Source organism: Lentzea sp. NPDC006480, assembly GCF_040611995.1.
Lineage (GTDB): Bacteria > Actinomycetota > Actinomycetes > Mycobacteriales > Pseudonocardiaceae > Lentzea.
The window spans coordinates 55,426-101,037 of record NZ_JBEXPJ010000011.1; the positions used below are offsets into that span (position 1 = coordinate 55,426).

52 protein-coding genes (1 of these 52 only partly in view) are annotated in these 45,612 nt (G+C 69.9%); 22 read left to right on the top strand and 30 right to left on the bottom strand.

Annotated features, from left to right (window positions below):
- From ABZX92_RS07045 to ABZX92_RS07105, 13 genes are all read right to left on the bottom strand, one after another.
- Nucleotides 1-237, bottom strand: the 5' portion of a protein-coding gene (locus tag ABZX92_RS07045; protein WP_355554923.1) for a MarR family winged helix-turn-helix transcriptional regulator. It extends 177 nt beyond the left edge of the window; 237 of the gene's 414 nt are visible here — the first part of the coding sequence; the start codon lies at nucleotides 235-237; its stop codon lies off the left edge, out of view.
- Between the two features lie 26 nt (nucleotides 238-263).
- On the bottom strand, nucleotides 264-404 hold the full coding sequence (locus tag ABZX92_RS07050; RefSeq protein ID WP_355554925.1) for a hypothetical protein: 141 nt from the start codon (nucleotides 402-404) through the stop codon (nucleotides 264-266).
- A gap of 44 nt (nucleotides 405-448) precedes the next feature.
- Entirely contained in the window at nucleotides 449-661 is a 213-nt protein-coding gene (locus ABZX92_RS07055; RefSeq protein ID WP_355554926.1) for a hypothetical protein, read from the bottom strand.
- Nucleotides 662-738: 77 nt separating this feature from the next.
- Nucleotides 739-1,074, bottom strand: a complete 336-nt coding sequence (locus ABZX92_RS07060; protein WP_355554928.1) for a VOC family protein — start codon at nucleotides 1,072-1,074, stop codon at nucleotides 739-741.
- A gap of 65 nt (nucleotides 1,075-1,139) precedes the next feature.
- Nucleotides 1,140-1,919, bottom strand: a complete 780-nt coding sequence (locus ABZX92_RS07065; protein WP_355554929.1) for a hypothetical protein — start codon at nucleotides 1,917-1,919, stop codon at nucleotides 1,140-1,142.
- Nucleotides 1,919-3,112, bottom strand: coding sequence for a sigma-70 family RNA polymerase sigma factor (locus ABZX92_RS07070; RefSeq protein WP_355554931.1), 1,194 nt, complete (start codon nucleotides 3,110-3,112; stop codon nucleotides 1,919-1,921). The genes ABZX92_RS07065 and ABZX92_RS07070 overlap by 1 nt, the downstream gene beginning before the upstream one ends.
- Nucleotides 3,109-3,480, bottom strand: a complete 372-nt coding sequence (locus ABZX92_RS07075; RefSeq protein WP_355554933.1) for a YciI family protein — start codon at nucleotides 3,478-3,480, stop codon at nucleotides 3,109-3,111. The genes ABZX92_RS07070 and ABZX92_RS07075 overlap by 4 nt, the downstream gene beginning before the upstream one ends.
- 74 nt (nucleotides 3,481-3,554) lie before the next feature.
- Entirely contained in the window at nucleotides 3,555-4,733 is a 1,179-nt protein-coding gene (locus tag ABZX92_RS07080; protein ID WP_355554934.1) for an ABC transporter permease, read from the bottom strand.
- A complete protein-coding gene (locus tag ABZX92_RS07085; protein ID WP_355554936.1) occupies nucleotides 4,730-5,404 on the bottom strand; it encodes an ABC transporter ATP-binding protein in 675 nt (224 codons plus the stop codon). The genes ABZX92_RS07080 and ABZX92_RS07085 overlap by 4 nt, the downstream gene beginning before the upstream one ends.
- Nucleotides 5,401-6,426: a peptidoglycan-binding protein gene (locus tag ABZX92_RS07090; RefSeq protein ID WP_355554937.1), complete on the bottom strand. Its 1,026-nt coding sequence runs from the start codon at nucleotides 6,424-6,426 to the stop codon at nucleotides 5,401-5,403. Before ABZX92_RS07090 ends, ABZX92_RS07085 begins: the two co-directional genes overlap by 4 nt.
- A complete protein-coding gene (locus ABZX92_RS07095) occupies nucleotides 6,423-6,950 on the bottom strand; it encodes a hypothetical protein (RefSeq protein ID WP_355554939.1) in 528 nt (175 codons plus the stop codon). Before ABZX92_RS07095 ends, ABZX92_RS07090 begins: the two co-directional genes overlap by 4 nt.
- Nucleotides 6,951-6,990: 40 nt before the next feature.
- Nucleotides 6,991-8,682 carry a HAMP domain-containing sensor histidine kinase gene (locus ABZX92_RS07100; RefSeq protein ID WP_355554941.1) on the bottom strand — a complete coding sequence of 564 codons (1,692 nt, stop codon included), beginning with the start codon at nucleotides 8,680-8,682 and terminating at the stop codon, nucleotides 6,991-6,993.
- On the bottom strand, nucleotides 8,675-9,358 hold the full coding sequence (locus tag ABZX92_RS07105) for a response regulator transcription factor (RefSeq protein WP_355555014.1): 684 nt from the start codon (nucleotides 9,356-9,358) through the stop codon (nucleotides 8,675-8,677). The genes ABZX92_RS07100 and ABZX92_RS07105 overlap by 8 nt, the downstream gene beginning before the upstream one ends.
- A gap of 96 nt (nucleotides 9,359-9,454) precedes the next feature.
- Between ABZX92_RS07105 and ABZX92_RS07110 the strand changes: the two genes are divergently transcribed.
- Nucleotides 9,455-10,318 carry a hypothetical protein gene (locus tag ABZX92_RS07110; RefSeq protein WP_355554943.1) on the top strand — a complete coding sequence of 288 codons (864 nt, stop codon included), beginning with the start codon at nucleotides 9,455-9,457 and terminating at the stop codon, nucleotides 10,316-10,318.
- A 75-nt stretch (nucleotides 10,319-10,393) separates the two neighbouring features.
- On the opposite strand, the gene ABZX92_RS07115 is transcribed toward ABZX92_RS07110, so the two are convergent.
- The 10 genes from ABZX92_RS07115 to ABZX92_RS07160 are packed head-to-tail and all read right to left on the bottom strand — an operon-like array spanning nucleotide 10,394 to nucleotide 16,929.
- The gene (locus tag ABZX92_RS07115; RefSeq protein ID WP_355554944.1) at nucleotides 10,394-10,561 is read right to left on the bottom strand and encodes a hypothetical protein; all 168 of its coding nucleotides are present in this window, start codon (nucleotides 10,559-10,561) and stop codon (nucleotides 10,394-10,396) included.
- A gap of 28 nt (nucleotides 10,562-10,589) precedes the next feature.
- Nucleotides 10,590-11,003, bottom strand: a complete 414-nt coding sequence (locus ABZX92_RS07120) for a hypothetical protein (RefSeq protein ID WP_355554946.1) — start codon at nucleotides 11,001-11,003, stop codon at nucleotides 10,590-10,592.
- A 26-nt stretch (nucleotides 11,004-11,029) separates the two neighbouring features.
- Nucleotides 11,030-11,656 carry a CoA transferase subunit B gene (locus ABZX92_RS07125; RefSeq protein ID WP_355554948.1) on the bottom strand — a complete coding sequence of 209 codons (627 nt, stop codon included), beginning with the start codon at nucleotides 11,654-11,656 and terminating at the stop codon, nucleotides 11,030-11,032.
- A complete protein-coding gene (locus tag ABZX92_RS07130; protein ID WP_355554949.1) occupies nucleotides 11,643-12,401 on the bottom strand; it encodes a CoA transferase subunit A in 759 nt (252 codons plus the stop codon). The genes ABZX92_RS07125 and ABZX92_RS07130 overlap by 14 nt, the downstream gene beginning before the upstream one ends.
- Complete coding sequence (locus ABZX92_RS07135) at nucleotides 12,398-13,522, bottom strand: acetyl-CoA C-acetyltransferase (RefSeq protein ID WP_355554951.1); 1,125 nt, start codon at nucleotides 13,520-13,522, stop codon at nucleotides 12,398-12,400. Before ABZX92_RS07135 ends, ABZX92_RS07130 begins: the two co-directional genes overlap by 4 nt.
- Complete coding sequence (gene pcaD / locus ABZX92_RS07140) at nucleotides 13,515-14,285, bottom strand: 3-oxoadipate enol-lactonase (protein ID WP_355554952.1); 771 nt, start codon at nucleotides 14,283-14,285, stop codon at nucleotides 13,515-13,517. The genes ABZX92_RS07135 and pcaD overlap by 8 nt, the downstream gene beginning before the upstream one ends.
- Nucleotides 14,282-14,668: a hypothetical protein gene (locus tag ABZX92_RS07145; protein ID WP_355554954.1), complete on the bottom strand. Its 387-nt coding sequence runs from the start codon at nucleotides 14,666-14,668 to the stop codon at nucleotides 14,282-14,284. The genes pcaD and ABZX92_RS07145 overlap by 4 nt, the downstream gene beginning before the upstream one ends.
- 18 nt (nucleotides 14,669-14,686) lie before the next feature.
- Complete coding sequence (locus tag ABZX92_RS07150; RefSeq protein ID WP_355554956.1) at nucleotides 14,687-14,974, bottom strand: muconolactone Delta-isomerase family protein; 288 nt, start codon at nucleotides 14,972-14,974, stop codon at nucleotides 14,687-14,689.
- Nucleotides 14,975-14,977: 3 nt separating this feature from the next.
- Nucleotides 14,978-16,114, bottom strand: a complete 1,137-nt coding sequence (locus ABZX92_RS07155; protein WP_355554958.1) for a muconate/chloromuconate family cycloisomerase — start codon at nucleotides 16,112-16,114, stop codon at nucleotides 14,978-14,980.
- Nucleotides 16,111-16,929 carry a dioxygenase gene (locus ABZX92_RS07160; protein WP_355554959.1) on the bottom strand — a complete coding sequence of 273 codons (819 nt, stop codon included), beginning with the start codon at nucleotides 16,927-16,929 and terminating at the stop codon, nucleotides 16,111-16,113. The genes ABZX92_RS07155 and ABZX92_RS07160 overlap by 4 nt, the downstream gene beginning before the upstream one ends.
- Nucleotides 16,930-17,139: 210 nt before the next feature.
- Between ABZX92_RS07160 and ABZX92_RS07165 the strand changes: the two genes are divergently transcribed.
- Nucleotides 17,140-17,937, top strand: coding sequence for an IclR family transcriptional regulator C-terminal domain-containing protein (locus ABZX92_RS07165; RefSeq protein ID WP_355554960.1), 798 nt, complete (start codon nucleotides 17,140-17,142; stop codon nucleotides 17,935-17,937).
- Nucleotides 17,938-17,954: 17 nt separating this feature from the next.
- The gene (locus ABZX92_RS07170; protein ID WP_355554962.1) at nucleotides 17,955-19,265 is read left to right on the top strand and encodes an FAD-dependent oxidoreductase; all 1,311 of its coding nucleotides are present in this window, start codon (nucleotides 17,955-17,957) and stop codon (nucleotides 19,263-19,265) included.
- Nucleotides 19,266-19,280: 15 nt separating this feature from the next.
- Here ABZX92_RS07170 and ABZX92_RS07175 read toward each other — a convergent pair whose 3' ends face one another.
- On the bottom strand, nucleotides 19,281-19,787 hold the full coding sequence (locus tag ABZX92_RS07175) for a DinB family protein (RefSeq protein WP_355554964.1): 507 nt from the start codon (nucleotides 19,785-19,787) through the stop codon (nucleotides 19,281-19,283).
- Nucleotides 19,788-19,815: 28 nt separating this feature from the next.
- Here ABZX92_RS07175 and ABZX92_RS07180 point away from each other — a divergent pair, with 28 nt between their 5' ends.
- The 4 genes from ABZX92_RS07180 to ABZX92_RS07195 all read left to right on the top strand — a co-directional run bounded on the left by ABZX92_RS07180 (nucleotide 19,816) and on the right by ABZX92_RS07195 (nucleotide 23,384).
- Nucleotides 19,816-20,547, top strand: a complete 732-nt coding sequence (locus ABZX92_RS07180) for an SDR family oxidoreductase (RefSeq protein ID WP_355554965.1) — start codon at nucleotides 19,816-19,818, stop codon at nucleotides 20,545-20,547.
- A 9-nt stretch (nucleotides 20,548-20,556) separates the two neighbouring features.
- On the top strand, nucleotides 20,557-21,645 hold the full coding sequence (locus ABZX92_RS07185; protein WP_355554966.1) for a hypothetical protein: 1,089 nt from the start codon (nucleotides 20,557-20,559) through the stop codon (nucleotides 21,643-21,645).
- Nucleotides 21,646-21,694: 49 nt separating this feature from the next.
- Entirely contained in the window at nucleotides 21,695-22,558 is an 864-nt protein-coding gene (locus ABZX92_RS07190) for an RNA polymerase sigma-70 factor (protein WP_355554968.1), read from the top strand.
- A gap of 79 nt (nucleotides 22,559-22,637) precedes the next feature.
- Entirely contained in the window at nucleotides 22,638-23,384 is a 747-nt protein-coding gene (locus ABZX92_RS07195; RefSeq protein ID WP_355554970.1) for an SDR family oxidoreductase, read from the top strand.
- Between the two features lie 58 nt (nucleotides 23,385-23,442).
- Here ABZX92_RS07195 and ABZX92_RS07200 read toward each other — a convergent pair whose 3' ends face one another.
- Nucleotides 23,443-24,360 (bottom strand): TauD/TfdA family dioxygenase, encoded by a 918-nt coding sequence (locus ABZX92_RS07200; RefSeq protein ID WP_355554972.1) that lies wholly within the window; start codon nucleotides 24,358-24,360, stop codon nucleotides 23,443-23,445.
- Between the two features lie 218 nt (nucleotides 24,361-24,578).
- Here ABZX92_RS07200 and ABZX92_RS07205 point away from each other — a divergent pair, with 218 nt between their 5' ends.
- Genes ABZX92_RS07205 through ABZX92_RS07235 form a run of 7 tightly spaced genes read left to right on the top strand, consistent with a single transcriptional unit; the run spans nucleotide 24,579 to nucleotide 31,619 of the window.
- Nucleotides 24,579-25,580 carry an ABC transporter substrate-binding protein gene (locus ABZX92_RS07205; protein WP_355554973.1) on the top strand — a complete coding sequence of 334 codons (1,002 nt, stop codon included), beginning with the start codon at nucleotides 24,579-24,581 and terminating at the stop codon, nucleotides 25,578-25,580.
- Nucleotides 25,577-26,380 (top strand): ABC transporter ATP-binding protein, encoded by an 804-nt coding sequence (locus tag ABZX92_RS07210; RefSeq protein WP_355554975.1) that lies wholly within the window; start codon nucleotides 25,577-25,579, stop codon nucleotides 26,378-26,380. The genes ABZX92_RS07205 and ABZX92_RS07210 overlap by 4 nt, the downstream gene beginning before the upstream one ends.
- Nucleotides 26,377-27,219 (top strand): ABC transporter permease, encoded by an 843-nt coding sequence (locus ABZX92_RS07215; RefSeq protein ID WP_355554977.1) that lies wholly within the window; start codon nucleotides 26,377-26,379, stop codon nucleotides 27,217-27,219. Before ABZX92_RS07210 ends, ABZX92_RS07215 begins: the two co-directional genes overlap by 4 nt.
- A gap of 11 nt (nucleotides 27,220-27,230) precedes the next feature.
- Nucleotides 27,231-28,790, top strand: coding sequence for an FAD-binding protein (locus ABZX92_RS07220; protein ID WP_355554979.1), 1,560 nt, complete (start codon nucleotides 27,231-27,233; stop codon nucleotides 28,788-28,790).
- Complete coding sequence (locus tag ABZX92_RS07225) at nucleotides 28,787-29,140, top strand: ferredoxin family protein (protein ID WP_355554981.1); 354 nt, start codon at nucleotides 28,787-28,789, stop codon at nucleotides 29,138-29,140. The genes ABZX92_RS07220 and ABZX92_RS07225 overlap by 4 nt, the downstream gene beginning before the upstream one ends.
- Nucleotides 29,137-30,300: an ROK family transcriptional regulator gene (locus tag ABZX92_RS07230; protein WP_355554982.1), complete on the top strand. Its 1,164-nt coding sequence runs from the start codon at nucleotides 29,137-29,139 to the stop codon at nucleotides 30,298-30,300. Before ABZX92_RS07225 ends, ABZX92_RS07230 begins: the two co-directional genes overlap by 4 nt.
- Nucleotides 30,297-31,619: an LLM class flavin-dependent oxidoreductase gene (locus ABZX92_RS07235; protein ID WP_355554984.1), complete on the top strand. Its 1,323-nt coding sequence runs from the start codon at nucleotides 30,297-30,299 to the stop codon at nucleotides 31,617-31,619. The genes ABZX92_RS07230 and ABZX92_RS07235 overlap by 4 nt, the downstream gene beginning before the upstream one ends.
- Nucleotides 31,620-31,804: 185 nt before the next feature.
- Here the strand turns inward: ABZX92_RS07235 and ABZX92_RS07240 are convergent, their stop codons facing one another.
- Nucleotides 31,805-34,453, bottom strand: coding sequence for an AAA family ATPase (locus tag ABZX92_RS07240; protein ID WP_355554986.1), 2,649 nt, complete (start codon nucleotides 34,451-34,453; stop codon nucleotides 31,805-31,807).
- 106 nt (nucleotides 34,454-34,559) lie between these two features.
- On the opposite strand from ABZX92_RS07240, the gene ABZX92_RS07245 reads away from it, so the two are divergent.
- The 6 genes from ABZX92_RS07245 (at nucleotide 34,560) to ABZX92_RS07270 (ending at nucleotide 40,011) form a co-directional block, all read left to right on the top strand.
- Nucleotides 34,560-35,006, top strand: a complete 447-nt coding sequence (locus ABZX92_RS07245; protein ID WP_355554988.1) for a VOC family protein — start codon at nucleotides 34,560-34,562, stop codon at nucleotides 35,004-35,006.
- Between the two features lie 2 nt (nucleotides 35,007-35,008).
- Nucleotides 35,009-36,343, top strand: coding sequence for an NAD(P)/FAD-dependent oxidoreductase (locus ABZX92_RS07250; protein WP_355554990.1), 1,335 nt, complete (start codon nucleotides 35,009-35,011; stop codon nucleotides 36,341-36,343).
- Entirely contained in the window at nucleotides 36,340-36,936 is a 597-nt protein-coding gene (locus ABZX92_RS07255) for a VOC family protein (RefSeq protein ID WP_355554992.1), read from the top strand. The genes ABZX92_RS07250 and ABZX92_RS07255 overlap by 4 nt, the downstream gene beginning before the upstream one ends.
- A gap of 158 nt (nucleotides 36,937-37,094) precedes the next feature.
- The gene (locus ABZX92_RS07260) at nucleotides 37,095-38,063 is read left to right on the top strand and encodes an NAD(P)-dependent alcohol dehydrogenase (RefSeq protein WP_355554994.1); all 969 of its coding nucleotides are present in this window, start codon (nucleotides 37,095-37,097) and stop codon (nucleotides 38,061-38,063) included.
- Between the two features lie 51 nt (nucleotides 38,064-38,114).
- Nucleotides 38,115-39,560 (top strand): carboxylesterase family protein, encoded by a 1,446-nt coding sequence (locus tag ABZX92_RS07265; RefSeq protein WP_355554996.1) that lies wholly within the window; start codon nucleotides 38,115-38,117, stop codon nucleotides 39,558-39,560.
- Nucleotides 39,561-39,615: 55 nt separating this feature from the next.
- Nucleotides 39,616-40,011: a tetratricopeptide repeat protein gene (locus ABZX92_RS07270; protein WP_355554997.1), complete on the top strand. Its 396-nt coding sequence runs from the start codon at nucleotides 39,616-39,618 to the stop codon at nucleotides 40,009-40,011.
- On the opposite strand, the gene ABZX92_RS07275 is transcribed toward ABZX92_RS07270, so the two are convergent.
- From ABZX92_RS07275 to ABZX92_RS07285, 3 genes are read right to left on the bottom strand one after another with little or no spacing between them, the layout of a single operon-like run.
- Nucleotides 39,997-41,610, bottom strand: coding sequence for an SDR family oxidoreductase (locus ABZX92_RS07275; RefSeq protein WP_355554998.1), 1,614 nt, complete (start codon nucleotides 41,608-41,610; stop codon nucleotides 39,997-39,999). The two genes, ABZX92_RS07270 and ABZX92_RS07275, sit on opposite strands and share 15 nt — an antisense overlap.
- 2 nt (nucleotides 41,611-41,612) lie before the next feature.
- Complete coding sequence (locus ABZX92_RS07280; protein ID WP_355555000.1) at nucleotides 41,613-42,509, bottom strand: 2Fe-2S iron-sulfur cluster-binding protein; 897 nt, start codon at nucleotides 42,507-42,509, stop codon at nucleotides 41,613-41,615.
- Complete coding sequence (locus ABZX92_RS07285; RefSeq protein WP_355555002.1) at nucleotides 42,509-43,366, bottom strand: metal-dependent hydrolase; 858 nt, start codon at nucleotides 43,364-43,366, stop codon at nucleotides 42,509-42,511. The genes ABZX92_RS07280 and ABZX92_RS07285 overlap by 1 nt, the downstream gene beginning before the upstream one ends.
- A gap of 70 nt (nucleotides 43,367-43,436) precedes the next feature.
- Between ABZX92_RS07285 and ABZX92_RS07290 the strand changes: the two genes are divergently transcribed.
- The gene (locus tag ABZX92_RS07290; protein WP_355555004.1) at nucleotides 43,437-44,048 is read left to right on the top strand and encodes a TetR/AcrR family transcriptional regulator; all 612 of its coding nucleotides are present in this window, start codon (nucleotides 43,437-43,439) and stop codon (nucleotides 44,046-44,048) included.
- A gap of 114 nt (nucleotides 44,049-44,162) precedes the next feature.
- The gene (locus ABZX92_RS07295; protein WP_355555006.1) at nucleotides 44,163-44,747 is read left to right on the top strand and encodes a hypothetical protein; all 585 of its coding nucleotides are present in this window, start codon (nucleotides 44,163-44,165) and stop codon (nucleotides 44,745-44,747) included.
- Here ABZX92_RS07295 and ABZX92_RS07300 read toward each other — a convergent pair.
- Nucleotides 44,719-45,612, bottom strand: an 894-nt coding sequence (locus ABZX92_RS07300; RefSeq protein ID WP_355555008.1) for a class I SAM-dependent methyltransferase, incomplete at its 5' end; no start/stop codon positions are given. The genes ABZX92_RS07295 and ABZX92_RS07300 overlap by 29 nt on opposite strands.

Genomic DNA, 45,612 nt, shown 5'->3' on the forward strand with positions numbered 1-45,612 from the left:
CTGCCGGACGACGTAGCCGAGGCGCTCCAGCTCGTCGATCAGCGTGCCCACGACCTGCTTGTGCTGGCCGGAGCGTTCGGAGAGCTCGCTCGCGCGGCTGCCCTCGGCGGCGACGTAGGCCATGATCGCGCCGTGGCGTGGGCGCAGGTGCTCGTGACCCGCTTCGGCGAGGCGGGTGAAGAGCTCCTTCTGGAAGCTCGACAGCAGATGCGCGGAGAGCACGCCGACGTCTGACATGACCAGCATGGTAACCCGGCGGCAGGTCAGTCCGAAGAGGACTGAACAGGCAGTGGTGAGCTCTGGAAAGCGAAGATGCGTTTCACCACCTGCACGGCGATGACACCCGCGATCGCGGACAGGGTGGAGAGGATCGCAGCGCCGGGGTACGAGTCGGTCGTCAGCACGCCGTCGCGGTAGGAACGCAGATATGTGCGGTCCAGGAGCCACCTCAGGTCGAACGCGGTCCACCACTGCCTGCTTGGGAGACCAGAAGTTCACGAACGGAACGAACCAGCTCAGCCACACCCCACGTCCTGCTGCGGCGGTGCTCGAAAGCTGGCGTCAGCAAGAACGCCGGCGGGCCGACCACGACGTCGACCGTGTCCGCGCGGTAGCCGCGGATGGCCGTGCAGGTGAACCAGTCGGCCGCGGCCTCGCCCACGTTGCCGACGGCGACGAGCCAGGCGGCGGGGGAGGAGTTGTTGAGCGGCCCGCACTGTGACGGGCCGCTCAGGGGCGTCAGGCCTTCGGCTCGTACAGGCTGAACGGCGTGCCCTGGTCGTCCCAGCAGTGGGCGATCCGGCCGACTTCCGGCACGGCCTGCACGTCGTCGCTCTTGCCGCCGAGGTCGGCGACCTTGCGCACGGACGCGTCGATGTCGGTGGTGTGGAAGTAGATGCGCGGCTGGGTGAGCTGCGCGTCCTTGGCGGCGATCGCGCCCTTCGCGCCGTTGGTGATGAAGTGGTAGTCCTCGCCCATCGGGCTCGTCTCCCAGCCGAACACGCCGGCGTAGAACGCCCGTGCCCGCGCCGTGTCGTCGGCGGGCAGCTCGAACCAGTTGACCTGTCCGGACATGTCGATCGCTCCTTCGGTTGTCCTTGCTTTGAGCAGAGGACGAGCGAGCACGCCGGAACTCGACATCAGCCTCCGAGAATTTTCAGCCCGTTGTCGTGGTGGTCCAGAGCAGCTCCGACGGCGGCGGCGACGGTCACCTCGAAGATCTCGTCCTCGGTGTGGTCCTGTTTGAGCCGGGCGATGTCCTCAGTGGAGATCCGGTACGAGGCGTCGCGAACCGTTGCGGCGTAAGAGCCCCAGGCGTCACCGGTGGCGGCGGCCTGGCGGAGTTCCGGCGGCGTGTGGGCCGGGGCCTCCAGCGCGGCGTGGCGCAGCGTTCCCGTGGCCTTTCCGGTGAGGAAGCCGGGGAAGCGATAGCCGAACCGGTGCAGCGAACGCGTGCCGGACTCCAGCTGGCCGGGCAGGAGCTGGAAGTCGAACGCGTTGGCGAGCCGGTTCACCACCTGCCAGATCAGGCTGACGTTCAGCGCGTCCACGGCCGCGTCCTTCGTGATGTCCGGTGGCGTGAGGTCTTCGAGGAACCGCAGTGCGGCAACGAGTTCCGGGCGCAGCGGAGCCGGATCGCCTGCTATTCGGACGAGTTCGGTGTGCGTGACGGCGCAGTACGGGCACTGCAGGCGTTCGGCCGTCTTCTGCGCCATGTACTCGCGTTCGCCCGCCGTCCAGAACGACGGTCCGCGCATCGCCCTCGCGCTCAGATCGAGGAACACCGCGCCGAAGAAATCGGGGCGGTACAACAAGGTCTTGGGCACATCCGACATCGGCACGCGCGAGACCAGCTCGGTGAAGCCGAAGAACAGGCGGGCGGGCAGGCGGTGGCCGCGGTCGAGCACGGTGAGTCGCATCAGGAGTCCTCCAGGGAATGCAGCCGCCCGGCGAGGAACCTCCGGTCGGCCGGGCTGACCGCCAGCTCGTGCGCTCGCCGGTACGCGGCAACGGCGTCGTCGCGGCGGTCCAGTCGGCGCAGCAGGTCGGCGCGCGCGGAGTGCAGCAGGTGGTAGTCGTCGAGGCCGGTGATGCCGTCGATCAGCTTGAGCCCGGCGTCGGGTCCGTCGGCCATCGCGACGGCGACGGCGTGGTTGAGCTCGATCACCGGAGTGGGCGCCACCGCGAGGAGTTCGGCGTACAGCGCGGTGATCCGCGTCCAGTCGACCGGATCCTGCACGTGCAGGGCCGCGATCACGGCGTGCAGCACGTACGGGCCCGCCGTGCCGAACCGCAGCGCGCGGTCGAGCAGCGTCATGCCCTCGGCGATCTCCTCGACGTCCCAGAGCGTGCGGTCCTGCTCGTCGAGCAGCACCACGTCGCCTTCCGGCGTCATGCGGGCGGCGCTGCGGGAGTCGTGCAGCAGCATCAACGCGACCAGGCCGTGCGCCTCCGGTTCGTCGGGCATCAGGGCGGCGACGAGCTTGCCGAGCCGCAGCGCTTCGTGACGCAGGTCGGCGTCGGCGGTCGTGTAGCCCCTGGTGAAGATCAGGTAGATGACCGTGAGCACGCCCTGCCGACGTTCGGGCAGCAGGTGGTCGGCGGGCACCTCGAAGGTGATGCCGGCGTCGCGGATCTTGCGCTTGGCCCGGACCAGGCGCTGGGCCAGTGCGGGCTCGGCGACGAGGAACGTCCTGGCGATCTGCGCGGCCGTAAATCCTGCCACCGCTTGCAGTGTTAGCGCTAACCTCGCCTCTTCGTTCAGCGCGGGGTGGCAGCAGGTGAAGATCAGGCTGAGCCGTTCGTCGCCCAGGTCGATGAGCTGCTTCTCGGTCATCGTGGCGGGTGCCGGCGGTTCGGGCAGCTTCGTGCGGGCCATCTGCGCGTGCCGCAACCGGTCGAGCGCGTGGTTGCGGGCCACGGTGAGCAGCCAGGCGAACGGGTCGTCCGGCACTTGTGAGCGCGGCCATTTCCGCAACGCCTGCGAGCACGCCTCCTGCAGCGCGTCCTCGGCCAGCTCGAAGTCGCCGAGCGCCCGCACGAGCGCCGCGAGCATCCGGGTCCGGTGCTCGCGGTACACCCGTTCCACCGCGGCCGACGCGAGGTCGCTCATGCCACCCCGTGGTTCAGGCCGGGGATGTGGTCGACCGGCCGCACCTCGATCGTGGCCCCGAACTGCGCCTGCGGAATCATCTCGGCCAGTTCCAGCGCCTCGTCGAGGTCGCGGCAGTTGAGCAGGTAGTACCCGCCGAGGTGTTCGTGCGTCTCGGCGAACGGCCCGTCCGTGAGCACCGCCTTGCCCTCTTTGACCCGCACGGTCGTGGCGGTGCTGACGGGTTTCAGCGGGTCGCCGGCCACGAAGACACCCCGGTTGCGGCACTCGTCCGCGAACGCGTTGACCCGCTTGAGGATCTCCTCGAAGCGCGGGTCGCCGTGGGCCGGCCGGTCCTCGCAGTTGTAGATCAGGAACATGTAGTGCATCGATGTCCTCCAGTCGTCCTGGCCTGAGGACGAACGAGCCTGCTGGATCTCGACATTCGAGCACGCCCTGTTTCTCACGGCGCGGCGAGCGCCTCCGTGGGGGTGAGCCGCGACGCCCGCACCGCCGGGTAGACACCCGCGATCACGCCGGTCAGCACGGCGGCCGCGAGCCCGGCTCCGACCATTTCGAGCGGGATCACCGCAGGCCAGCCGTGTGCGGCGGCGTATCCGGCGGTTCCTGTTAGCCCTGACAACACGCCCGCGATGCCGCCGAGCAGGCACAGGACGACCGACTCGGTGAGGAACTGGGTCCGGACCTGGCCCCGGTTGGCGCCGAGGGCTCTGCGCAGTCCGATCTCGCGTTTGCGTTCCAGCACGGAGATCACCATGGTGTTCGCGACCCCGATGCCCCCGACGAGCAGCGCCACTCCCGCCAGGCCGAGCACGAGGGCGGAGAAGGTGTTCTCGGTGAGGCGCTTGGCGGTGAGGGCGTCCGACGGGCGGCTGACCCTGACCTGGGACGGGTTCTGCGGGTAGACGGTCGGTGGCAGGACTGCCCGGACGTCGTCGATCGCGGCCTCCTGCGCTCTGAGGTAGAGGACCGTCGGACGTTCGTCGAAACCGAGTCCTTTGGCGGCGTCCCAGCCGACGAGCGCGGACCGTTCGATCTCCGGCGCCAGCGGGAGCGGGTCGAGGATGCCGATCACCGTGAACCAGGTGTCGTTGATGCGGACCTGGGCGTCCGGGGCGGTGATGCCGAGCCGGGTCGCGGCGATGTGGCCGAGCACGACCGTGGGGAACTTCTCGGTGGCCTGGTTGAGGAACGTCCCGGTGCGGACCCGGCCGTTGAGGGTGTCGAGGAGGTTGAGCTTGGTCGCGAGGACGGTCAAGCCGGACGTCTCGGAGTCCGGGATGCGATCGGAACGGCGGACCACGGCGTGGGTGTTGGCCACGGCGCTGACTTCGTCGGTGGGGCCGATGCGTTCGACCATCGCGATCGAGCCGGGTGGGAGGGAAGCGGCCTCGTTGTTGGTGCCGGTGGCGGCTTCCGCTCTCAGCAGGTTGGTGCCCAGGGCTTTGAACTCCTCCATGAGCGCGGCCCGGCTGGAGGCCGGAATGCCGGTGACCACGACGAGGGTGGCGATGCCGATGGAGATGCCGAGCGCGGACAGCACAGCTCGCAACGGCCTGGTGCGCAAGGGAGAGAGGCCGAGGAGCAGGAGGTCGAGAGGACTCAGGCGAGTCGGCTTCACACTCCCACCTCTGCCTGGATGCGGCCGTCCCTGATCTCCACCTGGCGTGGCAGCCTCGCCGCCACCTCGCGGTCGTGCGTGATCACCGCGAGCGTTGTGCCGTCGCGGTTGAGGTCCAGCAACAGGTCCAGCACCGCCCGCCCGGTCGCGGTGTCCAGTGCGCCGGTCGGTTCGTCGGCCAGCATCAACGCCGGACGGTTCACCACAGCTCGGGCGATGGCGACGCGTTGGCGTTCGCCGCCGGAGAGTTCGTGCGGGCGGTGCTTCAAGCGGTGGCTCAAACCCACCCGCTCCAACGCTTCCGCGGCCATTGCCGCACGCCACTTGCGGGGCGTGCCCGCGTACAGCAGGCCGGTGGACACGTTGTCGAGCGCGGTCATGCCGTCGGCCAGGTGGAACTGCTGGAACACGAACCCGATCCGCCTGCCGCGCAACGCCGACAGCTGCCGATCGGACAGCGCCGAGATGTCGTGGCCGTCCAGCATCACCGTGCCGCTGGACGGGCGGTCGAGCGTGCCGAGGAGGTTCAGCAGCGTCGACTTGCCCGAGCCGGACGGGCCGACGATCGCGACCGCCTCGCCCGCGTGCAGGGTGAGCGAGACGCCGTCGAGCGCACGGACGCCGCCCGTGTACTCCTTCACCGCGTCAACGATTTCGAGGACCGGAGTCATGACGTCGTCACCACCTGCATGCCTTCGGTGACGCCGCCGCCGTTGATCTCGACCAGGCCGCCCGCGAACAGACCTGTCTTCACGGCGACGAGCTGGCCGGACGCGGACTGGATCGCGTAGCCGCCCTCGCGCAACGCCAGCAACGCTGTCACCGGCACGGCCAGGACTCCTCGGCGGGCGGTGCTGGTCAGGCGGACGCGCACCGGGCCGGAGTCGAACGAACCCACCTCGGTGTCGAGGCCGATGTCGACGGCGATCACCGGGGTTTCCTCGCCGTTGCCGTTCTTCTCGGTTTTGGCCTCGGTGCTGACGGAACGCACGGTTCCCGCCGTTTCCGTGCCGTTGGGCAGGACGACGGTCACCTTCAGGTCCTTTTTGAACACCTCGGCCTGACGGGCGTCGACCGAGGCGGCGACGGCTTTGCCGGTGGCGGTCACGGCCATCAGCGGGCCCTCACCGGCTGCCGACAGCTTCGCGGTCACCGACTCGACGCGGACTTTTCCGGACAGCACCACGACATCGCCCGGTTCGACCACCCCGCTCTGGTCGACCTTCTCGGCCTTCTGCCAGCGCTTCACCGCGTCGATCGTGGCGGGTGTCCACTCGTCGGGGGCGCCGCCGAGTGTGTAGCCGAGAGCCGCGAGGTTGTCCTTCACGATCTTCACGTCCGGGCCCTTCACACCTGCCGTGTCGAGCTTGCGCCACAACGGGGTGTCGCCGAAGAACAGCCACACCGGGCGGTTGTCCACTTTGTACAGAGCTTGACCTCGGTCGATGTCGGAACCCGGGGCGGGCAGCGACGTCAGCGTGCCCGGACGACGGCCCGTCACCTGCTGGGAGGCGCCGAAGCCGAGGGTGGCCTTGAACTCGCGGACGTCGGTCAGGTCCGTCTTCACCACGGCGACCGTCTTGGGTGCCGGTGGCTGAGAGGTCTGAGCGGGGGCCTGACGGGTCCAGGTGAGCGCCAACACGCCGCCGACCAGAGTCACACCGACGACCGTGCAGATGATCCAGCGCTTCACTTATGTCCCCCGCCGAAGACCTCCTGCTCGCAGTCCTTCTCGATCTTGCGGCGCTCTTCCTCCGGCAGGGTCTGTTCGCCGTCGTAGGTCCAGCTGCCGGGCTCGGTCTCGATGACCTTCATGCCGCGACTGTTGATGCACTGGACGTTCTTGTGCCAGTTGTCCTTGAACGTCGGGTTGCTGGAGTCCATCTCCCACGGCGGCAGCGGCCACTTCTTCGCGCACGCCTGCCACGCCTCGTCGCTGTACTGGCGGCGGCCGGCCGGGGCCGCGCCGGTGCCGGTGGCGTTCGGGTCCTTCTCGGCGAGGCAGGCGGTGTGCGCGTCGTAGTACCGCTGTTTCTCCTCCTCGGTCATGTCCATGCGCAGGCGCGGCTGCTCACCGTCCGTCGGCGCGGCGGCGGAGGACGACGGGGCGGCCGAGCCTGAGGTCTGCAGCGAGGCGACGTTCGACGGTGGGGGAGCGGCCTGGCTGCACGCGGAGAGCAGCAGCACGGCAGCGCCGATCAACAGCCTGGGGTTCATGGCGGCGATGCTGCCGAGCGGTTGTGAGGAAAATGTGCGCTCAGCGTGTTGGATTCTTCTGGCTCGGCAGCGTGATCGTGAACGTGGTGCCTTGTCCGACTGTGCTTCCGACGGTGATCGTGCCGTTGTGAGCGCTCACCAGGGCGTGCACGATCGCCAGACCCAGCCCGCTGCCGCCGGTGTCGCGCGTGCGGGAGCGGTCGGCGCGCCAGAACCTGTCGAACACGTGCGGCAGATCCTCGGCGGAGATGCCGGACCCCGTGTCGCTCACGGTGATCCGGCGGCCGTCCGTCCACAAGCGAACCGTGCCGTCGGAAGGCGTGTAGCGCAGGGCGTTCGTGACGAGGTTGGTGAGGATCTGCCGCAACCGCACGGCATCCGCGTTCACGATGCCGCTGCCCTCCGCGACCAGCGCAGGATGTGCGGCGACGAGCTGGTCGAACAGCTCGCGCAGATCGACCGGTGACGGGTGCAGCCGGAGCTCGCCCGCGTCGGCCAGCGCGAGGTCCTGGAGGTCGTCGATGAGGTGCTGCAACACCAGCGCCTCGTCGAGCAGGGCGGTCAGCGTGGTGCGGTCCAGCTCGACCACGCCGTCGCGCGCGCCCTCCAGCCAGCTGCGGATCGTGCCCAGCGGGTTGCGCAGCTCGTGGGAGATGTCGCTGGTCATGGCCTTGCGCTGGGCGTCGGTGCGGGCCCGGTGCGCGGCCATGTCGTTGAACGCCCGCGCGAGCTGGCCGATCTCGCTGCGGGACCGGACGTCGACCTGGGCGTCCTCACCGTGCTGCATGCGTTCGGCGGCGGCTGTGAGCGTGCGCAACGGCCTGGTCATCCGCAACGCCACCACCACGCTCACGCCGACGGTCAGCACCAGCACGATCGCCGCGACCAGCACGATCCGTCCCACGTCGAACTTCACGACGGTGGCCTGCGTCGTCTTGCCGGCGGCGTCCGTGACGAACAACAGCGCCGCCGGTGCCACATAAGGCTGCAGCTGGGCGCGGCGTGCGCTGGCCAGGCACTCGGCGTTGGAGGCGAAGGGCTGCCACGATCCGTTGAGCGTGATCTGCTCGGCGGGCAGGCCGCGCTGGCGCAGGCAGTCGTTGACGCGCAGGCCGAGATCGTTGAACGCCGCGGACTCGCCCAGTGTGAGCGTGCTCAGTCGTTGCTCCGCCGCGATGCAGGCCTCGGTCGCTGGCTGGGGCGCGGTTCTGTCCACGTTCACGATCGGGCGCCCCCAGGAGGTGGTCTTCATCTCCTCGACGGCGGCCGGTCCGACGCAGCGGAGCGTGTAGAGCCGCCAGTCCTCCGCGAGGCTGCCCTTCTCCCGCTCGCTGAGCTGGAACGGGCCGGTGATCCGCGCGTCGATCCGGTCGGGCGGTGCGTCCTGGGCCTGTGCCAGGTCGAGCTCCAGCGGGTTGATCACGGCGGACGGCACGGCGGGCAGCTGGCTCGCGTCGAGGCTGGTGCCGGTGTCGGCGATGACCTTGCGGTCGGGCGTGGTGAGAATCAACCGGCGGTTGCCCGACGGCAAGGTGACGCCGTCCCAGCCGCGGTGTTCGACGGCGAACGTGATCAGCGTGCGGTAGGTGGCGGCGTCACCGGCCAGCGCGGCGCCGAGCTCCTGCTTGATCGACGTCGACGTGCTCTGCGCGGCGAGCCACGCCGTGGCGGTGATCGAGCAGATCGCGACGAGCACGGACGCGGCCAGCAGCCGCGCCAGGACGCTATGCACCGGACCCGTCCACGAGCTTGTAGCCGACGCCGTGCACCGTCAGCAGGTACGCGGGCTTGCGCGGCTGGAGCTCGATCTTCTTGCGCAGGTTCATGACGTGCGCGTCGATGGTGCGTTCGGTGATGTAGCCGTCGAGCCCGTGCACGGCGCTGAGCAACTGCCCGCGGCTGAACACCCGGCCCGGGCTCGCCGCCATGGTGTGCAGGATCCGGAACTCCGACGCGGTGCACTCGACAGGTGTGTCGCGCACGCTCACCTCATGCCGCTCCGGGTCGATCGTGAGGTCGCCGAGCACGATGCCGGAGTTCGCACTGGTTCGTTGGACACGCCTCAACAGCGTGCGCACTCGGGCCATCAGCTCACGCGGGCTGTAGGGCTTGGTGACGTAGTCGTCGGCGCCGAGATCGAGGCCGTGCAGCAGATCATCCTCTGTGGACTTCGCGGTGAGCATGAGAACCGGGATGTCGATCTCGTTGCGCAGCACCCTCACGACATCCAGACCGTCCACTCCCGGCATCATCACGTCGAGGATCAGCAGGTCGGGCGGGTTGCGGCGGACCTCGTCGATCGCGGCCCTGCCGTCGTGCACGAGCCGCACCTGGTAGCCCTCCTGGCGCAGGTATCTCCCGAGCATGTCGGCCTGCATCAGGTTGTCCTCGGCCACCAGCACGCACATGCCCATGCGTCGCAACATAGTCATTCACGCGGCCGCCGCACGGGATGCGGACCCCAACCGCACAAGATCCTCACAACTGACTGCGACGGTCGCGGCATGCGAATACTCAGCGTGGTTGCGCTGCTGCTGCTCGGAGTACCGGGCGTGGCAGCGGCCTCTCCCGAGACCGACGTGGTTGCGCACGATCTCAACACCGACGGCGTGGCGGCCTACTGGACGCCCGAGCGGATCGCGGCGATGCCCACCGGTCCGTCCACACCTGGTGTGCCGCCCGTCGATGGACCTGATGGCGCTCCGGGCCCGATCAGCAAGACCATCGGCCGGTTGTTCTTCGTCGACCGCGACGGCGAGGATTCGAGCTGCACCGCGACCCTCGTGGTGAGCGCTAACAGGCGCACCGCAGTCACCGGCGGGCATTGCGTCCACACGGCGAACCTCATCGGCCAGGACCCCCGGTGGCACTCGAAGCTGCTGTTCGTGCCGGGCTTCCGGGACGGCGCGCGGCCGTTCGGCGAGTTCGCGGTGCGCCGGGTCGTGGTGAACCAGATGTGGATCACCGACGACCAGCGGTCCGAGTACGACCAGGCGTTCCTGGTGCTGGACAAGCCGTCGAACGTGAGCGAGAACATCGCCTTCGGCCGGCCGGGTGATCGTCCGGCGCACGAGTACGGGTATCCGCGGGCGGCGGGCCAGCCAGGCCATCAGGGCAGGCCGGAGTTCACCGGCCAGCGGCTCGCGCAGTGCTGGGGCACGCCCGCCCCGCACCCCGACGGCGAGAACCTGTGGGGCGTGCCGTGCGACATGGGCGGCGGCTCCAGCGGCGGCCCGAGGATCAGCGGAAACGCCGTTGTGGGCGTGAACACCCAGAGCTTCCGGTTGAACGACGTCAGGCACCTCGGCGGGCCTCAGTTCAGCTGGCAGATCACGGTTCCGCTGTACCAGAAGGCGCAGACGAGCTGAGGTCGTCCGAGATGGCGGCGATCAGCTCGCAGCCGCGGCGACGGTCCGCGTGGTGGTAGATCGGTGAGGTGATCATCAGCTCTTCGGTGCCTGGCTCGCCGGGCACCGCTTGAAGCCACGTGATCGTCGAGGGCCGCCGACCAGCACGCGGCCGTCGGCGTCAGCCGCGATCACCGAGACGCTGACCAGATCCGCCCTGCCGGACACGTCCGGGTCCAGGTGCCGGGCGAACGCGAACGACACGGCCAGCGAGCCGCCGAACCAGCGACTACTAGCAGCGCTCGTCGGTCTGTCCCCAGTAGACGTTGCCGTCGCCCCACACCTCGCCGTACGCCCTGGTGCACTTGGTGAGCGTGTTGGTGCCCTTGGACCAGACGTCCTGCTTGTTGCGCCCGTTGACGTTGCTGTTGAAGTCGCGGTCGCCGTTGACGACCATGGCGGCGCTGGAGCTGAAGCCGCCCGGCTCGGAGGCGTAGGAGTCCCACACGTACGTGTAGGCCCAGTTCTTGCCGCAGCCCTTGAACTGCTTCACCGAGGCGATGGTGGTGTTGCCCTTTTTGATGTACCCGGTGGAGCCGATCGGCACGGTCGACGAGCAGCCGGGCGCCTGCTCGGCCTGGGCGGCACCGGCCGACGCCAGCACGGACAGCGCCACCGCGGGCAGGATCAACATGACTTTGCGCATGCCCCACGGTGGCGCCGACCGGTTAGTCAGCGGTAAATCGGCGCCGCCGTGCTCTCCTGCACCTTCTCGAAGTCCACGCCTGGCGCGAGCTCCACGAGCTGCAGACCGTCGGGCGTCACGTCGAACACGCCCAGGTCGGTGATCACGCGGTCGACGCAGGCCTTGCCGGTCAACGGAAGCGTGCACTCCTCGACCAGCTTCGGGGTGCCGTCCTTGGCGGTGTGGGTCATCACGACGATCACGCGGCGGGCACCGTGCACGAGGTCCATCGCGCCGCCGATGCCGGTGACGAGCTTGCCCGGCACCGCCCAGTTCGCGAGATCGCCGGAAGCCGACACCTGCATCGCGCCCAGGACGGCGACGTCGACGTGTCCGCCGCGGATCATGCCGAACGACAGCGCCGAGTCGAAGAACGACGCTCCGGACAGGACGGTCACGGTCTCCTTGCCCGCGTTGATGAGGTCGGGGTCGACGTCGGCGTCGTCCGGGTAGGGGCCGACGCCGAGGATGCCGTTCTCCGACTCCAGCACGACCTCGACACCGGGTGGCAGGTGGTTCGGGATCAGCGTGGGCACGCCGATGCCGAGGTTGACGTACTCGCCGTCGCGCAGCTCCTGAGCCGCGCGGGCGGCCATCTCGTCACGACTCCACATGGCGCACCGTCCTGAACTCCACGCTCTTGTCGGAAACCTGCTCAGGCGTGAGTTCCACGACCCGTTGCACGAAGATGCCGGGCAGGTGCACGTCGTCGGGGTCGAGCACGTCGACGATCTCCTCGGCCTCGGCGATCGCGACCCGGCCGGCCATCGCGGCGAGCGGGTTGAAGTTGCGGGCCGACTTCGCGAACACCAGGTTGCCGTAGCGGTCCGCGCGAGCGGCTCGCACCAGCGCGAAGTCGGTGCGGATGCTCTGCTCCAGCACGTACTCGCGGCCGTCGAACTCGCGGACTTCCTTGGCAGGCGAGGCGATCGCGACCGTGCCGTCCGGGTTGTACCGCCACGGCAGTCCGCCGTCCGCGACCAGCGTGCCGACACCGGCGGGCGTGTAGAAGGCGGGAATGCCGGTGCCACCCGCGCGCAGTCGTTCGGCCAGCGTGCCCTGCGGGATCAGCTCGACCTCGATCTCGCCCGCGAGGTACTGGCGGGCGAACTCCTTGTTCTGCCCGATGTACGAGCCGGTGACGCGCGCGATCCGGCCCGCGGACAGCAGCACGGCGAGGCCCTGGTCCATCGCGCCGCAGTTGTTCGACACGATGCCCAGCGAGCCGACGCCCTTGTCGTACAGGGCGTTGATCAGCACCTTCGGCACACCGCAGAGCCCGAAACCGCCGACGGCCAGCGTGGCACCGTCGTCCACATCGGACACGGCTTCGGCAGCCGAGGCCACGACCTTGTTCATGACACCCTCTCGAAGACCGCCGCGAGTCCCTGCCCGCCACCGATGCACATGGTTTCCAGCGCATACCTGCCGTCACGCCGGTCCAGCTCCCGCAACATCGTCGCGAGGATCCGGGCGCCTGTCGCGCCGACCGGGTGGCCGAGCGCGATGCCGGACCCGTTGACGTTGACCCGGTCGAAGTCCGTGAGACCCCACTCGCGCGTCACGGCGAGCACCTGCGCGGCGAACGCCTCGTTGAGCTCGATGAGGTCCATGTCGTCGAGCTTGAGACCCGCGTTCTGCAACGCCCGCGCGGACGACGGCACCGGCCCGATGCCCATCCGCGCCGGCTCGACCCCGGCCGAAGCCCACGAGACCAAGCGCGCCAACGGCCTCAGGCCCAGTTCAGCGGCTCGCTCGGGAGATGTCACGACGCAGATCGCGGCACCGTCGTTCTGCCCGCTCGCGTTGCCCGCGGTGACAGTCGCGCCCTCGATGTCCATGACCGTCTTCAACGACGCGAGCTTCTCCAGCGTCGATCCCGGCCGCGGGTGCTCGTCGGCCACGAAGTCGCCCACCGGTACCAGCTCGTCCGCGAACCGGCCCGCAGTCTGTGCGGCGACAGCACGTTCGTGACTGCGCAACGCCAGCTCGTCCTGCTCGGACCGGGAGATCCCGTACTCACGCCGGAGGTTCTCGGCGGTCTCCAGCATGCCGCCCGGCACCGGGTAGTTGACACCACCGGCCGTGACCCGGCCACGAGCCAACGCATCCACGCCCGCGTTCGACATGCTCTCGACGCCACCCGCGAGCACGAGCTCCTGGGCTCCGGTCCGCACGGCCATCGCCGCGTTGATCACGGCCTGCAGCCCGGAGCCGCAGCGCCGGTCCAGCTGCACGCCCGGCACACCGACACCCAGACCCGCGTCCAGCGCGACGACCCGGCCGATCGCCGGCGCGTCCATCGTGGGATAGCAGTGCCCGAGGATCAGATCGTCCACATCGGACGGATCGAGCCCGGTGCGGCGCATCAGGCCCTGCACGACGATCGCGCCGAGCTCCTGGGCAGTGCGCTCCTTGATCGCACCGTTGTAGCGGCCCACCGGTGTCCTGATGGGCTCGCAGATGACGGCGTCACGCATGAACTCTCCTCGTCAGATGATCCACGACCAGCGCGTTCACGACCTCCGGCCGTTCGGCCGTGAGCAGGTGGGCGGAGCCGGGCACGACCTCGAACCGCGCGCCGGGAATGCTTTCCGCGATGAAGCGCACCAGGTCCGGCGTGGTGGCGGGGTCGTCGGCACCCGCGAGCACCAGCGTCGGCACGGTGATCTTGCCGAGCTCGGCCCGCACGTCGAACGTGCCGATGGACTCGGCACAACCCGCGTAGCCCTCGGTCGTGGTGTTGCGCAGCATGTCCAGCAGTCGCTCGGCCTCGTCAGGGCGCTGTTCCGCGAACTCGTGCGTGTACCAGGTGCCGAGTCGCGACGGCACCATCGCCTCGACGCCCTTCTCGCGGACGACTGCCGCACGGGCCGGCCACTGCGGCGGATCGGGGAACTGGGCGGCGGTGGCACAGAGCGTGAGCGTCAACAGACGGTCGGAGTGGTGGATCCCGAGCCACTGGCCGATCGCGCCACCGATGGAAACCCCCAGGTAGTGGAACCGCGAGATGCCGAGCGAGTCGAGCAGGTCGATGACGTTCGCGGTCAGCCCCTCGATCGAGTACGGGCCAGGGGCGTCCGGGGAACGGCCGTGCCCGGGAAGATCGAACCGCACGATCCGCCAGCGGTCGGCGAACGCGGCCACCTGGGCGTCGAAGAGGCCGGTCGAGGTGCCGATCGACGGGCCGAGCACGAGGACCTCGGCGTCCTGCGGTCCGTCGATGAGGTGGTGCAAGATCACTGATGCTCCGATCGTGTCGTCACAGCCGGGCCGTCCTGACCGCTCGCGTGCACGGCGCCGCTCACCACGATCAACTCTGCCAACCGGCCGCCGAGCGTGCCGAGGTGGTTTCCATCCGGTGGAAGAGCAGTCCCAGGTGGCACGCTCACAACTCCGTCTGAGAGGACACCCTCCACCCGGTGAGGCCGGCCGAGCACGGCGGCGGACCGGACATCGCCGGCACGCACCAGCTTCCGCGACGTCTCCACCGTTCCGGCACCGCGATGCCCGAACGTGAAGTTCGCCCCCACCACGACGGCTTCGGTGTGCAGAGCGTCCACAAGCACCTGTGACACGAAGTCGGCAGCGGAGTTGGCCGCGAACCGCTGGGTGAACGGCAACACCAGAATCGCGTCCCGCTGTCATGGTTGTGCCGCCAGATCGGAGGGGTGGGTCGCGAGTGGCGTCACCTGGACCGTCATGAACTCCCACAGCGGCAACGACGACAGGCACGCGTGCAGCTCGTCGTTGGACGGCACGTCGAAGATGCTGATGTTGCTGTGCTGCCCGACGACCCGCCACAGATGCGGCCACACCCCGAGTTTCTGCAGCTCCAGCGCACGGTCCTTCTCGGCCGCGATGAGCTCGGTGCGGCGGCCGGGGTCGAGGTCGTGGGGGAGCGAGACATCCATGCGCACGTGGAAGAGCAACGGTCACCTCCTGGTGAAGGCCGCGACGGCCGCCGGGTCCAGCTCGATGCCGAGCCCTGGTCCGCCGGGCAGGTGCAGATCGCCGCCGGAGTACCGCAGCGGCGTGGTCAGCAGCTCCTCGCGCATGAGCAACGGTCCGAACAGCTCGCTGCCCCACGTCACGGCAGGAGCCGCGCACGCCAGGTGCAGCGACGCCGCCGTGCCGACCGGGCTCTCGATCGAGGTGCCGCCGTGACAGGGAATACCCGCCGCCGCCGCGATCGAAGCGATGGCCGCGGTCGCGCGCAGCCCGCCGGACTTGGTGGTCTTCAACGAGAACACGTCCGCTGCCCGCAGTGACGCGAGCCGGAACGCGTCCGACGGCGTGCGCAGCGACTCGTCCGCCATCACCGGAATCGGCAGCGCCCGGTTGATCTCCGCGAGCCACTCGACCTCGGCAGCCGGCACCGGCTGCTCGACCAGTTCCACACCCGCCGCGGCCAGTGCGGGCAGGTAGCGCAGCGAGGTCAACCGGTCCCAGCGCGCGTTCAGGTCCACCCGGACACCGGCGACTCCGGCGACTCCGGCGACTCCGGCGAGCTTCTCCGCGATCGCGCACACCCGGCGCACGTCGTCGGGCGGTTCCTGCGCGCCCATCTTGAGCTTGAAGCTGCGGTGCCCGGCGTCGAGCTTGGCCATCGCCTCCTCGATCACGACGGCCGCGGGCTCGGTGCCCAGCGCCCACGTGACCGGGACGGACGTGCGCGACACCCCGCCGAGCAACGTGTGCACCGGGACGTTCAGAGACCGCGCCCACGCGTCGTGCAGAGCGACCTCAACAGCGGCTTTGGCGTAGAGGTTGGCGTTGACAACATCGTTGACGGCCTGTGAGATGCCCGCGATGTCGTCCACGCGACGGCCGAGGACGAGCGGGGCGACGTACTGGTCGATGACCACCTTCATGGTCTCGACCGACTCACCGCCCCACCACGGCCCGCCCGGCACGACACCCTCGCCGAGGCCGACCGCCCCGCCCGCGGTCCGGATCTGGACGAGCAGCACGGGCTGCGCGTCCATCCCGGTGCGGGCGAAGCGGTGCGGCCGGACGAGCGGGACGTCGAGCAGAACGGTGTCCACGCCGTCGACCAGCAGGTCGCTCATGCCGGCTCGAGCACGAAGTCGTACACGGCGCACTGGTCGACCGGCGTCAGCACGAGCTCGGGCTTCACCGCTTCGGCGACGTCGCTGTCGACGTGCTCACCACCGGCGAAGTAGAGCTGGGTGGTGATCGGCCGATGGCCCTCAGCACGCACGATGAGGTGCAGGTGCGCGGGCCGCCACGGGTGCCAGCCCGCCGCGCCGATCAACCGGCCGGTCGGCCCGTCGGTCGGGATCTGGTACGGCGCGGGCTGCACCGTGGTGATCTCGAACCGGCCCTCGGAGTCGGTCGTCACGACACCGCGCAGGTTGCCGGCCGGGATGTCCGGCGCGAAGCCCGAGTAGTAGCCCTCGGAGTCGGCGTGCCAGATCTCCAGCTGAGCGCCCGCCAGGGGAAGCCGGGCGAGATCCTTGACCTGGCCGGAGAACACCAGCGGCGTGCCCTGCTCGTCCGGCCGCATCGGCAACGTGCAGACGGACGGCAGCTCCTTCTGGTCCGGCAGGTAGTACGGCCCGAGGATGCTGCCCTTGGTGCCGTCCTGGGTGCGCGCGGCGACCTCCTCGACGACGTGCTCGGCGAACACGTCCAGGAACAACGGCCACTCGCCGCCCTCGCCGAGGTCCATCAGCCACTGCTTCGCGGCCTGGAACTCGGGGTAGGTCACGTCGTGCGCACGGATCACCTCGTGCACGCCCTGCAGCACGGCGGTGACCACAGTGGACACCCGCTCGGCCGAGACGTCGACGGAAGATCGTGCGGCGGAACGGAAGTCAGCGCTCGCAGAGCCCGCTGCGGCAGGGGTGTGAACGGCGGTCATCGGGAGGCTCCGTTCAACGAGGTGGTGCCGGGGTTGAAGAGGTCGGGCACGACCGTGACACCGGTGCCGACCTGCCGAAACCGGTGCGGATTGTGCGGTGATCCAGTGTCATCTCCCGCTCCCTTGTACGCTATGCGTACAACATGTACGCTTTGCGGTTGCCTGAGGGTGCACCGGCTTCGGCGCGCTGTCAACGGGGAGGATGTGGCGATGGCGAGCGATCCCGACGAGCGCGACTTCATCCAGAGCATCGAGCGCGGGTTCGCCGTGCTGCTCGCGTTCGACGAGGACCGGATCAACCCGAACCTGGCCGAGCTGGCCGCGGCCACGGGTCTCTCACGTCCGGCCGTGCGCCGGATTCTCCTTACGCTGCAACGACTTGGGTACGTGCGCAATGAAGGCAGCAGGTGGTCGCTGACCCCGCGGGTGCTGAGCATCGGCCAGCACTACTCGGCGTCGCACGCGATGATCGAGATCGCGCAGCCGCACCTGCTGGAGCTCTCCGCGAAAACCGGTGAATCCGCTTCGCTCGCGGCGCTGGACGGACGCGACGCGGTGTACGTCGCGCGGGTGCCGGTGCGCCGGATCATGAGCATCAACGTGTCGATCGGCACCCGGATCCCGGCGTACGCCACGTCGATGGGCCGCGTGCTGCTCGCGTGGGCGCCGGACGTGCTCGTCGACGAGGTCATCGCGGGCGGGCTGCCGGCGTTGACGAAGCACACGATCACGGGCGTCGAAGCGTTTCGAGGGGTGCTGCGGCAGGTTCGCTCGGACGGGTGGTCGATCGTGGCCGAGGAGCTGGAGATCGGCCTGCTCTCGGTGTCCGCGCCGGTCCGCGACCGCTCCGGCGAGGTGGTCGCCGCGCTCGCGTCGTCCACCTCGGTCGGGCGATCATCTGTTGAGGCGATCCGGTCCGATGTGGTGCCATTGCTGCTCGACGCCGCGGCACGGATCAGCGCCGATCTGGGGCACAAGAGCTCGGCGCGGCGTGAGGGTTTCTACTAGAAGGCCCTGGAGGACTGATGTCCGCTCGGCCACGGATCCTGGTGATCGGCACCGGGTTCGCCGGATTCCACTGTCTGCGCAAGCTCGAACGCAAGCTCCCGGAGGACGCGGCCGAACTGGTCGCGATCAACCCGGCCGACTACATGCTCTACATCCCGCTGCTGCCCGAGGTGTCCGGCGGCGTGCTCGACCCCCGCCGGGTCGCCGTGCCGCTGCGGAACACCTTGAAGCGCACCAAACTCGTGCTCGGCGCGGCGACCGGCATCTCGCTGGAGAAGAGCTGCGTGCAGGTGATGGACGTCGAGGGGCGGTCCAGCGAGCTCTCCTACGACCGGTTGCTGATCGCGTCCGGCAGCGTCACGCGGCTGCTGTCGATTCCGGGCGTCGCCGAGCACGCCAAGGGTTTCCGCACCGTCGCCGAGGCGATCCACCTGCGCGACCACGTGCTGCGGCAGCTCGAACTCGCCGACCAGTCCGACGATCCGGAGGAACGCCGGGCGCGCTGCACGTTCGTCGTGGTGGGCGCGGGCTACACGGGCACCGAGGTGCTCGCGCAGACGCAGCTGCTGACCCAGGACGCGTGGCGCCACCTGCCAGGGCTTCGCGACGTGAAGCCCCGCTGGATCCTCGTCGACATCGCATCACGGGTGCTGCCCGGCCTCGACCCGAGGCTGTCCGGCCCGACGCACGAGGTGCTGCTCAAGCGCGGTGCCGAGGTCCGGCTGGAGACCAGCCTCAAGGAGATGACCGGTACCTGCGCCCGGCTGTCCGACGGCACCGAGATCCCGACGCGCACCGTCGTGTGGTGTGTTGGCGTGCGGCCGGATCCGCTGGTCAGCACGTTGAACAAGCCCGCCACCAACGGTCGTATCGACACCGACACCTCGTTGCGGGTGTGCGAGAACGTGTGGGCGGCCGGTGACGCGGCGGCGGTGCCGGACCTGGTGCGGCCCGGTGAGATCACCGCGATGACCGCGCAGCACGCCGAACGCCAGGGCCGGGTCGCGGCGATCAACATCGCGGCGTCGCTCGGGCACGGCGAGGCGCGCGAGTACAAGCACAAGGACCTCGGCTTCGTGGTCGACCTCGGCGGCTGGCAGGCGGTCGCGAACCCGTTGGGCGTGCCGCTGACGAGCCTGCCCGCGAAGGCCGTGACGCGCGGCTACCACCTGATGGACCTGCCCTACGGGCGGTTCCGCACGGCCGCGAACTGGATCACCGAACTGGGCGCGGGCAGGCAGATCACCCACTTCGGGGTGGTGCCGGACCGTGGCATCACGCTGGCGCAGGCGGACCTGCCGCCTGCCGCGGCCGGTCGCGGTGACTAGGCCGGAACCGCGGCCTCACGCTCCGGTGACGCCGTCGATGCCCTCGCGCAGGAAGTCCGCGTGGCCGTTGTGGCGCGCGTACTCGTGGCACAAGTGGTGCATGACGAGCCGCAGTGACACCTGTTCTCCCCACCGCGGCTGGTAGCCGAGGACGTCGAGCGACTCGGCCTCGCGTTCGATCTTGCGCGCGTGCTCGACCTCGTTCTGCCAGGCCTCGAAGGCCTCGGACCGGTTCGAGTTCGAGGCGTCGTAGGCCACCTGGTAGTCGTTCTCGTCGGACCACACCAGCGGGATGTCCTCGCCGTTGATGACCTTGCGGAACCAGGTGCGCTCGACCTCCGCCATGTGCCGGACCAGACCGAGCAGCGTGAGCGTGGACGGCGGCATCGAGCGGCGGCGCAGGTCGTCGTCGGACAGGCCGTCGCACTTCATCGCGAGGGTGGCGCGGTGGTAGTCGAGGAACACGCGCAGGGTCTCGCGCTCGTCCGCCTGGAGTGGTGGGTTGGGGCGTTCGGTGGTCACGGGGCCAGTCTTTCATCAGGATGATCTCGTGGACCTGGAATTGGCGGGACGCCGGTACATCGTCACCGGTGGGAGTCGCGGGATCGGCCGGGCGATCGTGTCCTTGCTGCTCGACGAGGGTGCGCGGGTGGCGACGTGTGCGCGCAGCGATCCGGGGTGGGGGCCGGAGGTGCTGGCGCGCGTCGGTGACGTGCGCGATCGCGAGTGGATGCGGGAGTTCGTCGCGGAGGTGGCCGAGACGTTCGGCGGGCTCGACGGCGTGGTCGCGAACGCCGGTGCCGGAGCCGTCGGGGGAGTGCTGGACACGCCACCCGAGGTGTGGCGGGAGCAGTGCGACCTCAAAGTCGTCAGCGTTCTCAACCTCGTTGAACCCGCAGCCGCACATATGATCGAAGGCGCTGTCGTGGTGCTGAACGGGGTCACCGCACGGGCGCCGGACCTGGACATGGCGGCGGTCAGTGCCGCGCGGGCGGCCGCCGGGTCGGTGGCGGCGATGCTGGCGAGGACGCTCGCACCCCGCATCCGGGTCAACACGGTCAACCTCGGCGCCATCCGCACCGAACGCCAGCACGTGAAGCACCGGCGTTCGGGCACGTCGCTGGACTTCACCGCGTGGGAGGCCGAGGAGGCGCGCCGGCGCGGGATTCCGCTCGGCAGGTTCGGCTCGCCGGAGGAGGTGGCGCCGGTGGTCGCGATGCTGCTGTCGCCGCGATCGTCCTATGTGGTCGGTGCGACCGTGGACGTGTCCGGCGGGCTCTAGGCCGATCGGGTGACCGAAGATCCGCGGGGCAACCGGTGGCCGATCACGGGCGTGATCTTGGCGTCGTCCACTGAACTGGGGGAGTTCCAGATGCGCAGTCTCGCGCTCATCGCGGCAGTTGGGTTGGCATGTTCGGCCCTCACGACGTCGGCCGTCGCAGATCCCGCGCAATGCACGTGGCAGGTGTCGAAGGTCGTGACCCCGGACGGGTACGACCCGGGATTCACGAAGGTGCTCGGTACGGACAGCCACGGCAACTACGCCGGCACCTCGCTTCGACCCGGTGCGAACACCAACGACCTCATCCTGTGGACCGGTGGCAAGCCGCAGGTCGTGCAGGAGGTGCAGCACCTGCAGTGGCTGCAGATGACCGGGGAGAACTCGGCGGGAACCGTGCTGGTCAACGGTTATCTGCCGGCCGAGGGCCGCTGGACCGCGCTGCTGTACTCGGGCGGTCACCAGGGCCGGGGAACGCTCACCGAGGTCACCGCGCCCGCCGGCTACCGCCTGTCCAACGCGATCGCCCTCAACGAACGCGGTGACGTCGTGGGGCTCGGCCAGCGGATCTCCGACGGCCAGGAGGTCGGGGTGCTGTGGTCCGCGCTCGCGTCCGGGCCGCAGGTCTTCGACACCGCCGCCGGCGTTCCCGAGGACCTGGACGACGACGGCACTGTGCTGCTGCGCAGCCGCGACGGCAAACTGCCCGGGTACCTGTGGCGCGGCGGTCAGCTGACCCCGCTCGCTGACGGCGGCGGCAAGCAGTCGTTCGTCGAGGCGATCCGCGGCGGCAAGGTGATCGGGTACCAGGTCGAGGGCTCCTGGCCGGAGTCGCAGGCGCTGCTGTGGGACCGCGACGGCAACGTCCAGCGCATCGACCAGGGCGGCACGGCGTTCTCGATCAACGCGGGCGGGCTGATCACCGGCGAGCGCGACACGATGGTCGGCCACGAAGCGGTCTGGCAGGACACGACCTACCTCGGTGACCTGCCGTACCCCGACGGTGTCGCGTTGGTCTCCGAGCTCTTCGTCGCGGGCGACGACAACACGCTGTTCAGCGCCGCGGGCAGCGCGGGCCCACTGCGCTGGACCTGCGTCTAGTGCGGGGCGCCACACCGCTCTCATCTGCTGTGAGCGCTAACGTGGCGGCATGAGCAAGCTCGACCAGGCCGAGTCGGCGTTCGCGTCGGCTCGGCCCAGGCTGTTCGGCATCGCCTACCGCATGACCGGCAGCGTGGCGGACGCCGAGGACCTGGTGCAGGAGGTCTGGGTGCGCTGGCAGCTCGCCGACCGCGAGTCGGTGCTCAACCCCGAGGCCTACCTGGCGACGGCGATCACCCGCCTCGCGATCAACGAGTCGCAGACCGCGCGGGCCCGCCGGGAGACCTACGTCGGGCCGTGGCTGCCCGAGCCGGTCGACACGTCCGCCGACCCGCAGCTGGGTGCGGAGCAGGGCGCGGTGCTGGAGCTCGCGGTGTTGCTGCTGCTGGAGAAGCTCACGCCGACCGAGCGGGCGGCGTACGTGCTGCGCGAGGCGTTCGACTACCCGTACCGCGAGATCGCCGAGATCGTGCAGACCAGCGAGGTCGCGGCGCGGCAGCTGGTCAGCCGGGCGCGCAAGCACCTCGCGGACGAGCGGAAGGTCCCGGTCGAGCGAGCCGACCAGCGCAAGCTGCTGGAGGCGTTCGTGGCGGCCGCGCAGGCAGGCGACCTGGCCGGGCTGGAGAAGCTCTTCGCCGAAGACGTCGTCAGCTACTCCGACAGCAACGGCGCCATCCGCGCGGCCGGTCGTCCGCTGTTCGGCGCGGCCAGCCTCGCGAGGATCTTCGCGGGGTGGGCGCCGGGCTTCTGGGCAGGTGCGCAGGTCGACTACGTGGACGCGAACGGGCTGTCCGCGGTCCGGTTGCGCAAGGACGACAACACCTACGCGGTGATCACCGTGACGGCCTCCGAGGAGGGCATCGACCAGGTGATGTGGCTGGTCAACCCGGAAAAGCTCAAGGCGTTCCGGTGAGGCTGTCACAACCGCGAGGGCTGTCCTGTCTTAGCTCGTGAACACCCGCACGGGGCGGGCTCAGGAGAGGGACGGACCCATGAGGATCGTTGTCATCGGCGGCACCGGGTTGATCGGCAGCCAGGTCGTGAAGCGGCTCGGTGAGCACGGCCACGACGCCGTGCCCGCCTCCCCGAACAGCGGCGTGAACACCGTGACCGGCGAAGGCGTCAAGGAAGTGCTGCAGGGCGCCGACGTGGTGGTCGACGTGTCGAACTCGCCGTCGTTCGCCGACGACGACGTCATGAACTTCTTCACCGCCGCCACCACGAACCTGACCACGGCCGCGCGGGAAGCGGGCGTCGGCCACTACGTCGCGCTGTCGATCGTCGGCACGGACGAGTTGCCCGAATCCGGTTACCTGCGCGCGAAGGTCGCTCAGGAGAAGCTGATCACCGATTCCGGCCTGCCGTACTCGATCATCCGCGCGACCCAGTTCTTCGAGTTCGCGGGCGCGATCGCGGACTCGGCGACGGTCGACGGCGTGGTGCACCTGCCCCACGGCGGCGTGCAGCCGATCGCGGCGTCCGACGTGGCGGCGGTCGTCGGACGCACCGCGGCGACCGGTCCGATCAACGGCGTGCAGGAGATCGGCGGACCGGACGAGTTCACTTTGGACGGCTGGGTCCGCACGGTGCTGCAGGCGCGCGACGACTCGCGCGAGGTCGTCGGCGACCCGCAGGCCAAGTACTTCGGCACGTTCCTGACCGGCAAGCAGCTCGTGCCGAACGAGGGCGCGCAGCTGCAGGCGACGAGCCTGCGGGACTGGCTGGCCGCGGGAAACTGATCCCGGGAAGGTCCACAGTGGACGGGCTCGCGAAGAGTCCGTCCACTGTCGCGACAGCTCACAGTGCCGAGAAGTGAGCCGCGTCCCCGGTGACCGGCGTGCTGGCCACGCCGTCGACGCTGACCGGGACGTCACCCGCGATGGTGACCCGGTGCAGCCGGCGGCGCTGGTCGTCGTAGTCCGCGACGCCGTAGTGCTGGGTGGCGCGGTTGTCCCAGATCGCGATGTCGCCGTCGGACCACTGCCAGCGCACCGTGTTCTCCAGCTTGATGACCCGCTGCTGCAGGAGCTGGAAGATCGCCTGCGACTCGGCCGGGCTGACCCCGACGATCCGCTTCACGAAGTGGCCCAGCAGCAACGCGCGTTCGCCGGTCTCGGGGTGCACGCGCACCAGCGGGTGCTCGGTCTCGAACACGTGTGAGCGGAACTCGTCGCGGTACGACTGCTCCTTGACGTCGATGCCGCCGATGCGCGTCGAGTCCACCTGACCCGCGTAGTCGTAGAGGTTGGTGTGCACGGCCCAGAGCCGGTCGACCAGCGCGCGCAACGCTTCCGGCAGATCGGCGTACGCCTGCGCGGTGTTCGCCCACACCGTGCTGCCGCCGTACGGAGGCAGTTCGACGGCCCGCAGGATGCTGATCGCGGGCACCCGGTCGACGAACGTCACGTCGGTGTGCCAGCTGTTGGCCTTGCCGTGCTCGGAGTCGATCGCCAGCACCTGCTCGTGGTCCTGGCCGCGGACGGTCGGATGGGCGAGCGTCGGCTGGCCGAGCAGGCGGGCGAACGCGAGCTGGCCCGCGTCGTCGAGGTGTTGCTGCCCGGAGAAGAACACCACCTTGTGCGCCAGCAACGCGGCCCTGATCTCGGCCACGGCGTCCGCGGGAAGGTCCCCGCCGAGCTGGACGCCGTCGATGCGCGCACCGATGTGCGCTCCCAGCCGGTGGACGGTGATCGTTCTGGTGAGTTGCGCTGTCATGCCCCTCACCATGCTCGCCCTGGATCAGTCAGATCTAGTTTGCGCACCGCGAAAATAAGTCCGTCCCACCAAGCGGACGACTTCCTGGCGGTGAAAAAACAATGCCTCGGTGTCCGGGGCATCTTCACGATGTGAGACGGCTGATCACGTCGTTGACCCCTGCTGGAATCGGATGTGACGCTCTGCGCCAACTTTCCGCTCAGCCAAAGGAATCGGCCGTGACCACCACGCGACGGAACTTTCTAGGACTAGCACTTCTCGGTCTCTCCGCGTCGACTGTGGGCTGTTCGACCGCGGCCGGTGCGGGCCAGGAGACGAAAACGCTGCGCTACCAGGGCTCGGTGGGTGACGTCACTCTGCCCGAGCTCGCCGCCGACCTCGGCCACCTCGGAGATCTCAAGCTGGAGTGGGTCGGCAACACCATCAGCGGCCCGCAGGACATCCAGTCCGCCGCCACCGGTCAGGTCGACTTCGGCGGCGCGTTCAACGGCGCGGTCGTGAAGCTCAGGGCCGCCGGAGCGCCGATCAGGTCCGTGATCGGCTACTACGGCTCGGACGAGCAGGCCTACAGCGGCTTCTACGTGCTGGACGACAGTCCGATCAGGACAGCGCGCGACCTGATCGGCAAGAAGGTCGGCATGAACACGCTCGGCGCGCACCACGAGGCCATGCTCGGCATCTACCTCAAGCGCAACGGGCTGAGCCAGGACGAGATCAAGAAGGTCGAGGCCACGGTCGTGCCGCCGGTCAACACCGAGCAGTCGGTGCGGCAGAAGCAGATCGAGGTCGGCGTGCTCGGTGGCATCCTGCGGGACAAGGCGCTGGAGAAGGGCGGTGTGCGCAAGCTCTTCTCGGACTACGACCTGCTCGGCGCGTTCACCGCCGGCACGTACGTGTTCACCGAGAAGTTCCTGCGGGACAACCCGAACACCGTCCGCACGTTCGTGTCCGGCGTCGCCAAGGCCATCGAGTGGAGCCGCACCACGCCGCGGGAGCAGGTCATCGCGCGCAAGGTCGAGATCGTCGGAAAACGCGGCCGCAACGAGGACTCCGGCGCCCTCAAGTTCTGGAAGTCCACCGGAGTCGCGGAGAAGGGCGGCAAGATCCTCGACAAGGAGCTGCAGGTGTGGGTCGACTGGCTCACCGACCGCGGTGAGCTCAAGAGCCAGGTCAAGCTCGCCGACCTCTACACCAACGAGTACAACGAGCTCGCGAAATGAGCCCGCACATCAGCTTCCGCGGCGTCACCAAGCGGTTTCCGGTGAAGGGCACGGAGTTCACCGCCGTCGACGGCATCGACCTGGACATCGAGCGTGGCGAGTTCGTCGTGCTCGTCGGTCCGAGCGGGTGCGGCAAGTCGACGCTGCTGGACCTGCTCGGCGGGCTCACCTCGCCGTCCGAAGGTGAGATCCTGCTGGACGGCAAGCCGATCACGGGACCGGGCCTGGACCGGGGAATCGTGTTCCAGCAGTACGCGTTGCTGCCGTGGCGGACCGCGCAGGGCAACGTCGAGTTCGGCCTGGAGGCCACGGGTGTGCCGCGGCGGCAACGGGCTGAGCGGGCGCGGGAGTTCCTGAACCTGGTGGGGCTCACCGGGTTCGAGGACCGGCACCCGCACCAGCTCTCCGGCGGCATGCGGCAGCGCGTCGCGATCGCCCGCAGCCTCGCCTACGACCCGTCCGTGCTGCTGATGGACGAACCGTTCGCAGCTCTCGACGCACAGACCCGCGAATCGTTGCAGGAAGAGCTCTTGCGGATCTGGCAGCGCACCGGCAAGACGATCGTGTTCATCACGCACGCGATCGACGAGGCGGTGCTGCTCGGTCAGCGCGTGGCCGTGCTGACGTCCCGGCCAGGGCGGGTCAAGGAGGTCGTCGAGGTCGACCTCGGTGATCGGGTGAGCACCGGCGACCCGCGGTCCAGTCAGGCGTTCGCCCATCATCGGCACCGCATCTGGGATCTGCTGCACGACGAGGTCTCCCGCGCTCAGCTTCAGGAGAAGGAGGTGGTGAGGACATGACCGCACTGCTGGAATCACGTTCTGAGATCGTCGTCGCGCCGGCGCCGGTTCGTCCACAACGGACTCGGCGGGTGCTGGACGCGGTGCTGGCCGGTGCCGGCCGCAGCATCGCGATCGTGGTGCTGCTGGCGGTGTGGGAGGTCGCGCCCCGGCTCGGCCTGGTCGACGCCACGTTCCTGCCGTCGTTCTCCACGGTCCTGGGCGCGTGGTGGGACCTGCTGGTGAGCGGGCAGCTGCTGGAGAACACCCGGGCGTCGCTGTCTCGGTCGCTCGCCGGGTTCGGGCTCGCCGTGGCCGGTGCGGTGCCGCTCGGGCTGCTGATCGGCTGGTACAAGCCGGTGTCCACGCTGCTGAGCCCGGTGCTGGAGGTGTTCCGCAACACCGCCGCGCTGGCGTTGCTGCCGGTGTTCGTGCTGCTGCTGGGCATCGGCGAGACGTCGAAGATCGCGATCGTCTTCTACGCCTGCGCCTGGCCGATCCTGCTGAACACGATCAGCGCGGTCGGTGGCGTCGACCCGACGTTGCTGCGGCTGGCGAAGTCGATGAACCTGAACGGGTTCCGGTTGTTCCAGAAGGTGATCCTGCCCGCGGCGGTGCCCACCGTGTTCACCGGAATCCGGCTGGCCGGGGCGGTGTCGATCCTGGTGCTGGTGGCCGCGGAGATGGTCGGCGCCAAGGCCGGGCTCGGCTACCTGATCAACGCGTCGCAGTACAACTTCGCGATCCCGCAGATGTACGCGGGCATCATCACGATCTCCGCCATCGGTGTGCTGTTCAACCAGGCGCTGGTCGGTCTGGAGCGCCGCTTCACCTCGTGGCGCGTTCCCGTCGGAGCCTGAGGAGGCGTGCCATGACGCTAGAACTCACCACGGACGTGCTGGTCGTCGGCGGAGGACCGGCCGCGACCTGGGCGGCTTTGAAAGCAGCCGAGGAAGGTGCCTCGGTCGTGCTGGCGGACAAGGGCTACTGCGGCACGAGCGGCGCGACCGCGTCCGGCGGCACCGGTGTCTGGTACGTGGCGCCGTCGCAGGAGGCCCGCGAGGCCGCGATGGCGAGCCGCGAGGCACTCGGCGGCTACCTCGCCGACCGGCGCTGGATGGCCAGGGTGCTCGACGAGACCTACGACCGGATCAACGAGCTGGCCTCCGCCGGCCGGTACCCGTTTCCCGTCGGGCCGGACGGCACGCCGTTGCGCAACGGCCTGCAGGGCCCGGAGTACATGCGGCGGCAGCGGATCCGCGTGCGCCGGGCCGGTGTCACGATTCTCGACCACAGCCCGGTCACCGAGCTGCTCACCTCGGTCGACGGCGCGGTGGCCGGAGCCGCCGGGCACCAGCGCCAGGCGGACCGGCCGTTCCGGGTCCGCGCGGGTGCGGTGGTGCTCGCCACCGGCGGGTGCGCGTTCCTGAGCAAAGCCCTCGGCTGCAACGTGAACACCGGCGACGGCGCGTTGTTCGCGGCCGAGGTGGGCGCGGAGCTGTCGGGCATGGAGTTCTCCAACGCCTACGGCATCGCGCCGGAGCACACCTCGGTGACCAAGACGGCGTTCTACAACTACGCCACCTTCTACCGCGCAGACGGCTCGGTGCTGGAGGGCGCGGGCAGCCAGCGCGGCCGGTCGGTGATCGCCAGGACCCTGTTGTCCGAGAAGGTGTTCTGCAAACTGGACCTCGCCGACGAGGCCGCGCGGAAGGCGATGCGCCTGGCCCAGCCCAACTTCTTCCTGACGTTCGACCGGCTGGGCGTCGACCCGTTCACCGACCCGTTCTCGGTCACCCTGCTCGCCGAGGGCACGGTCCGCGGCACCGGTGGCATCCGCATCGTCGACGACGGCTGCGCCACCACGGTCCCGGGGCTCTACGCGGCTGGTGACGCGGCGACCCGTGAGTTGATCTGCGGCGGGTTCACCGGCGGTGGCAGCCACAACGCGGCCTGGGCCATCTCGTCCGGATCGTGGTCCGGCCGTGCGGCGGCACGGTTCGCGCGTTCGCTCGGCAGAGGTGCGCGGCGCGTGCAGGCCGCCGGCGGAGCAGGGTTGCGCCCCACCGGCAAGGGATCCCACGTCGACGTCGCCGAGGTCGTTCGCACGGTTCAAGCCGAGGTGCTGCCGTACGACAAGAACTACCTGCGTCACGGAGATGTTCTGCGTGAGGCGCTGACAGTGCTGGACGGCGCCTGGGCGTCGATGCGGTCGGTGGAGGCCGTGGGCACCGCGACGCTGCCCGCCCGGCAGGCGGCCGCGATGGTCGCGCACGCCAGGTGGATGTACACGTCGGCGTTGGTGCGCAACGAAAGCCGGGGCATGGCCAAGCGGCTGGACCACCCGGAGCTGGATCCCTCGCAGCACCACAGGATCACGAGCGGCGGCCTGGACGAGGTGTGGGCGCGGCCCGAGGCGGTGGTGGCGTGATCGAGCTGATCTCCACCCAGCAGTGCATCGCGTGCGACAAGTGCATCCTGGTGTGCCCGACCAACGTCTTCGACCGGGGCGAGGACGGGCTGCCGGTGATCAGCAGGCAGTCCGACTGCCAGACGTGCTTCCAGTGCGAGGCGAACTGCCCGGCCGACGCGCTGTTCGTCGCCCCGCACACGCACCCGTTGCCGGAGGCGTCCTTCGCGCACGACGAAGAACATCTGCGGCGCACCGGGCTGCTCGGCAGCTACCGCCGGGAGATCGGCTGGGGCCGGGGTCGCACGCCGGGAGCAGCGCGGGCGATCGGGCCGGCGCTGTCCCCGGCCGGTCCACCACTGATCTCATGACCACCCCGGCCGGGACGGCACTGCGCGCGTTGCTGCGGAGCGGCCCGATCGCTCGCAGCACGATCGCCCGCGAGACGGGACTGAGCCCCGCCGCCGTGACCCGCAGCTGCTCGGCGCTCGCCGACGCCGGGCTGCTGGTCGAGGCGTCGGAAGCGGTGCCGTACCAGGGGATCGGGCGTCCGCACGTGCCGGTGGACATCGACACCGGACGGCACGTCGTGGCGGCGCTGCACGTCGCGCACGAGTACTGCACGCTCGCGTTGCTCGACCTGCGCGGCCGGATGCTCGTTCGTGAGGTGATCCCGCACGACGATCCGGCGGATCCCGTTGGTGTGCTGACCACGGCCGCGGACCGGTTGCTGCGGCTGCACGCCTCACAACTGCCCGGTCTCGTGCCGATCGGGCTCGGGGTGGCCGCCGGTGGCTGGGTCGACACCGAGCAGGGTGTGCTGGTGCAGCACGCCTCGCTGGGGTGGCGCGACGTGCGCGTGCGGGAGCTGCTGACCGCGCGCACCGGGCTGCCGGTGCTGGTGGACAGCCACGCCCGCGCACTCGCCCAGGCCGAGCAGCTCCTCGGTCAGGCCGGGCACCGGGAGTCGATGCTGCACCTGTTCGTCGGCAACGTGGTCGACGCGGCGATCGTCACCGGCGGCACGACCCATCGCGGGGCGCGGTCGGCGGCGGGGGACGTGGCGCATCTGGCGCTGGGTGATCCCGCGATCGACTGCCAGTGCGGCCGTTCCGGCTGTTTGCAGGCGACGGTGGCCGACCAGGCGTGGGCACACCGGGCCTGGCAACGAGGTGTGGTGCCGCGACCGTCCATGATGGACCTGGCGAACCTCGCCAAGGACGGAGATCGGGCCGCGGTCGAGGTTCTGGTGGAACGTGCCGGGATCATCGGCCGGGCCGCCGCCGTGTTGTTCGACTTCATCAACCCCGACGTGCTCGTCGTGACCGAGATCGGCACGAACTGGCTGCCCGAGTGCGTCGACGCGCTGCGTGCCGAGGTGGCCGGGGCGTCCGGCCTGTGCACCTCGCCCGAGCTCGTGCTGCCGAGCAGCTTCGGCGTGGACGTGCTCGGGGTGGCCGCCGGCGCCGTCCAGCTCTGCGCTCTTTACACCGATCCCTTGCAGTTCTCGTTGGCAGGAGTCTCGAAGTGACCGAACGTCAGCTGCACCTCAACGCGTTCCTGATGGGCGTCGGCCACCACGAGGCGGCCTGGCGGCATCCGCGCACCGACCCGAAGGCGCTCGACGACGTGGCGCACTTCCAGAACCTGGCCCAGATCGCCGAACGCGGCACGTTCGACTCGGTGTTCCTGGCCGACGGAGTGCAGATCTGGGGCGATGTCCGGCACACCGCGGCCGGCCGGTTCGAGCCGCTCACGCTGCTGACCGCACTGTCGCAGGTGACCGACCACATCGGACTGATCGCGACCGCCTCGACCGGGTTCAGCGAGCCGTACAACCTCGCGCGGCTGTTCTCGTCGCTCGACCACATCAGCGGCGGCAGAGCCGGGTGGAACATCGTGACCACCGCGCAGGACCGGTCGGCGCAGAACTTCAACCGCGAGACCAACACCGAGCACGGTGAGCGTTATCAACGGGCGGACGAGTTCCTCGACGTCGTGACCGCGTTGTGGGACTCGTGGGAGGACGACGCACTGGTCGTCGACCAGGGTTCAGGGGTGTTCGCGGACGAGTCCAAGGTGCACGAGATCGGTCATCGCGGCCGGTTCTTCTCCGTGCGCGGGCCGTTGAACGCCGTTCGCAGCCCGCAGGGGCATCCGCTGCTGGTGCAGGCCGGGTCCAGTGAGGACGGCAAGGCGTTCGCGGCGCGGTGGGCGGAGGCGGTGTTCACGGCGCAGCAGACGCACGAGGAAGCGGTCGCGTTCTACACGGACCTCAAGCGCCGGGTGGCCGAGTTCGGTCGTCCTGCCGACGGGGTGAAGGTGTTGCCCGGGATCGTGCCGGTGCTCGGTGGCACGGAAGAAGAAGCCTCCGCGCTGGCGGACGAGCTGACGTCGTTGATCATTCCGGCGCGGGCGGTGCGGCAGCTCACCGAGCTGATCGGGGTGGACCTGACCGGGCACCCGCTGGACTCGCCGCTGCCGGAACTGCCGCCGGTGACTCAGGTCAACGGTGCCAAGAGCCGGTTCGAGCTCGTGCGCGACCTGGCGGTGCGGGAGCGGCTGACGTTGCGCCAGCTGCTCGGCAGGCTCGGGGGCGGGCGCGGGCACCAGGTCGTGGCCGGGACGCCCGAACAGATCGCCGATCACATCGAGCTGTGGTTCCGGACCGGGGCGGCGGACGGGTTCAACGTCATGGCGCCGCTGCTGCCGTCCGGGCTGGAGGAGTTCGTCGACCAGGTGGTGCCGTTGCTGCGGGCACGCGGACTGTTCCGGACCGAGTACACCGGGAGTTCGTTGCGCGACCACTACGGGCTGCCGCGGCCGGTGAGCCGGTACGCGGCGGGCTGATCGTTCAGACGTTGTCCGGTGCTGGTGGCGAGATCGCGGTCAGCACCTCCGAGAGGTCCTGACGCCGTTCGCCATGGGCGAGCGGCGGATCGGGTCGGTGGAGGTGCTGGCCGCTGTCCTCGTGCTGGGGCCGCGATGCGCCTGTCCGACCGCGAACTCGCTCGGCAACGTTTCGAGCCACGCCACTAAAAAGCAGCGTCGCGGAGCTGGCGGCGCGAGGTCACGCCGAGCTTGCCGAACACCTTGCGCAGGTGCCACTCCACCGTGCGCGGGCTGATGAACAGGCGGGTGCCGATCTCCGGGTTCGAGTAGCCCTCGCGCGCCAGCCTCGCGATCTGGTACTCCTGCGCGGTCAGCTCGTCGGTGGGCTCGGCGGTGCGCTTGCGGGCCGTCTCGCCGGTGGCCTGCAGTTCTCGCCAAGCCCGGTCAGCGAACGTCGGCATGCCACACGCCGTCAGCATCTCGTGAGCCGTGCGGAGGTGGTCGCGAGCGTCGACGCGTTGGCCCTCGCGGCGCAGCCACTCGCCGTACAGCAGGTGCGCGCGTGCCAGTTCGGTCCGCAGACCCGTGCCCGCGAAGTGGTCGATCGACTCGCGGAAGCCGGCCGCGTCTCCGTTCAATCCGCGCAGCCGGGCCTTGATGCCCAACGACCAGCCGGTGTCGACCCAGGCCGCGGAACGTTCCAGGGCTTGAGCCACCAGAGCAGCATCACCTGTGCGCGAGGCGGCCTCGGCCAGTTCCGAGGTCACCAGGCACGTGTAGACCAGCGAGTCGGGCACGCGCAGAGCGGCGTCGCGGGCCAGATCGTGGCGGCCGAGTCCGTTGTGGAGGATCGACGACGTCCAGTCCGCGATGGTCGCCAGACGTCCCTGCCCGTCGGCGAGAGCTTGTGCGCCGACGGAGGAAGCGAGGTCTTCACCCCGGAACGCGGCCTGCAACAGCACCGCGTAGCTCACCGGCGGCGTGCCGGTGACCTCCGAGATGCGCTGGTCCTCCTCGATCAACGCCTGCGCGGCCGCCGGTTCACCGGCGAGGAGTTCGTTGTCCGCCAAGAAGTTCAGCGCGAACTGCAGCTGGACCAGCGCGCCCGCGTCACGGGCCAGGCGGACCTGCTGCTGGGCGAACGCGCGCCGCGTCTCGAAGTCCCACATCTCCGACGCGATGATCCCGCCCGCGCGGTTGCCGAAGAGCCACGGCAGGCGGCTGATGTCCTCGGCGCCGACCTTCACCGCCCGCACCTCGTCCAGCGCGCGGGTCATGTGCGGCACGGATGCCGCGTAGCCGTCGGTGATGCGGGAAGTCAACGCCCGCAGCACCAGGTCGAGGGCGCACGGCGGGGTGCGCTCCGGCGGAGCGGTACGAGCCGCGTCGGCCAGCGGTGACCCGGCCCAGATGGCCGCCGACAAGGCTTCCAGGTGCGTCTCACGAGCGAGGTCGGGATCGAAGGAGGTCAGCCGGCGAGCGGCGCTGAACAGCAGGGGAGCGGCCTCGGCGACCCGGCGCTGGTCGAACGCGATGTGCCCGCGCAGGTGCTCGATCTCGGCACTGCGGCGCTCGTCCGGCGGACCGGCCTCGACAGCCGACAACAACCGCAACGACGCGTCCAACGCACCCGCGTCGCGCTTGGCCCGCGCGGCGGCGAGCTCACGATCGGCGCGCCGGCCGGGTTCCGGCGTGAGCACGGCGGCCTGTTCGAGGAACGCGGCGGCGGCGAGCAGGCCACCACGGGCCTGCGCACGTGAGGCCGTGTTCTCCAGATCCCCGGCGACCTCTTCGTCCGGCGAGGTGGTGGCCTGGGCCCGGTGCCACGCACGGCGGTCCGGGTCGATCGCCGCGTCGGTCACGTCGGCCAGCGCCCGGTGCACACGCTGCCGGTCCACGGTGGACGCCGACCGGTACACCGCCGACCGCACCAGCGGATGCCGGAACTGAACGCGTGCCCCGAACTCGATCAGCCCGGTACCCACCGCCGCGGCCGCCGGGTCCGCGCCCAGCCCGAGCAGCCCGGCCGCACGCCACAACAGCGTCGCGTCCCCGAGCGGTTCGGCGGCGGCGGTCAGCAACAGCAGCCGCGTGTCGAGGGGAAGCGGTTCGATCTGCCGGACGAAGCTCTGCTCGATCCTGCTGGTCAGCGGCCCGGGATCGAGCCCGTCGGCCACCTCGCGCGGCAGCTCCAGCAACGCCAGCGGGTTGCCGCGGGCCTCGGCGACGATCCGGTCGCGCACCCGCCCGTCCACCGGGCCCTTGATCACCGACTCGAGCAGCGCGCGGGCGTCCGCGTCGTCCAGGCCGCGCACGAACAGCTCAGGCAACCCGTCGAGGTAGTCGTTGCCCTCGCGCAGCACGAAGACCAGCGCGATCCGTTCGGCCAGCAGCCGGCGCGCGACGAACCCGAGCACCGCGGACGACATCGAGTCGAGCCACTGCGCGTCGTCGACCAGGCACACCAGCGGCTGTTCGTCGGCGACCTCGGCGAGCAGCGTCAGCACCGCCAGACCCACCATGAACCGCGTCGGCCGAGGCCCGGCGGCCATCCCGAACGCGGTGCCCAGAGCCTCGCGCTGCGGTGCCGGGAGCTTGTCGAGCCGGTCCAGGAACGGCACGCACAGCTGGTGCAGGCCCGCGTACGGGAACGCGCTCTCGGCCTCGACGCCGGCAGCCCGGGTGACCCGGAACCCAGCGGCCCGCGCCGACACGTGGTCGAGCAGCGCGGTCTTGCCGATCCCGGCCTCGCCCCGCAGCACCAGCACCTGGCCCGCACCTGACCTGGCCTGCGTCAACAGCCGGTCCAGCTGCTCGCCCTCAGTACGTCTGCCCAGGAGATCGTCCGACACGGGCCCGAGCCTACGTGCCAGGGATCGACCAGGGGGTTCCACGGGTTCGAAGCGCCCCCTGGCGGGAGCAATCTCGAGTTACCGAAAACGAAGGAGACGAACTCAGATGGACTTCAAGTTCGAGGTGGCGGTCATCCCGGTCAGCGACGTCGACCGCGCGATCCACTTCTACAAGACGCTGGGCTGGCGCTTCGACGCCGAGTTCGCGAACGACGAGGGTTACCGCCTCACCCAGCTCACCCCGCCCGGCTCGCCCGCGTCGATCATCTTCGGCAGCGGCGTCACGAACGCCGCACCGGGCAGCGCCGAGGGCCTGCACCTGATCGTCGACGACATCGTGGCCGCCCGGCAGGACCTGATCAGCCGCGGTGTCGAGGTCAGCGAGATCTTCCACGACAAGACCGGCGTCTTCCACCACGCGGGCACCGAAGGCCGGGTCGACGGTCCCGCCGCCGACCGCGCCAGCTACGGCTCGTTCGCCTCGTTCAGCGACCCCGACGGCAACGGCTGGGTGCTGCAGGAGGTCACGACGCGCCTTCCGGGACGTGTGTGAACGTGAACAACTACGACGTCATCGTCATCGGCGGCGGGTCACCCGGCGAGCACTTCGCCGCTGCCGTCGCCGACGGAGGACTCCGAGTCGCGATCGTCGAACGTGAGCTGCTCGGTGGTGAGTGCTCGTTCTGGGCGTGCATCCCGTCCAAGACGTTGCTCAGGCCCGGCGAGGCAGTGGCGGCAGCGCAGGACGTGCCTGGTGCGCGTGAGGCGATCAGCGGCCAGATCGACGTCAAGGCGGCGTTGGAGTGGCGGGACTTCATGGTCTCGTCCTACGACGACGCGGGCGGTGAGAAGTGGGCCCGCGACGCCGGGATCGACGTGCTGCGCGGCGAAGGCCGGATCGCCGGTCCGCACACCGTCGCAGTGGGCGACCAGACCTACACCGCCGACCACATCGTGCTCGCCACGGGCTCCACGGCCTTCATCCCGCCGATTCCCGGCCTCCGCGAACTGGACGTGTGGACGAACCGCGAGGCCACCGGCGTCGAGGAGATCCCCGGCAGGCTGCTGATCCTCGGCGGCGGACCCGTGGGTGTCGAGATGGCGCAGGCGTTCCAGCGACTCGGCTCCGAGGTCGCGCTGGTCGAGGGTGCGGATCGGTTGTTGCCCCGAGAACCGGAAGCGGTCGGCCGTGCGCTCGGTGAGTCGCTGACGGGCGTGGAGCTGTACTTCGGCCGCCACGTCACCAAGGCTGCCAAGGACGGGGACGAGTACGTGCTCGACCTCGAAGACGGCACGCAGCTGCGCGGCGACAGGCTCCTCGTCGCCACCGGCAGGCGTCCGCGGGTCGACGGCATCGGGCTCGAAACCGTGGGCATCGAACCGAATCCGCACGGCCTGCACACCGACGCGCGGATGAACGTGGCTCCCGGGATCTGGGCGGTCGGCGACGTGACGGGCCAGTGGAACCTGACCCACGCCGGCAAGTACCAGGGCCGGGTCGCCGCCGCGAACATCCTCGGCACACCGTCGGAAGTCGACTACAGCGCGGTTCCGCGAGTCGTGTTCACCGACCCGCAGGTCGCCGCAGTCGGTGCGGCAGAAGGAAAGTACACCGCAACCGCCCACCTGTCCGGCGTCGCGCGCACGGCCACCTACACCCGTGAGTACGCCACGCGACCCGGCTTCCTGACCCTCGTCTCCGACGGTTCGGTGCTCACCGGTGCCTACGCCATCGGCCCCGAGGCCGGCGAGTGGCTGCAGCAGGCCACCCTCGCGATCCGCGCGAAGGTCCCGCTGTCCGTGCTGCTCGACGTCATCCAACCGTTCCCCACCTTCTCCGAGGCGTTCCTCAACGGCCTCCGCGATCTGGCAAAGGAAGTAGCGAAATGAAGGCTCTGACCGACATCGACATGAAGCTCGAAGTCACCGTCATCGGCGTCACCGATGTCGAGCGTGCCAAGGAGTTCTACAGCCGCCTGGGCTGGAGGCTCGACGTCACCCCGCCGTGGGTCGTGCAGTTCACCCCGAACGGCTCCAACGCGTCCATCCACTTCGGTGAGGGCGTCACGACCGCGGAACCCGGCTCCGGCAGGCACTTCCTGATCGTGAACGACATCGTCGAGACGCACGAGGCGTTGCTCGCCGCGGGCGTCAAGGTCGGCCCGATCTACCACGGTGGCCCGGACGGCCCCGTCGAGGGCGTGGACCCGGAACGCCGCAGCTACTTCTCGCGCGCCGAGCTCGCCGACCCGGACGGCAACCTGTGGATCCTGCAGGAGGTCACGACCCGCCTGCCCGGTCGTGTCGACGCCGACGACACCACCTACGCGTCGATCACCGACCTGGCTTCGGCGTTGCGCCGCGCGGCGATGGCGCACGGCGAGCACGAGAAGCGCAACGGCGGCGAGTTCGACGAGAACTGGCCCGACTGGTACGCCGAGTACATGGTCAAGGAGCAGACGGGCCAGGAACTGCCGCTGTAGCACGCGGTCTTGATGGAGCGCTGCGCGGAACGCCGACGAGAGCCGGTGTTCCGCGCGCTTTGTTGTCAGGGGACATCGGGTGGCCGCCCTAGGGGTCGTCCCTGATGTGGCCGGGCGTCGGCGCGACATACCTTCTGCGGCAAGCGAGGGAGGCCGCGATGAAGGCGATCGTGCAGGACAGGTACGGCTCGGCGGATGTGCTGGAGCTGCGTGAGGTCGAACAGCCGGTGCCGGCTGCCGGCGAGGTGCTCGTGCGGGTGCGGGCGTCGTCGGTGAACGCCGCCGACTGGCACATCATGCGCGGCGACCCGTACTTCGCGCGGCTGTTCCTGGGGCTGCGCGGGCCGAAGTCGAGGATTCGCGGCATGGACTTCGCGGGGGTGATCGAGTCGGTCGGGGCCGGCGTGAACGGGCTGCTGCGGGTGGGGGACGAGGTGTTCGGCCAGGTCGAGGGGTCTTTCGCCGAGTACGTGCGGGTGCCCGCGCGGCTGGTGGAGCGCAAGCCGGCGAACCTGTCGTTCGAGCAGACGGCGACGCTGCCGCTGGCGGGCAACACGGCGTGGACGGGGTTGCGGGAGCTGCAGGCCGGGCAGCGGGTGCTGATCAACGGCGCGTCCGGTGGGGTCGGGCTGCTGGCGGTGCAGATCGCCAAGGCGCGCAGGGCTGTCGTGACCGGTGTGTGCTCCACGCGCAACGTCGAGCAGGTGCGATCGGCGGGTGCGGATCAGGTGATCGACTACAGGTTCGCGGACTTCACGCACGGTTCCGAGCGCTACGACATGGTCTTCGACCTGGTGGGGAACCGATCGATGGCCTCGTTGCGCAGCGTGCTCACGCCGGACGGGACGCTGGTGCTGTCCGGGGGAGGCACCTTCACGGGCGGGGTGCTGTTCGGGCCGTACCGGTTGATGGTGCAGGCAAAGCTGATCGGGTCGTTCACCCGGCAGCGGTTGGTGGTGCTGGAAACCAAGCCCAGCAAGGAGAACCTGGCCGCGCTGCGCGACCTCGCCGAGTCAGGGCAGCTGGTGCCGGTGATCGAGCGGACCTATCCGCTGACCGACGCGCCCGACGCGATCCGGCACGTGGAGCTGGAGCACGCCCGCGCGAAGGTCGTCGTCACGGCCTGACGCCGGGAAATTGCGTGGCGCCGCCGGGGGTGCAGGGGCGACGATCCGCGCATGGTCGAGGTGCGCGTCAGCGGTGGAATGGTTCGGGGCACTATGGAATCGGGTGTCGCGGTCTTCCGCGGCATCCCGTTCGCCGCGCCCCCGGTGGGTGCGCTGCGGTTCGCCGCGCCCCAGCCGGCTGCCGCGTGGGAGGGCGTCCGGGATGCCTCGGAATTCGGTCCACCGCCACCGCAGGCCGGGTTCTTCGGCATGGACGGCATGGGCGTGGCCGGGCACGACTGGCTGACCGTGAACGTCTGGTCGCCCGACGTCTCCGGTGACCTGCCGGTGATGGTGTGGATCCAGGGCGGTGCCTACACGGTCGGCATGTCCGGCCTGCCCGAGTACGACGGCGCCCGGCTGGCTTCGGACGGCGTCGTGCTGGTCACGTTCAACTACCGCGTCGGGATCGAGGGTTTCGCGCAGATCGAGGGCGCTCCGGCCAACCGCGGCCTGCTCGATCAGGTCGCGGCTTTGCAGTGGGTGAGCGCTGACATCCGGGCGTTCGGCGGGGATCCGGCGCGGGTGACGATCTTCGGCCAGTCCGCCGGTGGTGGCTCGGTCGCGGCTCTGCTGGCGATGCCACGAGCTGCCGGGCTGTTCCACCGGGCGATCGCGAGCAGCGTGCCCGGCACGTTCTTCACGCCGGAGCTGGCGGCCGACGTCGCCGCCACGTGCGCTGCCGAGCTGGGGCTGCGGCCGACGGTCGAGGATCTGTCCACTGTGGAGCCCGAGCTGCTGCCGTCCGCCGGTGACGAGGTGATGGCCAAGATCGGCCAGTTCGCCGGCCGCTGGGGGCAGGCCGCGTACAAGCAGGTCCCGTTCGCCCCGGTCGTCGACGGCGATGTGCTGCCGGTCTCACCGTGGCAGGCGGTGGCTTCGGGTTCGGCGCGGGACGTCGAGCTGATCGCCGGGCACACGCGGCACGAGCAGCGGCTGCTGTCGGTGATCGAGGGTCTGGTGGGCACCGTGACCGCGGAACAGGCGGCGGAGGCTGTGGACGTGCTCACGCCCGGCCTCGCGTATCCGGACCTCGCGCCGGAGGAGCTGTTCGAGCTGGTGTGCTCGGACTGGCTGTTCCGGATGCCGTCGCTGCACCTCGCGGAAGCTCAGGTGGCCGCGGGTGGCCGGGCGCACGTCTACGTGGTGGCGTGGGAGCCGACGCCGATCTTCCGCGCGTGCCACGGCATGGACGTGCCGATGGTGTTCGGCAACATCGACCGGGGGCAGGCGGCCGCGGTGCTCGGTGAGATCACGCCGGTGTCGTGGGAGGTGTCCGGGCGGATGCGGGCGGCGTGGACGAGTTTCGCGATCAACGGCGAGCCGGGCTGGCCCGCGTACGGCGCTGATCGCACGACTCGGGTCTTCGACGTCGAGGACGAGGAGACCGCATACCCGGAGGAGGTATCGCGGCAGCTCTGGGAGGGTCGCTCGTTCGACCCGCTTCCGTTGCTCTGAAGGCGGGAATACCTGCCGCCGGACGGCGTTGTACGGGTCCGGACGGGAGGTACGAATGTACGACTTCGGTGGCGTGTCGGAAGACCGCTGGGTCACCGCGACGCATTTGTTCGACAAGGGGCACGTGGAGAGCGCGGCCGACAAGTGGGAACGCGCACAACTGCTGTTCGAGGCGCGTGACTACGCCAAGGCCGCGCAGCTGCTCGCGGAGGTCGTCGGGGATGTGCCTTTCCAGACGGACCTCTGCCTGCTGCTGGCCCGCGCCTACTACCACTCGGCGCAGCTGGGCAAGGCCGAGGAGCAGCTCCGCGTGATCGTGGACCGCGACCCGGTCGAGCACTACGCCCACCTGTTGCTCGGGCGCACGCTGGAGCGGCAGGGCCGGCCGGAGGAGGCCGCGCCCTGGCTCCGCCTCGCCGCCGCGTTCGGTGGCGAGCTAGCCGACGTCTAGCTTGGCGAACGCGCGCAGGATCCCCGGCGCGACGCGGCTCGCGAGTCGTGCCGCCTTCGCCTCGACCGTCACCGGCACCACCGGGCGGTTGCGGCGGACGGCGCGCACGATCTCGCCGGCCACGCCCTCGGGGCCGAAGCCGCGCCGGGCGTAGATGCGGGACGCGCGGTCCTGCTTGCGGCTCTGCTCCTCGGCACTCACCCCCGAGAACGTCGTGGTGGCTGTGATGTTCGTGTTCACCAGCCCGGGACAGATCGCGCTGACACCGATGGCGTGCGGCGCGAGCTCGGCCCGCAGGCAGTCCGAGAGCATGAACACCGCGGCCTTGCTCGTCGCGTACGCGGAGAGGATCTTCGACGGCAGGTAGGCCGCCGCCGAGGACAGGTTCACGATGTGCCCGCCTTCGCCCCGTTCGACCATCAGCTCACCGAACGCGCGACAGCCGTGCACCACACCCCACAGGTTGACGTCCAGCACCCGCTGCCACTGCTCGGTCGTGGTCGACAGGAACGACCCGGAGTGACCTACACCCGCGTTGTTGACGACAACATCCGGCACGCCGTGCTCGTCCGCGACTTGTCGTGCCCAGGCTCGTACCGCGTCTTCGGACCGCACGTCGACCTCGTAGGCGTGGCCGTCGACCAGGTCCGCGGTCTCCTTCGCCGCGGCGAAGTCCACATCGGACACCACGACCTTCGCGCCCGCCTCGGCGAACGCCACCGCGGTGGCCCTGCCGATCCCGCTGCCGCCGCCGGTGATCACGACCAGTTCGCGCGGGGGAGTGGTGTCCGCGATGAACTCGCTGATCATGCGGGCGAGCTGCGCGGGGTGGCTCAACGGCGCCCAGTGGCCCGCGACGATCTTGCGGCGGCGCAGTGACGGCACCCAGCGCTCCAGGTCGAGCGGCCGCGTGTCGATGTAGCGGTCGCGGGTCGGCTGGATCACCTGCACCGGCATGGGCGCGAACCGGTGCCGCGGCGACCGCATCACCGGGCGGATGTTGGCCCGGTACAACGAGATCCCGCGCACGGCATCGCGGGTGATCGTGCTCGCGGGCTTGACCTCGACGCCCTCCAGCCGCTCGAGCACGCCACCCCAGCGCGGGCCGAGGTAGAGCCGCCAGAACAGCGGCGCGAGCACCGGCAGGTGGAACGCGCCGATGTACCAGGAGCGCAAGAACTGCCTGATGTGAGCGATCGACAAGCCTTTGCGGGACCAGTGCCCCATGTGGTCGAGCGACGGCCCCGAGATCGACGTGAACGTGGCGATCCGCGCGCCGGGTGTGGTCACCGCCTCCCACGACTGGATCGAGCCCCAGTCGTGGCCGACGAGGTGCACCGGCTCGTCCGGGCTGACCGCGTCGATCACCGCGAAGAGGTCCTCAGCGAGGTGTTCGAGCCGGTATCCGTCCTCAGTGGACGGAGGTGTCGACTCGCCCGCGCCGCGCACGTCGTAGGTCACGACCCGGAAGTCGTTCTCCAGCAACGTCGCCACGCGATCCCACACGGCGTGCGTGTCGGGATATCCGTGCACCAGCACGACCGTGGGCCCGGACGTGCCGCGCACCTGCACGGCGAGGTCGACTTCTCCGGAACGCACCTTCACAGCTCCTCCAGGACGAGTCGGTCACCGGTTGGCCTGTCCACGCAGATCCGCACGCCGCCGACGTCGCACGTGCCGCAGAACCCCTGCCGGCACGAGTAGGCGACCGACGGCCGGAAGTCCCTGATGACGTCGAGCGCGGACCGGTCGGCGGGCACGTCGAGGGATACCCCGCAGCGGCGGAGTTCGACCGTGAACGGCCGGCCGTCGACGATCGGGGGCGGGCTGAAGCGCTCGAAGTGCAGCCAGCGCGAGGAGAACTCGCCGCGCACCTGTTCGAGCATCGAGGCCGGACCACAGCAGTAGACCGCGCCCCGAGGGTGGGCGTCGGCGAGCAGCGACCCGCCGCGGCCGATTCGGATGTCGACCCGGCCGATCGGCAGCTCGTCCAGGAACGGCATGGCTTTCGTCGACCGCCCGCAGTAGACGAGCCGCCAGTCCAGGCCTCGCCGTGCCGCCGCGTGGACCATCGGCAGGATCGGCGTGATCCCGATGCCGCCCGCCACGAACACGATCGGCCCGAGGCCGGCGAACGGGAACGCGTTGCGCGGCCCGCGCACCTGGATCCGGTCGCCCACTCGCAGCGCCTGGACCTCGCGTGATCCGGCGCCGACCTCGCGCACCGCGATCCGGTAGGTGGTCTCCGCCGGGTTGCCGCACAGCGAGTACTGGCGCCGGAGTCCGCTCGGCAGGTGCAGGTCGATGTGGCAGCCGGGCTGCCACGCGGGCAGTGCCGTGCCACCGAACCGCAGGCTCACCACGCCGTCCGCGACCTGTGAGCGTTCGACAACGTTGAGCCACAAGGCATCCCGGGTAGCTCCCGGACGCGCTCGTCCGCCGAACCGCGTGACCGCCGCGTCGTAGAAGTCGCCGAACTTCGTCAGCCCTCGCAGCATCAGTGCGCCTCGCGAGCGGCAGGCGACGACGCCAGGTACGCGATGGCCTGGGACGTCGACCCTTCCTGCTTCGGGTGGTAGGCGGGGTGGAAGTACCGCAGGAACGCCCGGAAGATCTCCGACAGCTTCGGCAGCAACCCGCGCCGCCCGGCCCTCATCGCCTCACGCCACGTCAGCCGCGCCTTCGTGGTCCTGTCAGCCTTGACCATGAACTGCGCGCCCCGCACCCACAGCCAGAACAGCACCGGCGCGACCAGCAGCATCGTCCGCGCCCGTCGCACATACCGCCGGTCGAGGTGACACATCAGGTCGTACGCCACGCTGCGGTGCTCGACCTCCTCAGCCGCGTGCCACCGCAGCAAATCGAGCATCACCGGGTGGATCCCGGCCCGGTCGAGCGCGCCGGCGTTCAACATCCAGTCGCCCAGATACGCCGTGAAGTGCTCGACAGCGGCCACGATCGCGACGCGCTCGATGAGTTGCTCACGGGCCTGTTCTGCGCTGAGGCCCGGCTTCGGCCCGAGGATCCTGCGGAACACGTGCTCCATCTGCCGGGTGAACGGCCGCGGGTCCAGCCCGTTGGCGAGCAGGTGGTCGAGCACCTCGCTGTGGGCCTCGGCGTGCATCGCCTCCTGCCCGATGAAGCCGAGCACGTCCTCGCGCAACGTGTCGTCCGAGATCATGGGCACGACCTGCTGGAACGTCCGCACGAACCACCGCTCGCCCTCGGGCAGCAGCAGGTGCAGGACGTTCATGACGTGCGTGGTCACCGGCTCGTCCGGAACCCAGTGCATCGGCAGGGTCGACCAGTCGAACTGCACATCGCGCGGCTGCAGAACGAGGTTGTCCGGCTCCATCACGTACCTCCGCCAATTACTACGCCCGCGTAGCTTTGTGAAAGCTACGTCACCGTAGCAATATGGACCCGTGAGCACAACGCGTCGCAAGTACGCCCGCCGCCTGCCACCCGAACAGCGCCGCGAGCAGCTGCTGGACGCCGCACTCAGCCTGATTCCAGCAGGGTTCGACACCGTGACGATGGAATCCGTCGCCAAGCAGGCCCAGGTGACGAAACCCGTCCTCTACGACCTCTTCGCCAACCGCGCCGAGCTGATCAGCGCCCTGCTCGAACGCGAGGCGGGCCGGGCCACCGAGCAGGTCATCGCCGCCCTCCCCACCGACTTCGCCACTCGTGCCCCGGACGACGCCTTCGCCGACGCCGTTCGCGTCTTCGTGAACGCCGTCGTAGCCGCCCCGGACCGCTGGCGCCTGGTGCTCCTCCCGCCCGAGGGCACGCCCCACGAGTTCCGCGCCCAGGTGGAACTGGTCCGTGCGGGCGTCCTGGCCCAGATCGAGGACCTGGCCGCCCTGGGCCTGAAGGAGCTCGGCGGCCTCGACGACCTCGACTCGGAGCTGCTGGGCCACGCGATGCTCGCACTGGCCGAGATGTCAGGCCGGCTGGTCCTCACCGACCCGGAGAAGTTCACGCCGGACCGCTTGGTGGCCTTCGTGTCCCGGATCGCCCACGGGCTGCGCTGAGCGACGCGCGCAGATAGAGCAACACCGCAACATGGTGTGGCTGATGCGGGAAGGCTCTGGTCGACCTGTGTGGGAAAGGGCGGGGGTCCCGACCCGCGCTGCCACGATCGCGCGGTGGCCATGTCGGACAGGAAACTGACGTGCGCTGCCGCCTGGGCCGCAATTGTCGGCATGCCGTTGTCGCTGATCTCAATCGCTTTGGCGGTGTTCGTCCACCTCGTCCCCACCACCACTGCCGGCAATTCCGCGGTGGGGAGTCCCGTCTCCAGTTCGCAGACGCCATCCGCGCCGACCTCGTCGTCCCTCACCACGGAGAAACCGGCCGTGACCACGCCCGCACCCGAGGCGGCGGCCACCGAGCCTGGCGCTTTCGAGTTCTGGGTGGAAAGCGACGGCAAGCGGACCTATCTCGGGTGGAACCACACCTGGTCGTGGTGGCAGCTGATGCTGTGGTGGACGATCCCGGCCGCCGCCGTACTCGCCATGGGCGCATTTCTGGTGGCCAAGTTCTCGGGACGCCTCAGCGTGCTCTTCGTCGCCGTCCCGGTGGGCTTTCCTATTTGGTCGTCTTCCAGTATTCGTTTTCCGTGCTCGGCTTGCTGGCCGCCGTCCTCGGGTTCGCTCTCGTCGCCACCGCGGCCGCGGAGCTCGGTGAGCAGATCGCCTGAGCTCAGCCCCTCCGCGTCCGGACGTGGGTGAGCAACGCCAGCCCGGTCGGCTCGCGGCCGATCGACACGTCACAGCCGGGCAGCAGGGCGCGAACGGCGGCTTCGTCGCGCTCGATCAGCTGCCACTCCATCAGGTACTCCAGCGGCCAGCGGAACGGGTTGCCGACCCCGGTGCTGGAGAAGTAGAACGTGCCACCCGGCCGGCACAGCCGAGTCAGCACGGCCTCGGTCAACCGGACGGCCGCGCGGTCGTTGAGGTAGTCGTACAGCCCGCTCACCAGCACCAGGTCGAACGGCCCGAGCTCGGCCAGCGGTCCCAGGGCGCGGAAGATGTTGCCCGGCACCACGGTGGTGAAGTCGTTGAGCAGCCCGAGTCGCTTCTGGGCCAGTTCCAGCGCGTCCGGGTCGACGTCGGTCAGCACGAACCGGTCGCCCGGCCGGACGATGCCGGGCGGGATGGTCCGCAGGTCGGGCGCGGCTCCGGAGGCGATGATCAGCACTGACCGCGGGCCGTTGCGCGGGGCGGTCAGCACGTCGCCGATCAGGCGGGCCTGGTGCATGATCCGGTTGCGCTGCTGCTGGGTGATCGCGGAGCTCTGCAGGCTGGCCTCGACGTGCCAGCCGAGCGTGCCCGGCGCGGCTCCGTTGGCCTGGGCCAGGACGTGTTCGACGAGCTGGTAGTCGCTCGGGTAGCCGCGAGCCCATTCCTGTTCGTCGCGCATGAAAGGTGAACGTGCGCATGCCGACCGGGCGGGCTGGACGATCGCGGCGATGTCCTCGTCCGGCACGCCCGCGAGCACGCTGGCGCCGATCTGCGTGCCCTGGAGAAACCGCCGCCGCGCAAGAAGGCCCCGGCCCCTGCGCCGCCGGAGCCGCCGCGAGAGACTGAGATCCTC

Excerpts from the sequence above, each read along its gene's own strand:
- ABZX92_RS07060 (WP_355554928.1), bottom strand. The coding sequence starts at position 1,074 with ATGTCCGGACAGGTCAACTGGTTCGAGCTGCCCGCCGACGACACGGCG.
- ABZX92_RS07065 (WP_355554929.1), bottom strand. The coding sequence starts at position 1,919 with ATGCGACTCACCGTGCTCGACCGCGGCCACCGCCTGCCCGCCCGCCTG.
- ABZX92_RS07070 (WP_355554931.1), bottom strand. The coding sequence starts at position 3,112 with ATGAGCGACCTCGCGTCGGCCGCGGTGGAACGGGTGTACCGCGAGCAC.
- ABZX92_RS07075 (WP_355554933.1), bottom strand. The coding sequence starts at position 3,480 with ATGCACTACATGTTCCTGATCTACAACTGCGAGGACCGGCCGGCCCAC.
- ABZX92_RS07085 (WP_355554936.1), bottom strand. The coding sequence starts at position 5,404 with ATGACTCCGGTCCTCGAAATCGTTGACGCGGTGAAGGAGTACACGGGC.
- ABZX92_RS07095 (WP_355554939.1), bottom strand. The coding sequence starts at position 6,950 with ATGAACCCCAGGCTGTTGATCGGCGCTGCCGTGCTGCTGCTCTCCGCG.
- ABZX92_RS07105 (WP_355555014.1), bottom strand. The coding sequence starts at position 9,358 with ATGTGCGTGCTGGTGGCCGAGGACAACCTGATGCAGGCCGACATGCTC.
- ABZX92_RS07110 (WP_355554943.1), top strand. The coding sequence starts at position 9,455 with ATGCGAATACTCAGCGTGGTTGCGCTGCTGCTGCTCGGAGTACCGGGC.
- ABZX92_RS07120 (WP_355554946.1), bottom strand. The coding sequence starts at position 11,003 with ATGCGCAAAGTCATGTTGATCCTGCCCGCGGTGGCGCTGTCCGTGCTG.
- ABZX92_RS07125 (WP_355554948.1), bottom strand. The coding sequence starts at position 11,656 with ATGTGGAGTCGTGACGAGATGGCCGCCCGCGCGGCTCAGGAGCTGCGC.
- ABZX92_RS07130 (WP_355554949.1), bottom strand. The coding sequence starts at position 12,401 with ATGAACAAGGTCGTGGCCTCGGCTGCCGAAGCCGTGTCCGATGTGGAC.
- ABZX92_RS07135 (WP_355554951.1), bottom strand. The coding sequence starts at position 13,522 with ATGCGTGACGCCGTCATCTGCGAGCCCATCAGGACACCGGTGGGCCGC.
- ABZX92_RS07155 (WP_355554958.1), bottom strand. The coding sequence starts at position 16,114 with ATGAGCGACCTGCTGGTCGACGGCGTGGACACCGTTCTGCTCGACGTC.
- ABZX92_RS07160 (WP_355554959.1), bottom strand. The coding sequence starts at position 16,929 with ATGACCGCCGTTCACACCCCTGCCGCAGCGGGCTCTGCGAGCGCTGAC.
- ABZX92_RS07165 (WP_355554960.1), top strand. The coding sequence starts at position 17,140 with ATGGCGAGCGATCCCGACGAGCGCGACTTCATCCAGAGCATCGAGCGC.
- ABZX92_RS07170 (WP_355554962.1), top strand. The coding sequence starts at position 17,955 with ATGTCCGCTCGGCCACGGATCCTGGTGATCGGCACCGGGTTCGCCGGA.
- ABZX92_RS07190 (WP_355554968.1), top strand. The coding sequence starts at position 21,695 with ATGAGCAAGCTCGACCAGGCCGAGTCGGCGTTCGCGTCGGCTCGGCCC.
- ABZX92_RS07195 (WP_355554970.1), top strand. The coding sequence starts at position 22,638 with ATGAGGATCGTTGTCATCGGCGGCACCGGGTTGATCGGCAGCCAGGTC.
- ABZX92_RS07200 (WP_355554972.1), bottom strand. The coding sequence starts at position 24,360 with ATGACAGCGCAACTCACCAGAACGATCACCGTCCACCGGCTGGGAGCG.
- ABZX92_RS07210 (WP_355554975.1), top strand. The coding sequence starts at position 25,577 with ATGAGCCCGCACATCAGCTTCCGCGGCGTCACCAAGCGGTTTCCGGTG.
- ABZX92_RS07215 (WP_355554977.1), top strand. The coding sequence starts at position 26,377 with ATGACCGCACTGCTGGAATCACGTTCTGAGATCGTCGTCGCGCCGGCG.
- ABZX92_RS07220 (WP_355554979.1), top strand. The coding sequence starts at position 27,231 with ATGACGCTAGAACTCACCACGGACGTGCTGGTCGTCGGCGGAGGACCG.
- ABZX92_RS07230 (WP_355554982.1), top strand. The coding sequence starts at position 29,137 with ATGACCACCCCGGCCGGGACGGCACTGCGCGCGTTGCTGCGGAGCGGC.
- ABZX92_RS07245 (WP_355554988.1), top strand. The coding sequence starts at position 34,560 with ATGGACTTCAAGTTCGAGGTGGCGGTCATCCCGGTCAGCGACGTCGAC.
- ABZX92_RS07255 (WP_355554992.1), top strand. The coding sequence starts at position 36,340 with ATGAAGGCTCTGACCGACATCGACATGAAGCTCGAAGTCACCGTCATC.
- ABZX92_RS07260 (WP_355554994.1), top strand. The coding sequence starts at position 37,095 with ATGAAGGCGATCGTGCAGGACAGGTACGGCTCGGCGGATGTGCTGGAG.
- ABZX92_RS07265 (WP_355554996.1), top strand. The coding sequence starts at position 38,115 with ATGGTCGAGGTGCGCGTCAGCGGTGGAATGGTTCGGGGCACTATGGAA.
- ABZX92_RS07270 (WP_355554997.1), top strand. The coding sequence starts at position 39,616 with ATGTACGACTTCGGTGGCGTGTCGGAAGACCGCTGGGTCACCGCGACG.
- ABZX92_RS07280 (WP_355555000.1), bottom strand. The coding sequence starts at position 42,509 with ATGCTGCGAGGGCTGACGAAGTTCGGCGACTTCTACGACGCGGCGGTC.
- ABZX92_RS07285 (WP_355555002.1), bottom strand. The coding sequence starts at position 43,366 with ATGGAGCCGGACAACCTCGTTCTGCAGCCGCGCGATGTGCAGTTCGAC.